This window comes from Anabaena sp. UHCC 0451 (assembly GCF_034931405.1).
Classification (GTDB): domain Bacteria; phylum Cyanobacteriota; class Cyanobacteriia; order Cyanobacteriales; family Nostocaceae; genus RDYJ01.
On record NZ_JAYGHA010000001.1, the window covers coordinates 34,317 to 81,080 of the forward strand.

Annotated in this window: 35 protein-coding genes; 25 read left to right on the forward strand and 10 right to left on the reverse strand. The window is 37.5% G+C overall.

The genetic code is table 11. From position 1 onward, the window contains the following. The first annotated feature begins 111 nt into the window (after positions 1-111). The 8 genes from VB694_RS00175 to VB694_RS00210 all read left to right on the forward strand — a co-directional run bounded on the left by VB694_RS00175 (position 112) and on the right by VB694_RS00210 (position 10,379). Positions 112-1,599, forward strand: a complete 1,488-nt coding sequence (locus tag VB694_RS00175) for an ABC transporter ATP-binding protein (RefSeq protein WP_323358294.1) — start codon at positions 112-114, stop codon at positions 1,597-1,599. Between the two features lie 121 nt (positions 1,600-1,720). After that, the gene (locus VB694_RS00180) at positions 1,721-2,764 is read left to right on the forward strand and encodes an ABC transporter permease (protein WP_323358529.1); all 1,044 of its coding nucleotides are present in this window, start codon (positions 1,721-1,723) and stop codon (positions 2,762-2,764) included. A gap of 79 nt (positions 2,765-2,843) precedes the next feature. After that, positions 2,844-4,337 carry an acyl--CoA ligase gene (locus VB694_RS00185; RefSeq protein ID WP_323358295.1) on the forward strand — a complete coding sequence of 498 codons (1,494 nt, stop codon included), beginning with the start codon at positions 2,844-2,846 and terminating at the stop codon, positions 4,335-4,337. 63 nt (positions 4,338-4,400) lie between these two features. Next, on the forward strand, positions 4,401-5,372 hold the full coding sequence (locus tag VB694_RS00190) for a 2-dehydropantoate 2-reductase (protein ID WP_323358296.1): 972 nt from the start codon (positions 4,401-4,403) through the stop codon (positions 5,370-5,372). A gap of 80 nt (positions 5,373-5,452) precedes the next feature. Beyond that, positions 5,453-6,676 (forward strand): bifunctional sterol desaturase/short chain dehydrogenase, encoded by a 1,224-nt coding sequence (locus VB694_RS00195; RefSeq protein ID WP_323358530.1) that lies wholly within the window; start codon positions 5,453-5,455, stop codon positions 6,674-6,676. 123 nt (positions 6,677-6,799) lie between these two features. Continuing rightward, positions 6,800-7,615, forward strand: coding sequence for a radical SAM protein (locus VB694_RS00200; RefSeq protein WP_323358297.1), 816 nt, complete (start codon positions 6,800-6,802; stop codon positions 7,613-7,615). A gap of 254 nt (positions 7,616-7,869) precedes the next feature. After that, entirely contained in the window at positions 7,870-8,493 is a 624-nt protein-coding gene (locus VB694_RS00205) for a 4Fe-4S single cluster domain-containing protein (protein WP_323358298.1), read from the forward strand. Between the two features lie 215 nt (positions 8,494-8,708). Further along, positions 8,709-10,379 carry a DNA methyltransferase gene (locus VB694_RS00210; protein ID WP_323358299.1) on the forward strand — a complete coding sequence of 557 codons (1,671 nt, stop codon included), beginning with the start codon at positions 8,709-8,711 and terminating at the stop codon, positions 10,377-10,379. A gap of 91 nt (positions 10,380-10,470) precedes the next feature. Here VB694_RS00210 and VB694_RS00215 read toward each other — a convergent pair whose 3' ends face one another. Together VB694_RS00215 and VB694_RS00220 are read right to left on the reverse strand one after the other, a co-directional pair. After that, positions 10,471-11,739: a dihydroorotase gene (locus tag VB694_RS00215; RefSeq protein WP_323358300.1), complete on the reverse strand. Its 1,269-nt coding sequence runs from the start codon at positions 11,737-11,739 to the stop codon at positions 10,471-10,473. A 125-nt stretch (positions 11,740-11,864) separates the two neighbouring features. Next, positions 11,865-13,208, reverse strand: coding sequence for a histidine phosphatase family protein (locus VB694_RS00220; RefSeq protein ID WP_323358301.1), 1,344 nt, complete (start codon positions 13,206-13,208; stop codon positions 11,865-11,867). 407 nt (positions 13,209-13,615) lie between these two features. Here VB694_RS00220 and VB694_RS00225 point away from each other — a divergent pair, with 407 nt between their 5' ends. The 5 genes from VB694_RS00225 (at position 13,616) to VB694_RS00245 (ending at position 19,830) form a co-directional block, all read left to right on the forward strand. Next, positions 13,616-14,488, forward strand: coding sequence for a polyphosphate kinase 2 family protein (locus VB694_RS00225; protein WP_323358302.1), 873 nt, complete (start codon positions 13,616-13,618; stop codon positions 14,486-14,488). A gap of 130 nt (positions 14,489-14,618) precedes the next feature. Then, the gene (locus VB694_RS00230; protein ID WP_323358303.1) at positions 14,619-16,514 is read left to right on the forward strand and encodes a CheR family methyltransferase; all 1,896 of its coding nucleotides are present in this window, start codon (positions 14,619-14,621) and stop codon (positions 16,512-16,514) included. A 167-nt stretch (positions 16,515-16,681) separates the two neighbouring features. Continuing rightward, positions 16,682-16,903, forward strand: a complete 222-nt coding sequence (locus tag VB694_RS00235) for a DUF4327 family protein (protein WP_323358304.1) — start codon at positions 16,682-16,684, stop codon at positions 16,901-16,903. 96 nt (positions 16,904-16,999) lie between these two features. After that, positions 17,000-18,286 carry an FAD-binding oxidoreductase gene (locus tag VB694_RS00240; RefSeq protein ID WP_323358305.1) on the forward strand — a complete coding sequence of 429 codons (1,287 nt, stop codon included), beginning with the start codon at positions 17,000-17,002 and terminating at the stop codon, positions 18,284-18,286. A gap of 194 nt (positions 18,287-18,480) precedes the next feature. Continuing rightward, positions 18,481-19,830 carry a (Fe-S)-binding protein gene (locus VB694_RS00245; RefSeq protein WP_323358306.1) on the forward strand — a complete coding sequence of 450 codons (1,350 nt, stop codon included), beginning with the start codon at positions 18,481-18,483 and terminating at the stop codon, positions 19,828-19,830. 250 nt (positions 19,831-20,080) lie between these two features. Here VB694_RS00245 and VB694_RS00250 read toward each other — a convergent pair whose 3' ends face one another. Both VB694_RS00250 and sipA read right to left on the reverse strand, forming a co-directional pair. Beyond that, a complete protein-coding gene (locus VB694_RS00250; protein ID WP_323358307.1) occupies positions 20,081-20,638 on the reverse strand; it encodes a peroxiredoxin in 558 nt (185 codons plus the stop codon). Positions 20,639-20,688: 50 nt separating this feature from the next. Beyond that, complete coding sequence (gene sipA / locus VB694_RS00255; RefSeq protein ID WP_323358308.1) at positions 20,689-20,937, reverse strand: regulatory protein SipA; 249 nt, start codon at positions 20,935-20,937, stop codon at positions 20,689-20,691. A 120-nt stretch (positions 20,938-21,057) separates the two neighbouring features. Between sipA and gntT the strand changes: the two genes are divergently transcribed. Further along, complete coding sequence (gntT, locus tag VB694_RS00260; RefSeq protein ID WP_323358309.1) at positions 21,058-22,416, forward strand: guanitoxin biosynthesis MATE family efflux transporter GntT; 1,359 nt, start codon at positions 21,058-21,060, stop codon at positions 22,414-22,416. Between the two features lie 54 nt (positions 22,417-22,470). On the opposite strand, the gene VB694_RS00265 is transcribed toward gntT, so the two are convergent. Then, a complete protein-coding gene (locus VB694_RS00265) occupies positions 22,471-22,983 on the reverse strand; it encodes a Coq4 family protein (RefSeq protein ID WP_323358310.1) in 513 nt (170 codons plus the stop codon). A gap of 116 nt (positions 22,984-23,099) precedes the next feature. After that, entirely contained in the window at positions 23,100-23,591 is a 492-nt protein-coding gene (locus VB694_RS00270; protein ID WP_323358311.1) for a P pilus assembly/Cpx signaling pathway, periplasmic inhibitor/zinc-resistance associated protein, read from the reverse strand. Between the two features lie 623 nt (positions 23,592-24,214). On the opposite strand from VB694_RS00270, the gene VB694_RS00275 reads away from it, so the two are divergent. The 7 genes from VB694_RS00275 (at position 24,215) to VB694_RS00305 (ending at position 29,963) form a co-directional block, all read left to right on the forward strand. Then, positions 24,215-25,423 (forward strand): sensor histidine kinase, encoded by a 1,209-nt coding sequence (locus VB694_RS00275; protein ID WP_323358312.1) that lies wholly within the window; start codon positions 24,215-24,217, stop codon positions 25,421-25,423. Then, positions 25,420-26,061: a response regulator transcription factor gene (locus VB694_RS00280; protein ID WP_323358313.1), complete on the forward strand. Its 642-nt coding sequence runs from the start codon at positions 25,420-25,422 to the stop codon at positions 26,059-26,061. Before VB694_RS00275 ends, VB694_RS00280 begins: the two co-directional genes overlap by 4 nt. Positions 26,062-26,533: 472 nt before the next feature. Continuing rightward, positions 26,534-27,004 (forward strand): hydrocarbon-binding protein, encoded by a 471-nt coding sequence (locus VB694_RS00285; RefSeq protein WP_323358314.1) that lies wholly within the window; start codon positions 26,534-26,536, stop codon positions 27,002-27,004. Between the two features lie 99 nt (positions 27,005-27,103). Then, the gene (locus tag VB694_RS00290) at positions 27,104-27,475 is read left to right on the forward strand and encodes a roadblock/LC7 domain-containing protein (protein WP_323358315.1); all 372 of its coding nucleotides are present in this window, start codon (positions 27,104-27,106) and stop codon (positions 27,473-27,475) included. Between the two features lie 167 nt (positions 27,476-27,642). After that, on the forward strand, positions 27,643-28,182 hold the full coding sequence (locus tag VB694_RS00295) for a GTP-binding protein (RefSeq protein ID WP_323358316.1): 540 nt from the start codon (positions 27,643-27,645) through the stop codon (positions 28,180-28,182). A gap of 90 nt (positions 28,183-28,272) precedes the next feature. Beyond that, complete coding sequence (locus VB694_RS00300) at positions 28,273-29,190, forward strand: DUF4388 domain-containing protein (RefSeq protein ID WP_323358317.1); 918 nt, start codon at positions 28,273-28,275, stop codon at positions 29,188-29,190. Positions 29,191-29,408: 218 nt separating this feature from the next. Then, positions 29,409-29,963: a protoglobin domain-containing protein gene (locus VB694_RS00305; protein ID WP_323358531.1), complete on the forward strand. Its 555-nt coding sequence runs from the start codon at positions 29,409-29,411 to the stop codon at positions 29,961-29,963. A gap of 133 nt (positions 29,964-30,096) precedes the next feature. On the opposite strand, the gene VB694_RS00310 is transcribed toward VB694_RS00305, so the two are convergent. Continuing rightward, positions 30,097-30,522 carry a nucleoside deaminase gene (locus VB694_RS00310; RefSeq protein ID WP_323358318.1) on the reverse strand — a complete coding sequence of 142 codons (426 nt, stop codon included), beginning with the start codon at positions 30,520-30,522 and terminating at the stop codon, positions 30,097-30,099. A gap of 220 nt (positions 30,523-30,742) precedes the next feature. Here VB694_RS00310 and VB694_RS00315 point away from each other — a divergent pair, with 220 nt between their 5' ends. The 4 genes from VB694_RS00315 (at position 30,743) to VB694_RS00330 (ending at position 40,862) form a co-directional block, all read left to right on the forward strand. Further along, a complete protein-coding gene (locus tag VB694_RS00315) occupies positions 30,743-31,534 on the forward strand; it encodes an ion transporter (RefSeq protein WP_323358532.1) in 792 nt (263 codons plus the stop codon). Positions 31,535-31,667: 133 nt separating this feature from the next. Then, positions 31,668-33,266: a DUF1565 domain-containing protein gene (locus tag VB694_RS00320; RefSeq protein WP_323358319.1), complete on the forward strand. Its 1,599-nt coding sequence runs from the start codon at positions 31,668-31,670 to the stop codon at positions 33,264-33,266. Between the two features lie 289 nt (positions 33,267-33,555). Then, positions 33,556-39,531, forward strand: coding sequence for a PAS domain S-box protein (locus tag VB694_RS00325; protein WP_323358320.1), 5,976 nt, complete (start codon positions 33,556-33,558; stop codon positions 39,529-39,531). Positions 39,532-39,791: 260 nt separating this feature from the next. Beyond that, positions 39,792-40,862 (forward strand): response regulator, encoded by a 1,071-nt coding sequence (locus tag VB694_RS00330; protein WP_323358321.1) that lies wholly within the window; start codon positions 39,792-39,794, stop codon positions 40,860-40,862. A gap of 6 nt (positions 40,863-40,868) precedes the next feature. Here the strand turns inward: VB694_RS00330 and VB694_RS00335 are convergent, their stop codons facing one another. The 3 genes from VB694_RS00335 to tatC all read right to left on the reverse strand — a co-directional run bounded on the left by VB694_RS00335 (position 40,869) and on the right by tatC (position 46,442). Then, the gene (locus VB694_RS00335) at positions 40,869-41,252 is read right to left on the reverse strand and encodes an Hpt domain-containing protein (protein ID WP_323358322.1); all 384 of its coding nucleotides are present in this window, start codon (positions 41,250-41,252) and stop codon (positions 40,869-40,871) included. 3 nt (positions 41,253-41,255) lie between these two features. Then, positions 41,256-45,536, reverse strand: coding sequence for a PAS domain-containing protein (locus tag VB694_RS00340; RefSeq protein WP_323358323.1), 4,281 nt, complete (start codon positions 45,534-45,536; stop codon positions 41,256-41,258). Positions 45,537-45,665: 129 nt separating this feature from the next. Further along, complete coding sequence (gene tatC, locus VB694_RS00345) at positions 45,666-46,442, reverse strand: twin-arginine translocase subunit TatC (RefSeq protein WP_323358324.1); 777 nt, start codon at positions 46,440-46,442, stop codon at positions 45,666-45,668. Positions 46,443-46,764 lie beyond the last annotated feature (322 nt).

The window sequence follows — 46,764 nt, forward strand, 5'->3', positions numbered from 1 at the left end:
TTGGTTATATCTGACGCACCCTACAAATACTGAGATTTTTAATCGTTCATACCCAGATCCCCGACTTCTAAAATAACTAAAATAAATAATCAGATCGCTATCAGACAAAAAATGATATATCTCCAATTAGAAAATATCACTAAATCCTTTGGTTCATTTGTTGCTAACGACAATATTAATTTAACTATTGAAGCTGGGAAGATTCATGGAATTTTAGGAGAAAATGGCGCAGGAAAAACAACGTTAATGAATATTATTAGCGGTGTTTATCAACCAGATTCTGGGCAAATATATTTAGAAGAAAAACCTGTAAATATCACCTCTCCTAAAATAGCTATTAAACTAGGTATTGGCATGATTTATCAACATTTTATGCTTGTACCCAGTTTAACAGTTACAGAAAATATTATTTTAGGAACTGAAAAAACCTGGCGTTTAAATTTACGTCACAAACATCAAGAAATAGCTGCTTTATCTCAACAATATCAATTAGAAATTAACCCAAGTTCTAAAATTCAAGATTTACCAGTAGGAATACAACAACGGGTAGAAATTCTCAAGGTTCTCTATCGTCAAGCTAAGTTATTAATTCTGGATGAACCTACCGCAGTGCTTACACCCCAGGAAGTAACATCTTTAATTACTATTTTACTTCAACTGGCTAATAATGGAAATACGATTGTTTTTATTAGTCACAAATTATCAGAAATCATGAGTTTCTGTGATGATATAACTGTATTGCGTCGGGGTAAAGTTGTCAAAACAGTTAATACTAAAAATACCACAAATCAAGAATTAGCAGAATTAATGGTAGGACGAGAAGTGGTTTTAAATTTACAAAAATCTTCTGTATCTTTGGGTAAAAGATTATTATCCGTAGAGAATTTACAAGTTGTAGATGAGCGGGGTATAAATGCTGTTAACAATATTTCTTTTGAATTACGGGAAGGGGAAATTTTAGGGGTTGCTGGTGTAGATGGAAATGGACAACGAGAATTAGCTGATACTATTGCAGGGTTGCGAAATATTAAACATGGGAAAGTTGAATATAATTTTGAAAATAATCAAACTTTTAAAGTTGGTTATATTCCCGAAGACAGACAAAAAATGGGATTGGTTTTACAATTCGATATCGGAGAAAATTTAATTTTAAAAGTTTTTAAGAACCTGCCATTTGTGAGAAATTTTTTATTACAAAAACAAGTAATTAAAGATCATGCTAAGTCAGCAATATTAGCTTTTGATGTCAGAACCAAGAGTGAAAATATTAAAGTCAGTAATTTATCAGGAGGAAATCAACAAAAGGTAGTTTTAGCGAGAGAATTAGCAGGTGAACCAAGTTTAATTATAGCAATGCAACCTACCAGGGGTTTAGATGTGGGAGCGACGGAAGTAGTACATAAAAAGTTGTTAAGAGAAAGGGAAAGAGGGGTGGCTATTTTGTATATTTCCACTGAGTTAGAAGAAATAATGGCCATGAGCGATCGCATTGCGGTAATATATCAAGGTGAGTTTTTAGATATTTTAGATGCACAAACGGTAACTATTGAAGAGATTGGTTTATTAATGGCAGGTAGTAAGAGAAGAGATATTAAATGATAAGATCCCAAGGCGATAAGATCCCCGACTTCTTTTATTTATTGTGTTCATAAATGATAAATTGATCTCAGAAGTCGGGTATCTGGGAGGATTAGCAAAATCTTGGTTAATAACTGCTATGATGACTACTTGTAATCGTCTGCAAAATCTATTACCAATTCTATCATCACTAATTGCGATCACATTAGCTTTATTAGTTGGTGCTGGTTTAATATTGTTAGCGGGTGCTAATCCTATTATTGCATATACAGCTTTATTTCAAGAATCCCTGACTACCTATTTTGGGTTTGGTAATACCCTTACAAAAATGACACCTTTACTATTTACCAGTTTAGGCGTTTTAGTAGCTTTAAAAGGTGGACAATTTAATATTGGTGGAGAAGGACAAATTTATTTAGGTGCTTTAGGAAGTAGTTTAATTGGGTTATATATTCAAGGAATACCCGCATTTATTCATATACCTTTGGCGCTATTTGCAGGGTTTATTTTTGGTGCAGTTTGGGGTTGGTTTCCCGGTTATCTCAAAGCTATCAAAGGAATTAATGAAGTAATTACAACCTTACTTTTAAATTACATTGCTATCAATTTAATTAGTTATTTAGTTCAAAATCCTTTAAAAGCGGCAAATGCACCTAGTCCTTATACAGAATTAATTGCTAAAACTGCCCAATTACCAATTATTTTACCTCAAAGTCTCGCCCATGCCGGAATTTTATTGGCATTAATTACAGCAGTGATTTTATGGATTTTATTAGTGAAAACGCCTTTAGGATACCAAATTAACACCGTTGGTTTTAACCCTATCGCCGCCCGTTATGCGAAAATTTCTGTAGAACGCACTATTATGTTAGTCATGAGTTTAGCCGGAGGTTTAGCAGGGTTAGCAGGTGCTTGTGAAGTCATGGGTTTAAAATATCGCTTATTTGCACAAGTTTCTCCGGGTTATGGATTTGATGCGATTGCGATCGCCTTTTTAAGTCGTGGTAATATTTGGGGTGTAGTCTTAACTTCCCTATTTTTCGCCTCCCTTCGCAGTGGTGCAAACATTATGCAACGTAGCGCCGGAGTACCAATCACAGTAGTTTCTGCTATTCAAGGTTTCACTATTTTATTTATGGCGATCGCTTTAGCTTTAGAATATCGAGGAAAGGTGACTGGGGACTAGGGACAGGGGAGAAAATTCTTTCCCAATGACTAATAACTAATAACTAATGACTAATGACTAATGACTAATGACTAATAAAATGAACATATTTACATTATTTAGCCAAGAAAACAACTATTCAGCTTTGATCACTCCTGATGGTGCTATCATTACCTATCAGCAATTACGTGAAAATATAACTAAATTAGTATCTCAACTCCACAGCTTTGGGTTAAAAAAAGGAGACAGAATAGCCATAGCCATGAATAATGGTACACCAATGGCGATCACATTTTTAGCATCTGCTTTATGTGGAACTGCTGCACCTTTAAATCCTAAATATAAACAAGAAGAATTTAGTTTTTATTACCAAGATACCCAAGCAAAAGCATTAATTACATTACCGGGTACACAAGAAGCAGCAATAGCAGCAGCAACACCCGATATGATGTTAATTAATGCCCAAGTTAATAATGACGGAACTTTAAACTTTAAATTAGTAAAACAAACATCAGCAAAAACTATCAATACAGAACCACCCGAAGCTGATGATATCGCCATGATTTTACATACCAGTGGTACTACCAGCCGTCCGAAACGTGTACCTATTCGTCATCGTAATTTAATCGCTTCAGCTAACAATATCATCAGTGCTTATTCCCTCACATCTGCTGATATTACACTTTGTTTAATGCCACTTTTCCACATTCATGGATTGGTAGGATGTTTATTAGCAACCCTAGCATCAGGAGGAACTTTAATTTGTCCCAATGGTTTTAATGCTTTGGAATTTTGGAAACTGGTAGAAACCTATAAACCTACTTGGTATTCCGCCGCGCCTACCATGCACCAAACAATATTAGCACGGGCAATTCGTAATCAGGAAATTGTTAAAAATAACCCCTTCCGTTTCATTCGTTCTAGTAGTGCATCTTTAGCACCAGTTATTATTGAACAAATAGAAAATACTTTAAATTCTCCCGTTTTAGAATCTTACAGTATGACGGAAGCAGCACACTTAATGTCAACAAATCCCTTACCACCAAAAATCCGTAAACCGGGAACTGTGGGTTATGGTTTTAATGTCGATGTGGGAATTATGGATGATGAAGGTAATTTGTTATCTCAAGGTAGTTTGGGGGAAGTAGTTGTTAAAGGTGCAAATGTCATTGATGGTTATGAAAATAATCCCGATGCTAACGCGACTGCTTTTGTTAATGGTTGGTTTCGTACAGGTGATCAGGGAAAAATTGATGAAGATGGATATTTGCGTTTAACTGGGAGAATTAAGGAATTAATTAACCGGGGTGGGGAAAAAATTTCACCTTTAGAAATTGATGATGTTTTATTACGTCATCCTGCGGTTTCTGAAGCTTTAGCTTTTGCTGTACCTCACAAAAGTTTAGGTGAAGAAATTCATGCTGCTGTGGTGCTGAAATTAGAAGTTAGTGAAAAGGAACTTCAGCAACATTGTTTAAAGATGTTAGCTGATTTTAAAGTACCTAAACAAATTCACATTTTAGAATCTTTACCCCGTGGTGCGACGGGTAAATTACAACGTTTAGCAATGGCTAAGTTATTGAATATTAGGTAGGTTTCAGATCCCCGACTTCTTGGAGAAGTCGGGGATCTATGTGTAAATAACAAATTACGAATTATGAAAATCTGTATTGTTGGTGCTGGTGCTATTGGTGGTTTGCTCGGTGCTAAGTTAAGTTTAGCAGGTGAAGAAGTAACTTTAATTGCTCGTGGTTTGCATTTACAAGCTATTCAAAAAAATGGACTCAGGTTAATTTCTAATGATGGTTCTGAATTGGTTGCTACCCCAGCCTTAGCTACCAGTGATATTACAGAAGTTTCTCCCCAAGATGTTGTAATTTTAGCAGTAAAAACTAATAGTGTAGAAGCGATCGCTCCCCTGCTTCCCCATCTCTATCATAATCAAACAATAGTAGTAACGGCTCAAAATGGTGTTCCCTGGTGGTATTTCCGCAAACATGGGGGGGAATATGAAGGGACAAACATCAAATCAGTTGATGCAGATGGTATAATTGAAAACTCTATTAATATTGATCGGGTAATAGGTTGTGTGGTTTATCCCGCTGCGGAAATAGTCGAACCTGGAGTAATTAAGCACATAGAAGGTGAAAGATTTACGTTGGGTGAAATCGACGGTTCTAAATCTGAACGTATCCAATTATTATCCCAAACGTTGAAAAAAGCCGGATTTAAAGCCCCAGTACGCAATCAAATTAGAACAGAAATCTGGGTGAAATTATGGGGAAATATTGCTTTTAATCCCATTAGTGCTTTGACTGGTGCAACGCTGGAAAGTATTGCTAAATATCCCCTTACCCGTGAACTAGCTAAAAATATGATGTTAGAAGCTCAAGCGATCGCTGAAAAGCTAGGTATCAATTTTGGCATTAGTTTAGAACAAAGAATTAATGGTGCAGAAAAAGTAGGCGCTCATAAAACCTCAATGTTACAAGATATCGAAGCAGGACGACCAACGGAAATAGAAGCAATTGTTGGTGCAGTTATAGAATTAAGTAAACTCACGCAAACACCCACGCCTTATATTGATGCACTTTATGCCAGTGTGAAATTATTGGAAGCTACTCATTAAAACTAACATTTTCATAAATTTGGGTCATCATTATCTATTATTAAGAATAATTAAGGAAAAATGGTGTTACCAAAAAGATGATGATTTTGGCTCAAAGTTTAACAATTGATTGGGTTGTAGTAAACAACTGCTTACAGTTCACTACCTGGGGCTTTTCTTCCCTGTTGCTTGCGGAGATATTAAGAGACATTTACCATGCTTTGTGTCATCAAGTCAATTGGCTGGCAAAATGGCATAATAAGCATCATGCAGCTTACCGTCGGGATTTAACTTTAGTTTCCCAAAAAGCTTACACAGATTCACAATTGTATCACGACATAGTTGAGTCAATTATACTGGTAGTCCTATTAACCATCGTCGCTTTAGTTGTTCAGCAATGGGGTGTATGGTTAGGAGTCGCTTATGCTGGAACTTTTTTATATGCTGCATCTTTGCGTTATTTCCAAGGCACAATAGATACAGATTACAATCATTTACCTGGACCTTTAGAAGCAATTCCTTCTGTTTGGTTGGTGAATAGAACATATCATTGGCGACATCATTTTGATGATGTGAATGCTTATTATAGTGGTGTATTTCCTCTTGTGGATAAAATACTCGGCACAGGACTTTCTTTAAAAGGTAAAACTATTGCTTTAACTGGTGCTTCAGGTGCTTTAGGACAAGCCTTAACTACAGAATTAATTAAGCATAATGCCAAGGTGATTGCTTTAACAACTAACCCAGATAAGATAGCATCACAAACTGGTTTAAAGGTGCTTTTTTGGGAATTAGGAAATGAAGCAGAACTAAAAACCAACTTGCAAAAAGTTGATATTTTAATAATCAATCATGGGGTGAATGTTTATGGCGATCGCACATCAACAGCTATTCAAAATTCCTACGAAGTCAACACTTTTTCTGCTTTGCGGTTGATAGATATATTTTCTGCAACTGTCACCGGACCAGAAGCAAAAGCAACTAAGGAAATTTGGGTGAATACATCAGAAGCGGAAGTTTCTCCGGCTTTAAGTCCACTTTATGAACTTAGTAAAAGGGCGTTAGGTGATATTATTACTCTCAAACGTTTAGACGGAGTTTGTGTAATTAGAAAATTAATTCTAGGACCTTTTAAAAGTCAACTTAATCCCTATGGTGTGATGTCAGCAACGCAAGTTGCACGGGGAATTTTGTTTTTAGCCAAGCGGGATATCAGAAATATTATTGTCACTGTCAACCCGCTAACTTATTTACTATTTCCCATCAAGGAACTTATGACATGGTTTTACTGTCGCCTATTTAGTAAAGCCGTGAAGGGTAGTTAGCATTCCCTCGCATTTTTACAATTACCTCACAAGTTCCTCACAAACTAGCTCTAAATTATAAAGAATCAAGTGTTTTGTGTGATGTCAACAGATATCAAATTAGGGCTAAATTGTGAGGTAATTATGAGCGCATTGCCATCCAACCAAAAACCGCGCTGTGCCTCAATTTATGGACCAGTAAAATCTTGGCGATTTGGACGATCTCTGGGTATAGACCCTGTTGGTATAGTATCTACCTGTTCTTTTAACTGCGTCTATTGTCAGTTAGGTAATATTCAGCAACAAACAACTCAACGGCAAATTTTCGTCCCCACTAGCCAAATTATTTCTGAACTGCAAGTAATCACCCAGAGGGAAATACCCTTAGATGTAGTAACTATTAGTGGTAGTGGTGAACCTACTCTAGCACTAAATTTAGGGGAAATTCTCGCAGCTACACAGGAAATCTTCAAACAACCAAAAGTAGTATTAACTAACAGCACTTTATTAGGTGATCAATTAGTCCGTAAGGCTTTATCACTAGCGGATATTGTCGCCGTCAAACTGGATGCGGTTTCGTCAAATCAACTACGGCAAATTAATCGACCTGTAGAGACAATTGATTTATCAGATATTATTCAAGGAATTACACAATTTAGACAAGAATATCAGGGAAAGATGACAATCCAGACCATGGTTCTATCGGCTTGGACAACAGAAACCCAAGCTAAGTATATCCATTTACTTAAACTTTTCCAACCTGATGAAATTCAACTTAATATTCCTTCTCGTAACCGGACTGTAGTGAGACAGCTAGAATCTAGAGGTAATGATATTCAGGAAATTCGCGCCTATACTTGTGAGAATTTTCAATTGATCACGCATGAAGAAATCAATGCTATGGCTGCAACAATTCACAATGCTACCAAAATTCCTGTGCGTTACCCGACACAGAATTAGATCAAGTCAACAGATTTTAGATTGGCGTTAGCGCAGCGTACGCAGCGCAGCGAGTATTTTGGATTAATTCCGCCCTGAAGGGGCAGGGCTTGTACCGAAAATTCTAGGGTCCAAAATCTAAAATCCAAAATCTAAAATTTTTCGGTCAGATTAATTACAATTACCATTGTAATTACCAATGATTAGCCTTAAAAGATATGATAAGTTTTTAAACGGACATGATATTATAATTTTCAATTAAGGAGTTAATAGAGATGGAAACAACGTCAACCGAAACATTGTTAGCACTCACAGAAATTCCCGCTGGCTATCTCAATATTATGGGTTATGTTGATAAGTCAGAAGTTAATGGTCCTGGTTGTCGCGCTGTGGTGTGGGTGCAAGGCTGTCCTCGTGAGTGCGCTGGTTGCTTTAATCCCGACTCTTGGACTTTTGAAATTAACAAGCTAGTTTCTATTGATAGTCTAGCCACAGATATTCTCAAAAATCCTCATAATACAGGTGTAACTTTCTCCGGTGGTGAGCCATTTTTGCAAGCATCTGCACTGGCGAGTTTAGCACGTAAAGTTAAAGACGCTGGCTTAAATGTGATGGCTTTTACTGGTTTTACACTCAAGCAATTACAAGCTGAATCAGCACCGGACGGTTCTCAAGAATTATTAGCACAATTAGATATTTTAGTTGACGGTCCTTTTATCGAATCTCAAGCAATTCATTCTCCTTTATCTCCTGTTTCTTCTAAAAATCAACAGGTTCATGTGTTTAACCCTGATTTTAAAGATCAAATTAGTTGGGCTAGTGATCAAATAGAAGTTCACGTTCTCAAAGATGGCGATCGCATTGTCACTGGTTATCAAGGTTGGTTAGAATTAACCTAAATCAGTAATACCCAGATCCCCGACTTCACCAGATCAATTTATCATTTATGGACACAATAAACCAAAGAAGTCGGGGATCTTATCGCCTTATTTATCACCTTTAGTAGTGGGAGCATTTTGCTCCCCTTTATTTATTTATTTAATCTATCAATTAATGATATAATTTTCACAACTTCATTTATAAACCATCAATTATTACAGATATTATAGCATCTATGAAACGTCTTTACTACGGTGATAATTTACAAGTTCTCAGAGATAACATTGCCAATGAATCTATAGATTTAATTTATCTTGATCCGCCTTTTAATTCCAAAGCTAATTATAATATTATCTTTAAAAATGCCACTGGTGAAAAATCAGATGCTCAAATTACAGCTTTTGAAGATACATGGACATGGGGAATTGAATCAGAAAGATTTTTAGATGAAATTAAAGATAAAAAAGGTGAATTATATCAATTATTAGATTTATTAGTGAGGACATTAGGCAAAAATTCATTATCAGCTTATTTGGTAATGATGGCAATTAGATTAATAGAATTACATCGAGTTATCAAATCTACAGGTAGTTTGTATTTACATTGTGATTCTACCGCAAGTCATTATTTAAAAATGATTTTAGATTTGATTTTTGATGTGAGAAATTATCGTAATCAAATTACTTGGAAACGCACTAGCAGTCATAGTGATGCTAAAAAGTACGCGAGAGTTACAGATATCATTTTCTACTATGTAAAATCTAATCAATTTACATGGAATCCTCTGAAATTGCCTTATGCAGATGAATATATCAATCAATATTATTGTAATATTGATGGTGACGGTAGAAGATTTCAATTTGGTGATTTATCAAATACCAAAACTAGCAAAGGTTATTTTTATAAACTCTTAGATTGTGATCCTCCTGAAAATGGTTGGAGAATGCCAGAATCTCGCGCTCAAGAGTGGCTAAGTCAAGGTAAAATAGCCATACCACCAACAGGAAAAACACCACGTTATAAACGTTATTTAGATGAAGTTGAAGGTAAGGTAATTCCTGATATTTGGGATGATATACCACCTGTAAATTCCCAAGCAAAAGAAGCTTTAGGATATCCTACACAAAAACCACAATCATTGCTTGAACGTATTATTAAAATTAGTAGTAATGAAGGTGATATTATACTTGATCCATTTTGTGGATGTGGAACAGCAATACACGCAGCCGAAAATTTAGGGAGAAATTGGATCGGAATTGATATTACTCATTTAGCTATTGCATTAATAGAAAAAAGATTAAGAGATGCTTTCCCTAACAAATTTATTGAAGATGAAAATAAAAATCAAAAATTAGTACCAGGTATTGAATTTGAAGTAGAAGGTACACCCAAAGATTTAGCCGCAGCATTAGATTTATTTAATAGAGATGCTTATCAATTTCAATGGTGGGCTTGTTCTTTGGTAAATGCACAACCATATAAAGATAAAAAGAAAGGTGCAGATGGGGGAATAGATGGTTTAATATTTTTTGAAGATGTGATAGATATCAAAAAATCAAATAAAACCGCAGTAAAAAAAATCATTGTTAGCGTTAAAGGTGGGAAGAATATTAACGCAGCTATGATTAGAGATTTGCGGGGTACAATGGAAACCAATAAAGCAGAAATTGGATTATTTGTAACTCTGACACCTCCCACGCAACCAATGATTAAAGAAGCAGCATCTTCCGGTTTTTATAAAGCAGGAAATGGCAGAAATTATGCAAAGATGCAAATTTTAACGATTGAAGAATTATTAACAGCAGAAAAACGACCTGAATTTTTTGATATGAAACAAGGAGAGTTGACATTTAAAAAAGCACAACGGGAAAATCAGGATATAGGAGAACAGGGTGAGTTGTTTTAGAATTATGTGCTTATGTGCTGTTGTTGGGTTACACTAAATCAGTAATACCCAGATCCCCGACTTCTTTAAAGAAGTCGGGGATCTATCTTTTTTAACACCAAGTTTGTAAAACTCGACCTTTTATTTGTTGTCCAAACCAAGGTGTATTATGAGAAAGTGTATGAAGATTTTCTCGATTAACTGTCCAGATTTGTTCAGGATCAAATAATGTTAATTCGGCTTTTTCACCAACTTTGATAGGTTTAATTTCTTGTTGTACACACGCTGCTGGTTGATTACTCAAAACTCGCCATAATTCTAAAGCTGTAAATTCCCCAGTTGCTACCAGGTTTTGCCACAATAAAGGTAATGCTAATTCTAAACCAATAGCCCCTGGTGGTGATTCTGCAAAAGCCTGAACTTTCTCCTCATAGGTGTAAGCTGCATGATCAATAGCGATCGCATCTATCACACCTCCACGCACACCTGCACGCAAAGCCGCCACATCACTGGCATTACCTAAAGGTGGGTCTAAATGCAAGCTAGTGTGATAACTCTTAACATCTGCTGTATTTAGTAATAGGTGCATCCAAGTGGTGCTGGCTGTTACTGGTAAACTTTGTAATTTGGCAGTAGCAATTAATTCTACACTCCGCGCCGTAGAAACCCGCATAATATGTACAGGCGTTCTCATATTGGCGACTAACTCCAACAAAGCAGCGATCGCACCAGTTTCTGCACTAGCTGGAATTGGGGGTAAACCGATCCGCAAAGCTTCCCCACCTTCTCGCATCACCCCATTTAATGATAAATGGCGATCGCATGGAGAAAACGCCACAACTTTTCCAAAAGGTTGCAGATATTCTAAAACCCGTCTGACTATACCCAAATTTTCCCAAGGTTTACTATCCGTAAAACCCACAACCCCAGCAGTAGCTAAATCAGCAAATTCCGTTAACTGCTTACCTGCTAAATCGAGGGTAATCGCACCCCAAATTTGAAGATGGGGAGAAGAATGTAAACTTTCCTCTAACTTAATCTGCTTCTGTAACTGGGCAACGAGAGCCGGGTTATCAATAACCGGAAATGTATCAGGCAATACTGTTACCCTAGTAAAACCACCAGCAGAGGCAGCTTGCAAAAAAGAAGTCAACGTTTCTCTTTCTTCAAAACCTGGTTCACCGGAATGACTATATAAATCAACTAAACCATTACCGAGAACTAAACCCCGACAATCTTGAATAGAAATATCAGCACTAATATCAGCAATTTGTGGTGCGATCGCTTGGATATAACCATCAACAATTAACACATCAGATATTTGGTCAGTTTCCGAAACCGGATCGATTACCCTTACTTGTTGTAAAAATTCAGTTATCATACGCTCTTAAAGATTAAGTATAATTTTTCTCACTGCTTGTCTATTTTATTGTTATGTGTAAATTTTAGATTTTGGATTGATAGAAAAAGCTCAAATCTAAAATCTAAAATTCCGTCACTAATATCCTACAATGCCCCTGCTGCTGTTTGATCTAATACACCCCCACTCAAATGACCAGTAATATTCATCGCTTGCAATACGGGTAAACCACTAGCACCGTTAGGGTAGTCAATCACACTCACCGCACCATTACCTTGACGGAAATTCCAGAAATTTTCTAGTGATAAACCCAAGATATGACAAAGCAAAGTTTTATTAGTCGCATCATGAGCCACTACTAAACCAATTTGTAGTTGATTTTCTTCAGCAGTTTGTAATATTGATTGCCAAGCCGCTACACTGCGTTCATGTACTTGTTGTAAATTTTCACCTTCTGGCATTTGCACTTCGGCAGGTACATTGCGCCAGCGTTCCAACTCTCCGGGAAAACCCTGTTCTATTTCTAATTCAAATTTACCTTCCCAAGTTCCGTGACTAATTTCCCTCAAACCATCTAATAGCTGTAACTTAATATCAGAGTGCTGTTTAAGAATAATTTCTGCTGTTTCTTTAGGACGCGCCATAGTGCTACTAAAAGCAAAATCAAATGCCACATCTTGAAGAAACTCCCCAGCTTTTGCAGCTTGGTCTCTACCATTATCATTCAGAGGAACGTCAATTTGTCCTTGAAACTTACCTTGACGATTCCATTCGGTTTCACCGTGACGCACTAATAACAACCTAAATCCTTTGTGATTTGGTCGCAAGGTGGGTAAAGTATCTCCCAAATGTTGCGTTTGATTCATTGATTCTAACTGCACTGGTTGACCCAAACCGCCGGCAAAATTCAAAACGCTAATTGCACAATTAGACTGTTGGAGTCCGTGATAACCACTAGGAGGAATACCTAAAGCTGTACTAATTAGAGCGCGGTTAATACCATTATGCCCAACTATGAGAATAGTTTCCCCTTGATGACGGGATAAAATTTCTTCCCAAAACTGCTGTGCTTGTTCATATAAAGCCAGAACCGGAAAATGTTCCCGTGTCCCATCTGCGTCATTTATAGTCATTCGCAATTCATGGGGGCGTTTTTTCCAAACACTATACTCATCAGGGAACTTCTCTTTGACATCAGCAGATAACATTCCTGCCCATAAAGGTAAGTCAACTTCTATGAGTTGATCAAAAACCTGAATCATCGCCGACTGTTCCACTAACTGACTACGAATAATTTCTGCTGTCGTTTTTGCGCGGTTAAGGGGACTGCTGTATATTGCCTTAAATGCAATCTTACTCAGTGCTTGTCCCGTTTTACTAGCATCACTCTGACCTTTATCCGTTAATCTTGACGCATCAGTACGTCCTTGGATACGTCTTTCAATGTTATATGTACTTTGCCCATGACGCACAATGATAACACGAGTCATTAAAAAACCTCTTCTCTCTAAAGGACTAATTTTACTGTAAAACGTTGGCACAATTATCTTTTAGATTGGTTGAGCGTTGATCTCAAAAGTTATCTTTGATTTTTCAGGATGTCTAATAAAAATCCATCGCCTATAGCAGTGCATTCCGCGCCATCGCTCTTTTCCTCCTCCTTATTTATTAAGGGTTTTACGTTAAGTTGACACCAATGAGCAGTGCTAAACCCTGACTGTCAGTTGTCGGTGACATACTCCACACACTCCCTTTCAGGTGAGTGTGGGCTTCTCGGCGACTCTTTTATGAAGACATTAACCGAGCTTTAAGTTTATAATTGCTAGGGAAGTAATGCGTTCTCACCATCAAGGTTAGACAAAATTTCTGAATCAGTTCTACTAAGGTGCTATTACAAATGAATCACAAGCCTTTTATTGTTTCTCCAGGGGCTAATATTTCTTTAAAAGATGATTATGACCCAAGTTATAAAGCTGAATTTCATGAAAAAGCTGATGCCAAAAGAAAATTAAAAGCAGGTATTAAACAACTAGCTAATTATCAAAATATTCTCTATGCTCAAAATACTTGTGCTTTGCTGATTATTTTTCAAGCAATGGATGCTGCTGGTAAAGATAGCACTATTAAACACGTGATGTCTGGGATTAATCCTCAAGGATGTCAGGTTTTTAGTTTCAAAGCTCCCAGTGATGAAGAATTAGATCATGATTATCTATGGCGAACGATGAAGGCTTTACCAGAGCGGGGTAGAATTGGTATATTCAACCGTTCCTATTATGAAGAATTACTGGTGGTACGGGTACATCCAGAAATACTAAAACAACAACAACTCCAATATATTCCTGATGGTAATCAAATCTGGCAGCAGCGGTTTGAAGAAATTAATAATTTTGAAAAATATCTAGTCAATAATGGAATTATTGTACTTAAGTTTTTTCTCAATGTCTCAAAAAAAGAACAGAAAACCCGCTTTTTAGACCGTATTGAATCCCCAGAAAAACATTGGAAGTTTTCAGCTAATGACGTGAGAGAGCGAGGTTTTTGGGATGATTATATGATGGCTTATGAGGATGTTTTTAACCACACTAGCACTAAGTATGCACCTTGGCATATTATTCCGGCTGATCGCAAGTGGTTTACACGTTTGGTTGTCTCAGAAATTATCTGCGCTAAATTAAGAGAATTGAATTTACAATATCCTAGTGTTAGTGAAGAGCATAAGCAGAAACTTTTACACGCTAAAAAAATGTTGGAAAATGAAAATGAATAAATATCTGGTGAACAAGAATGTAAAGATGTTTCAGCATAATTATCAGTTGCATGAATTCTGCTGTAATTACTCGTCATTGACGTTTTGTTTAACAAAGCATAAGATATTAAAGCATTTTTATTAGTGATTTATGACTGCCTCAGAAAAACCTCCCAATTTTGAAAATCTACTCATTTATATCAGAGAACATCGGGGTTTTGATTTCACTGGTTATAAGCGTTCAACTTTGATTCGTAGAGTAACTAAACGAATACAATCTTTGAATATAGATAACTTTGGTGATTATATCGACTATCTAGAAGTTTATCCAGAAGAATTTCATTATTTGTTTAATACTATTTTGATTAATGTCACTGACTTTTTTCGGGATACTGCTGCTTGGGAATATCTAGGAAAAAAAGTCATACCTAATCTTATTAAAGGCAAAAAAACTGGTGAGCAAATTCGCATTTGGTCTGCTGGTTGTGCCTCTGGAGAAGAAGCTTATACTCTAGCTATATTGGTGGCTGAAGCATTGGGAGCAGAAGATTTTCGTCAGCGAGTTAAAATCTACGCTACAGATGTTGATGAAGAAGCTCTCAATCAATCACGTCAAGCTATATATTCAGCTAAAGAAGTCGATGCTGTACCGACAGAACTAAGGGATAAATATTTTGAGTTAGTAGGGAATAATTATATATTTCGTCAAGACTTGCGTCGGTGTGTGATTTTTGGCTGTCATGATTTACTTCAGGATGCGCCAATTTCTCGGTTAGATTTATTAGTGTGTCGGAATACATTGATGTATTTCAATTCTGAAGTTCAGGGACGAATTATGACTCGGTTTCATTTTGCCCTGAATGATACTGGCTATCTGTTTTTAGGTAAAGCAGAAATGCTCCTGATGTATTCCAATTTATTTACGCCTATAGACTTAAAAAACCGCATCTTTAGTAAAGTTTCATCAAAAAATGTGCGAGAACGCCTCTTGGTGATGACAAATACAGGAGAAGATGAATCTAGCCAATATTTATCTAAATATTCTAAACTGCGAGAGTTAGCTTTTGATGCAGTCCCAGTGGCAAGCATAGTTATTGATACTAATGGTTTATTGGTGATCATGAGTGAGCAAGCTCGGACTTTATTTGGTTTATCCATACGGGATTTAAATCGTCCTTTTCATGAGTTGGAACTTTCCTATCGACCACTAGAATTAAGATCGCTGATTGACAGCGTGTCTAAAGAACGTCGTCCTATCATCCTGACAAATGTAGAAAGGTATTTATCTAACGCAGAAAAGCAATATTTAGATGTGCGAATTACACCTCTACAAGATGATGATTTCACCTTGTTAGGTGTGAGCATCTCTTTTAATGATGTTAGTCGTTATATTCAACTTCAAGAAGCACTGCAACGTTCTCGACAAAATTTAGAAACCACTAATGAAGAACTCCAATCTACTAATGAAGAGTTAGAAACTACTAATGAAGAACTTCAATCTACTAATGAAGAATTAGAAACTACAAACGAAGAACTCCAATCTACTAATCAAGAACTGGAGACAATGAATGAAGAAATGCAATCTGCCAATGAAGAATTACAGACAATTAATTATGAGTTAAGCGATCGCACATTAGAACTTAATCATAAAAATGTTTTTATTATTTCTATTCTCAAAAGTCTGCAAATAGGCATGGCTGTAATTGACAAAAACTTTAACATTTTAATTTGGAATCATATAGTAGAAGATTTATGGGGACTGCGTGCTGATGAAGTGATCAAGACATCACTGTTTATCTTAGATATTGGCTTACCTGTGGAGCAATTGCGATCGCCGATCCGTGATGCCTTATCTGGTAAAAGTGATTTGCAAGAAATGATCCTAGAAACTACAAATCGCCGAGGTAAGCCAATTAAATGTTATATTGCTCTCACTCCCGTAATTGATCAAGAAATAGAAGGAGTAGTTTTAATTATGGCAGATATAGACAAAATTAAAAGTATGATTTCCGTCAAAGAACTGGAAGAAAGACGACAACAACAGTAAAATATCAAGCTTATCAGAATACAATTTAATTTTTCATAGCCTCGTGTTCGCGGTAGCTTGCCGGAGTCATCAGCTATAATTAGTTGTATATTTAAAGTACATACATTACAGGCAAAAAATTATAGTTTTGTCTGTTAATTCCTTGATAGTTAATGAGAGAATGCGCTATGGATACTGCTATTAAATATGACATTGAAGTCATCAAAGATGAAGCAATTATACTTGTAAAAAAAGGACTTGTGAGCCGTCAACAGCCGATTTATGCAATGTGTAAATATATTCCTGAGCGTGAATGGCCTTATTTTGAGAATGAACTGGAAAAACATGAATATTTGCTCAGAGATAGAATTATTGACCTGATTGGTTGTGAAACATGGGAAGAAGATTGAAAAGTAACATCAATTTTTGGTAAATAAAAACTGTTCGTGTGTATTTTTTTGTCAAATTAACTAGTACATTAGTAAAGAGGATATGAAAATACACTAATGAATGCGATCACCTCTTCTCTTGCATCTATTATTAACATAGAAAATGCTGTCTTACCTTGGGAAAATCTCGAACCCAGTCAGCAACAACGCCTTCAACTAGCGATGGACTCCAACAGCCATCCCAGTTGTATTGTTTATCCCCACACTCAGGAACAGCTGGCCGCAGTCATGGCCACTGCTAACCGCAATCAATGGCGTGTTCTCCCCTGTGGTAGTGCGAGTAAAATTAACTGGGGTGGTTTGGGTAAAAATATTGATATTGTTGTTAGTACAGAACGTATCAACCAACTCATAGAACACGCAGTAGGTGATTTAACTGTGACTGTGGAAGCAGGAATGAAATTTGGCGAACTTCAGAAAATTTTAGCCAAATCTCGGCAAACCTTAGCTTTAGATCCCAGTTTTCCCAATTCTGCTACTATTGGCGGTATTGTAGCTACTGCTGATACAGGTTCTCTGCGTCAACGTTATGGTAGTGTGCGTGACCAACTTTTAGGTATAACTTTTATCCGTGCTGATGGAAAAATAGCTAAAGCTGGAGGAAGGGTAGTAAAAAATGTTGCTGGTTACGACTTAATGAAATTGTTCACCGGTGCTTACGGTACATTAGGAATTATCAGCCAAATCACTTTTCGAGTGTATCCTTTACCTGAAACATCGGCAACAGTTATTTTAACTGGTAAAGCTGAAGCAATCTCCCAAGCTGCTACCATTCTTCAAAGTTCTGAATTAACACCAACTCAAGCAGACATAATATCAAATCAATTAGTTTCTGATTTAAGTTTAGGTAACGGAATTGGCTTAATTGTCCAGTTTAAAAGTATTACTGAAAGTGTGAAGGAACAGTCAAACCGACTTTTGGCAGTTGGGCAACAGTTGGGTTTAAATGGGGCAATTTATTCAGCAGAAAATGAGTTTAATCTATGGCAACGATTAACAGAAATAATACATCCTGCTGTTAATAATGCTGAAATAAGTTGCAAAATAGGAGTATTACCAACTACTGCGGTAGAGGTGATTAATCAAATAAATATCGGTTTGATTCATCTCAGTAGCGGTTTGGGTTTGGTGCGGTTGGAAAATAAAATTCAAGTTTTGGCGTTGCGTAAGTTATGTGAAACTAATTCGGGGTTTTTAAGTGTTTTATCTGCACCTGTGGAGATAAAAGAAAAGTTGGATGTTTGGGGTTATGATGGTAATGCTTTGCAGATTATGCGGGGGATTAAGGAACAGTTTGATGGTAATTATATTTTAAGTCCTGGTCGGTTTGTTGGTGGGATTTAAGGTTTAAGAAAACGAACCGCAGAGGCGCAGAGAACACAGAGGTTAAGAGGGGAAAGATAAATGCAAGTTTCACAGGGAACAGTTTGATGGTAATTATATTTTAAGTCCTGGTCGGTTTGTGGCTGGGATTTAGGATTTAAGAAAACGAACCGCAGAGGCGCAGAGAACGCAGAGGTTAAGAGGGGAATAAAATAATGCAAGTTTCAGATGGTGCTGTTAATAATACTGCTAGTATTAAGGATTTAAAGGGGTTTGATGTTAATCATCCTCCTGATCCTAAGTTGATTGATAGTTGTGTTCATTGTGGTTTTTGTCTTTCTACTTGTCCGAGTTATCGGGTGTTAGGTAAGGAGATGGATTCACCCAGGGGTCGTATCTATTTAATGGATGCTATTAATGAAGGTGAAATTGCTTTAAATACTGCTACTGTTGAACATTTTGATTCTTGTCTGGGTTGTCTTGCTTGTGTGTCAACTTGTCCTTCTGGTGTGCAGTATGATAAGTTGATTTCGGCAACTCGTCATCAGGTGGAGAGAAATTATAATCGCAGTTTTTCTGATAAGTTAATCAGACAATTGATTTTTTCTCTGTTTCCTAATCCTGATGTTTTAAGAATTTTACTTTTGCCTTTATTCGTTTATCAGAAGTTGGGTGTTTCTAAGTTATTACGCGCTACTGGGTTAATCAAGGCTATATCTCCCAGATTAGCAGCTATGGAATCTATTCTTCCTGAAATTACTGTTAAAACTTTTCAAGATAATTTACCAGATATCATCCCTGCAAAGGGTGAAAAAAGATATCGTGTGGGGATGATTTTAGGATGTGTTCAACGTCTATTTTTCTCTCCTGTTAATGAAGCGACAGTGCGGGTTTTAACTGCTAATGGTTGTGAAGTGGTAATTCCTAAATCTCAAGGTTGTTGTGCTGCACTTCCTGAACACCAAGGACAAACGGAACAAGCGAAAGCTTTAGCAAGACAAATGATTGATAGTTTTGCTGATACAAATGTCGATTTTGTGATTATCAATGCTGCTGGTTGTGGTCATACTTTAAAAGAATATGGTCACATTTTAGCTGATGACCCAGAATATGCAGAGAAAGCTAAAAACTTTGTCACAAAGGTGAAAGATGCACAGGAATTTTTAGCTAATGTGGGTTTAACTGCTACACTTTCACCATTAACTGATAAAAATCTCACTTTAGTTTATCAAGATGCTTGTCATTTATTGCATGGTCAAAAAATCAGTGTTCAACCCCGTCAGTTATTAAGAAAAATTCCTAGAGTGACGTTAAGAGAACCAATAGATGCGGCTTTGTGTTGTGGTAGTGCAGGTGTTTATAATCTGCTACAACCAGAAATTGCTGAGGAATTAGGTAAACAAAAAGCGCAGAATTTAATTAATACTGGTGCTGAGTTAATTGCTTCTCCTAACCCTGGTTGTAGTTTGCAAATTAGTAAATATTTGCCAGATAAAAGTATTTCTGTTATGCACCCAATGGAGTTGTTAGATTATTCTATTCGGGGAGAAAAATTGAAGATGTAATATCATTTTTCTGGGGAAAAACTCTGGCCTTTTGAGAGTAATTGATAAGTGGAACAGGCGGTTAGAAACCGCGTCTATACTGGGAAAACCCACCTGCGTGGGTTTCAAATCCTTAATTTTTCGTTAGTCCGCGCAGGCGGACTTTGTTTGTATAGCAGTGTTCGCCCTTGGCGTGGCGAAGCCATATTTCATTCGCCAAGCCTTAAGTTGACACCATTAAGCACTGCTAAACCCTGACAATGGACAAATGTTATAAATCTGCTGATTGTAGTTTTTCTAGTCGAGCGAAAACTTCTGCACTGTGAATACTGGGATTAACTTTAACAAAAGTATCTCTAAGAATACCCTGGGGATCAATGATAAAACTATGACGCATAGATACATAGCCAATCCAAGAACCATAGGCTTTACTAACTGCACCATTAGTATCTGCCAACAGGGGAAATTTTAAGCCTTCAGAATCGCAAAATTCGGCGTGGGAATCAATATCATCCGCACTCACACCAATAATCTGGGTATTTTTTTCTAGATATTTGGGTAAGTCTTGTTGAAAACGCCGCGCTTCAATAGTACAACCAGAAGTGAAATCTTGGGGATAAAAATATAAAACCACCCACTGACCACGCAAATCAGCAAGGGAAATTTTGCCATCTCCTGTATTGGTGGGTAAAGTGAAATCAGGGGCTGGTTGATTGATGGCTGGTAGTTTACCACCCATAGCATGAGCAGTGGGGGTAAAGTTAAACCAACTAATCAAGGAGAAACAGGTGGTAAATAAAACGGTAATAAAAGTGCGACGAGAAATCATTTTGCAAACCAGAATTATAACTTAATACAAGTTTACATTCTGGCTGCTTGCTATTCTGACACTGGTTTAGATACAGGCGGATTTTCTGCACTTTCAATATATTGGCTATCAATGAGGAAAGTACCTCTAGAAAAGCGCACACCCCAATATCCGCCAGGACGACGGTCAATGACTATACCTTCTTCACCAATGCTAATGACATCAGGAGGACGTAGCATGGGCATGGGGTCAGCAGTTTTGACGTAAGGTGGTAGGGTAACAACACGAACTTTACTATTAACAGGGAATTCTGGAGACATTTTAAAATTTTGGGAAAGTGTAATAATTTCTCACTTTTAACAGGAATTTGCTGCATTTTCCACATCTATTGTTTAATGAGTCAATAAACTTTATTAGTATCAACTTCAATTCAAAATGCCATGCCTGATGTAGTTGCAAACAAATATGATTTTTTACCCCGATTTTATCGGTTGGCCAGTGTCAGCGTGTTGTCTAATTTGATGGTTCCCTTAGCTGGGTTGGTGGATATTGCTTTTTTGGGACATTTGGCAGATATCCGTCACTTGGCTGGGGTAATTTTAGCAACTATTCTTTTTGACTACCTTTATCGGGTCTTAAAATTTATGAGATCAAGTACCAATGCCTTGACAGCCCAAGCTGTGGGACAGGATGAACCTCAAGCTGTGATCTTGGCGGGATTACGCAGTGGTTTAATTGCTTGCATAGTTGCTGTAGTAATTCTACTATTGCAATATCCTATCCAGAAGTTTGGTTTTTTGCTGTTGAGTGGTTCTCCAGAAATTGAAGCTTCTGGGGTGGATTATTTCTATGGACGAATTTGGGGCGCACCTGCTGTTTTGCTCAATTTTGTCCTCTTTGGTTGGTTTTTAGGGCGAGAAATGAATGGTGTAGTGCTGCTGATGTCCTTGGTTGGTAATGGTTCTAATGTGTTGCTTGATTATTTGATGATTGTGAAGTGGGGTTGGGAAAGTACGGGTGCGGGTGTTGCTACAGCTATCAGTCAGTATTTGGCGCTGGGAGTTGGTTTGGTTGGGGTTGGTTTAAGTATTGAGTGGCAAGTTTTAACAGCAGCACTATCACAAATGTTTGATTGGGTAGCAATTAAAGATGCTTTTGTTCTCAAGATTAATATTCTAATTCGATTTCTAGCTCTGATTTCTGCTTATTCTATATTTACTAATCTTAGTGCAATACAAGGAACGGAAACTCTAGCGGAAAATGGTCTGCTGTTGCAAATTGCTTTGTTGAGTCAGTTTACGGTTCAAGGTGTGGGGGTGACAACGCAAACTTTGACTGGCAATTTTAAAAGTAAGGGAAATACAGCACAGATGATTCCATTATTAACTGTCTCTATGATTGCAGGTTTAGCGATCGCATTACCATTTGCTGTTGTATCTATAATTTTTCCAGACCAAGTTTTTGGTCTGTTGACTAATCACCCAGAGGTAAACACTAATATTACTAAATATACAATCTGGTTGTTACCTGTTTTAGTAATTACAGCGATCGCTTTTATTCTCGAAGGTTATTTTATCGGTTTAAAAGCCGGTGCGAGTCTACGTAATGCTGTATTATTAGCTTTTTTTGTGGGTTTTTCACCTCTAGCGATCGCCGCTTGGTATTTCCACAATAACCATTTATTATGGTCAACTATAGTTTCTTACATGACAACTATTATGATAGCATTGGCAGTACAAGTACCCCAAACTTTGAATACCCAAGACTTAGAAAATCACAAACCTCTAGCTAATTCTTAACTACAATTTCCTGATTTTTTCCCCTTCTTTATTCTTTCTAAATAATGTTACCTCTTAAATTACACCAAACATTTTCTGCACATCAGTTAATGGTAAATGCCAAAGTAGTTCAGGTTGCCAAATATCTGGATCGAAGTTAGAATCACAACCACGTTGATAGGCTTTTTGTAATCTTTCCCAAGCAAACTGTTGTTGATAATTGAGATTTTTGTAAATCATTCGCAACAATCCTAAGCCTAACATTAAGTTAGTAATTGTGAATTTTGCTCCTAGTAAAAATGCTTGTAATTCTGCTTCACCAATGGGATCTGTAGCGTAACCTGCCAGAACATGAACACCGTCATGTAGTTGTTTGCGGCGAGTTCCAGTGATGAATGGTTGTAAGTTGTTTTGATTGAGAAAATCAGCCCAAGTTCTGCCAAATGTGCCTTGAGGAAGGGATTTTAATTTATCAATCTCTACAATTTGCGGAACATTTAATCCCTTAGCTTCAGTAAAATGATCTAATAAATCTAAAAATTTTTCAACTCGATGAGCAGACTTGGAATAAGTGGTAAAGTATTGCATAAATTTATAAATGAGATTTTTTCTGATCAAACTACACCGGATTTTTAGATGTAGAGACATTATCAATAACATCTCTACAGAATTTATTTGATCTAACTTGTAAAAACTTTATTTGACTATTGAGGGTTACTTTGTTGACGACGTGAAGCCTTATTTTCCCACATTTTCTTAAGTTGTTCCCGTTGTGCTGGAGTCAGAACAGCTTCCATTTGTTGTTTTGATGACTTTCTAATTTCTTGTATTCTGGTTTTTTGAGCTTCAGTTAAATTCAAGGAAGCGAAAGGTTCTCTCTTACCTCTACCTTTACCTTCGCTTCTACCTTCACCTTGTGAACGCTGATTTCGACGTTCTTGCATTTGTGCTTTTAACTGTTCTTTTTGTGCTGGTGTCAGAACCTTATCCATTTCTGCACGGGTATTGCGGCCAATTTCTTGCATTTTGGCTTTTTGTTCATCTGTCAGTCCCAATTTTTTCCAAGGACCTTTTTGGGTAAATTCTTTACCTGCTTGAGGAGAAGGGGCTGTTTGTTGTGCTTGTGCTACAAAGGGGGTTGCAGTTAAAGTCAGAGCAAAAGCAGCAGCGATAAATGATAATGTCTTGCGTTTCATAAGACCTCGCGGTAAGTGGGAAACTCAGTGTCTTCAGACCTGAGAGGGAAACTACTCGAGCGGTTTTAACCGCTTTAAATATTTTTTCATTACCGCCTTGGAGTTAGGAAATTCGGGGTACTTTTGTGATGTACTTTCAACGGGACAATTACCGATTCAAATTTTCTAACTCTGTACGCATAATGTGTTGCACGCGATGTGCCTCCCTTTCGGGGTAATGTTAGCTTCGACCTGTTATAAGAGCTTTTTAGACTTGCAACACTGTTTCAGTGACCTTAAAACTGTTTAATTGCAAATGACAGAGCGGGGAACTAGCTACGCATTCCGAGGTGTCGTGACTCAAATAACGGCTACCCTTCGACTTACGCTCAGGGTGGTCTGGTCAGTACGGCTTGCTTGATTACTCTTGCAAGCCCAGTCCCTTTAGGGCTGGGTTACTGACAAAATCCCTTGTGTTTTTCCTGGTTGGATGTCACCATAATATGAACTTATCCCCAATTATCACATGAGTCAAAAGTCACGTCTATAGCCATGACTTTAGTCATGCTCCAAATCTGGTCAATATGTAGCACAATAAAGTATTCAGATTTCAGGCACTTTTGAATTTTGAATTTTGAATTTTTATGTCTCGTCCTATTCAATTTAATAATCATCCCTTTCGGTTTCTGCTTTATTTAGAATGGGTATTACTGGGGCTTTCTGTGTTAATGGTAGTTACTCCCTCCCCATCACCAAAATTTGCCACCCGGTTTCCAGAGTTAACTATCTGTAGTTTAGCTTTTTTTGGTTTGATGGGGTTACGATTACCTACTAGTAATAAATTTTGGAAAATTATATATACAGCTACTGAAGTATTTTTAATTTTAACTACTGGCTTTTTCGGTGGAAGAACGGCTAGACTTTTTCCTTTTCTTTATTTAATTTTAGTAACTCGTAGCTGTTTGATTTTTCAATTACCAGGACGGTTAGCGGTTACTTTTTTATCATTTATATTTTTTCTACTCACACTAAAAACTCGATTTCCAGATAACAGATTAACACCAGTATTACATGATCGTTTTAGGTTTTTTAGTTTTAGTTTGGCAGTTTTATTTGGCTTGAGTTTAATATTTGTTCTCCTATTAATGAATGCTGTTTTATCAGAGCGCGAAAGCAAAAATAAATTAGCTCATGCTAACGCAAAACTCCGTCAATATACTCTGCAAATTGAAAATCAAGCTACCTTAGAAGAGCGAAACCGTATTGCTAGAGAAATTCATGATTCTCTCGGACATTCTCTGACGGCTTTAAATCTTCAATTAGAAACAGCTTTAAAACTTTCTAAGTCTGATATGCCTAGAGCTATGACATTTTTAGCAACAGCTAAGGAACTAGGAACAAAAGCTTTACAGGATGTACGTCAATCAGTTTCTACTATCAGATCCCACCCCTTAGAATCACAATCTTTAGAACAGGAAATTGCTATATTAATCAAAGATTTTCAACTGGCAAATGGGATTTTGCCAACTTGTATTATTTCCTTAAAATATTCTCTATCCAGAGAAATGAGTATACCCATTTACCGCATTATTCAAGAGTCATTTACAAATATTTCTAAATATGCCAAAGCTTCATCTGTACAACTGGAATTAATGACAACGGAAAAAGCTATAAAATTAATAGTTCAAGATAATGGTCAAGGTTTTGATATTAGCCAGAATACAACTGGTTTTGGTTTGCAAAGTATGCGCGATCGCACTTTGGCATTAGGAGGAGAATTAACAATTAACTCTGCTCCTGGTGCTGGTTGTGAGATTATAGTTGATATTCCTTTAAATAACTGGAAATCATGATTAAAGTTTTACTTGTAGATGATCAAGGTTTAATCCGTCAAGGTTTAAGAGCATTATTAGAATTAGAAACCGATTTAGAAATAGTTGGGGAAGCAGAAAACGGTGAAATTGCTATTAGTTTAGTGGAAAAATTACAGCCAGATGTAGTTTTAATGGATATCAGAATGCCTATTATGGATGGAGTTGCAGCAACAAGAGAAATTCAAAAACGCTTTACCACTACAAAAATTTTAGTATTGACAACATTTGATGATGATGAATATGTCAAAGCTGCATTACAAAATGGTGCAATGGGTTATTTACTTAAAGATACACCCTCAGAAGAATTAGCTGTTGCTATTCGTGCTGTTGATAAAGGCTATTCTCAACTAGGTCCGGGAATAGTCAAAAAACTGCTGACTCAGTTTCCCTCCCCAGCACCAACCTTACCACCGAGTTTAGCTGAATTAACACCTAGAGAGAAAGAGGTTTTACGATTAATTGCTACAGGTGCTAGTAACCGAGAAATTGCCCAAGAACTCTACATTTCTGAGGGAACAGTTAAAAATCATGTTACTAACATTTTAAGTAGACTTGATTTGCGCGATCGCACTCAAGCTGCTATCCTTGCTAATACTTATTTTTCCTCTTTGTACTAAAAATGCTCTAATCTATTTTGTGACTGAATGATGGAGTTTCCTAAGAATTATTGCTGATAATTATTTTTTTGTTAAAATTATGCTTAGGTATTTTTTTGATGAGTTTAAAAAAAATCATACCAACTTCACACTAACTTCATACAGATAAATTTGCATCTTCTCGGAACACAATGACAGCTATATATACTTTTCTAACCACTAACCCATAAATGAGCATGGACTCACATAAACTTAATTTATGTTAACGATAAAGAAACCTAATTTCAGTAGTATTACGGTGTGATATTAGTTTTGAATCCCAGATAATGAACTGAACTCAAGAGGAAATAAGGATAGCTCGACAAACAAAGCATAAATTTACACAGTGAAGTAATGAAAAATATCTACATTGGAAAAATAAAAAAAGCCAAAATAGATTTTCATAATTCTACGTAAAAATACGGCTTACTTGCATTAAACAGAGGTAAATAATATGCCAGAATTACTAAGACCAACACTAGGAGATTTCAACAGCATAGTATGTTTCAAAGCAGTAATTATCGGCATGGAAGAAGCTTTAGGAGAAAAAGCCACAGCCATTGCCCTAACGACAGCTGGACGCGCACGGGGCAAACAAATAGCTGCAAGTTTGGGTTTATCAGGATCTGTAGACTCCTTGGATGTAGCACAAGCAAAATTAGCCCTAGCCGTAGGTAAAGACGGAACCAGACTTTGCATAATTGATAAAATTGTTAGAGATGGTGATACCATTAAAGTATACATATCTGAAACAGTTTGTTCAGCAGGTGAACTACAGGGTTCAGAACGCAAGTGTACCTTTACATTGGGCGCTGTTTGGGGAGCATTAGAAGAAATACTTAACAAACGTTTACGGGGAGTGCATACTGAATCAGTCCTCAAAAGCGGTACTCACGACGTATTTGAATTTACAAACCGCGACTAAAAAATCTGTAATTTTAAATCACAGATCAAGACTTTATTTAATCAGGAATAAATTTCCTACTCACGACCAAATTTGAAGCAACCTGGAGAATAAATTATTATGGCAATTAACACAGAAAAATTGGGTCTGATTTTGCAAAACTTTGTAGCTGCTACAACAGATGTTCAAGGAGCAGCACTTGTTACCCCAGATGGTTTACCTTTAGCCACAAGTTTACCCGGTGCAATGGACGAAGAACGGGTATCAGCAATGTCAGCATCTATGCTGTCTTTAGGTGAAAGAATAGGTATTGAGTTAGCTAGAGGTACAGTTGATCGGATCTTTGTAGAAGGAAAGAAAGGCTTTGGTATCTTAACAGGTTGTGGTGAAGATGCAGTCTTCCTAGTTTTAGCTAGTGAAACAGCTAAACAGGGGGTATTAATGCTAGAAATTAAACGTGTTCTTGCAGAACTCAAGCTAGTTTTGGTCTAGATGATCTATATCAAAAGTCACTCAATTCTAAGTTCCCTCCTAAATAAATATCAAATTAAGTGAGGGAACTTTTTATCTAATACCAAAAAGCTGTAAATAACATTTAGGAGCTTAGTCAAACTAGTGAATAATGAATTATTAATTGTTTATTTATGGAGTAAATAAACATGGAGATTATGCGCTTGATGGTGACGGGATCTGTAGGCGCGGGAAAGTCCACCTTTATCCGCTCCGTCAGTGAAATTGAAGTTGTAGATACAGATACCCGTGCCACAGATGAAACAGCATTACTGAAACAAAGAACCACAGTCGCCTTTGACTTTGGTCGGCTGCAATTTGGACCCGACATGGCTTTACACCTTTATGGTACACCTGGTCAGTCTCGTTTTGATTTCATGTGGGATATTTTAATTCGCAAAGCTCATGCTTATATCGTACTGATAGCAGCACATCGAGCTAGAGAATTTCGTTATGTACGTAAAATTCTCAACTTTATGCAAGAACGCGCTGACATTCCCATGATTCTTGGTCTCACACATACAGATTGTACTGGAGCTTGGTCTGAAGAAGATGTATATCTTGCTCTGGGATATGTTGATGAAGCCCAACGACCTCCTATGGTTAGAGTCAACCCTAATCAAGGAGATTCTGTAGCTGAAGCAGTAATTGTTCTAGTGCAGCATTTAATGGAAAGTTGTGCAGTTTAATTTACCGCAGCAGTCAGCAGTCAAATCATTTTTGTAGAAAATTATTCTGATTAGTTAACTATTTTTATTCCCCCTGGGGGGAGGTGGATTATGACTATTACTGGTAACTTTGCAGATTTTTCCTTACCCGAACTCCTTCAGTTTTTAGATCAAGGAAAAAAAACCGGAATACTTTACATTGAGTTTTTAGCTGAGGACAATGATAAAAAGAAAAAGCAAGTCTATTATATCTGGTTACACCAAGGCCGTGTAGTTGCTGCTGCTGATCGTTTAGATCAACAAGCTTTAACATTAATGATTGCTCAAAGGGGATGGATAAGCGAGCGAGTAATTTCTAGAGTAACTCAAATTTCCGCTTGTTTTGTCAACTCGCCACTAGGGTTGTGTCTAAAATCTCAAGGACTACTACAACCAGAACAACTAAAACTACTATTTAATAGCCAAGTTTTACGTCCAGTATGTGGCTTATTCCAAGTCAAAGATGCTCTATTTAGATTTGAGCCAACACCAACATTACCTTTAGGGGAAATGACTGGCTTGAGTATGTCTGCAACTGAGGTCATATTAATTGGACTGCGTGCGTTACGAGATTGGAGAGCTTTAGAAGAAAAACTCCCAGACCCTACTTCTGGTTTATCCGGTTTGATGGTCAAACAGCCCAAACTACAGCTAAATGCTCAAGAATGGCAAGTGTGGGAATTTGTAAATGGACAGGTTTCTTTACAGTATATTGCTAATCAACTCAATCTACCGATAGTAAATGTACAACAAATTGCTTTCCGACTCATCGTAGTTGGTTTAGCAGAAGAGTATTTCATGGTTGCGGCTACACCTACCTTAACTCTGGATGAATCTTTTTCTACTCCTACTCCCACAATCACTTTTCCAGAACCAGTACCGGAAACTGTACCTGCAAGTAGACTCATAGAAAAGTCTCCAGAAAAGCCCGCTGTTAGTCAATCATTCCTCAAAAATTTAGTTGGTTTTCTTCGTAGTAAAACCTCATAATTAAAAAGGCAATTTTGGTGTAACATTTAGGCAAAAATGAATAAGACAAGGTGCATAATTTTCTAACTCTGGTAAAAGATAAAAAACAGTCATATAATCTTTTACAGAGTATACAAAGAAATTAGTTCAACCAACAGGTTAAGAGAATAACCACTGACAACTGATAGCTGATAACAATTAACTAATTTACTCACATCTATTTTTTTTAAGGATTAATGATGACTATCGAACCTACCGCTTTCATGACCAAGATGGAAACCAGAATTGGATTTACTGCTGAAGATAAATCTATTCTTAAATCCAACGCCGACTGGGGTAAAGACAATGCTGCAAAAATGGCTGATCATTTCTATGCTTATTTAGGACGTGATGAAGAAATGAATGCCATTTTAAATGCACAAGAGGGACGAATGCACCGCCTCCATGAAACATTTATTGAATGGTTTCACCAAATGTTTACAGGAGTGGATGATTGGAGCGAAAAATATGCTAAAATACGTTGGCATATTGGACTTGTCCATGTCAAAATTGGAATTGCCCCTCAGCACGTAGTTCCAGCTATGGCAGTAGTCGTTCATGAAGTTGGTAAACAATTAAGAGTTGATGCCAAATCAGAAGAATTAAAAGAAGCATTGGGTCGAATTTGCATGATTGATTTAGCTTTTATTGAGCAAGCTTATGTAGAAGTTTCCTCAACTGCGGTACTTAGAGAAACTGGTTGGTCAGAAGCCTTATTCAAACGACTTATTGCCACTGGTGCATCCTCTATGTAAGCGCAAGTTTGGAAAGTTAATCAGATTAATTTAATAAAATTTCTGGTGCTTATTTTTCTATAACTTTTTGCCTCCATAAATTCAAAAAATTCAACCGCCCTGGGATATTACCGGGGCTTTTTTTATGTAAAATTTATGCGAATAAATCTAGACATTCTTTGCTTAAAATTCCTTTAGTTATTTTGATTTTTCTAAATGATTTACTGACTACTTCTTCACAAGATATATTAATTTGTGCCTGATTAATCGAAATTAAATCTGCAATTGAAGCGCCATAGATGATTTCTGATATTCCTGTCCATACACAAGCAGTAGCGCACATCGGACAGGGTTCACCTGTGGTATATATACAATAGCCTTCTAAAGTAGGATTTTTGAGTTTAGCGGTAAAATTGCGTATGACATTAATTTCTGCATGGGCTGATGGGTCACTGTTTAGTCTCACAGTATTATAAGCGGCTGCAACTACTTGATTATCTTTAACTATCACAGCACCATAGGGTGTATCTCCTTTTTTTGCTTCTTCTATGGCTAGACGCATAAAATATTCTTGGTTCATTTTCACAGGATATTTAAATAGGATAAGTAGGTAGGCGTTGAAATTTATCGTTGAGGCAAGGCAAGAGGCAAGAGGCAAAAGGCAAGAGGGAAGAGACTTTGAGGGATTTTACATTTTGTAACATACCTCGTTTTTTTCAAGCCGACTTACTTAATTTCTTTCTCATAATAGGGCATTTTTACTGTCATTGTTGTGAATTTGTGAATTTTTTTGGGATATGATATTACTAAACCGAGCAAAAATAGAATTTTACTTAACAGACTTAGAAACGCCAATTGGTAAAGCAATTAATTTAACAATTGCCTCGCTAGTTTTATTATCATCAGGAATTTTTGTGGCGGAAACTTATAATATTTCTAATGATGCTCGTTTAGAAATAAGGGCATTAGATACTTGCATATTAATAGTTTTTGCTATCGAATATTTACTGCGCTTATGGAGTGCAGAAAATAAACTTAAATATATTTTTAGTTTTTATTCAATTATTGATTTAATGGCTATATTACCATCTTTAATTGGTTTTGTAGATATTAGATTTATCCGTTTGTTGCGATGGTTTAGAATTTTGCGATTAATCAGATTTATAGATAGTAGATTTTTATTTAAGAGTATCAGCAGTGAAGATAGCGTAATTTTTACACGAATATTATTTACATTATTTGCTATTATTTTTGTTTATTCTGGCTTAATTTATCAAGTTGAGCATCCAGTTAATCCACAAAACTTTGGCACTTTTTTAGATGCCTTTTATTTTTCAGTTGTGACAATGACGACTGTAGGATTTGGTGATTTAACTCCCATTTCTGAACTAGGGCGGTTACTAACCGTATTGATGATTTTAACAGGGATAGCCTTGATTCCTTGGCAAGTAGGAGATTTAATTAAACGATTAGTCAAAACAGCTAATCAAGTAGAAAATGTTTGTTCAAATTGTGGTCTAAGTTTTCATGATACAGATGCTGAGTTTTGTAAAATATGCGGTACTAAGTTGCCTGTAAGAAACGTAAATTAAGGAGGAAAATATTGATTTACAAGGATGATGACTTAAAATCTCCTTTGCAACATTTTGTTATGGGTTTACCACCCCTCACATCAAAACTCAATCATTAGGTTACTATGTCTATGTCTTGTTTAAGAGTATAATTATGACCCAAACATTTTATGTAAATCCTGTTACGGGTGCTGATACTAATCCTGGTAGTCAACAAGCACCATTCAAAAGCATTTCTAAAGCTTTACAACAAGCCACAATCACCAATAAAATTCAACTTGCAGATGGTAATTACAATGCAGGTAGTGGTGAAATTTTTCCTCTTACTGTACCCGTTGGCGTAATATTAGTAGGTAATGAAGCTAACAAAGGTAACGGCGTTTTCATTGAAGGTAGTGGTAACTATCTGAGTCGTACTTTTGCTGGTCAAAATGTCACCTTTGTGTTATTGAACAATGCAGAACTCCGAGGAGTGACTGTAACTAATTCTGCTAGTCGTGGTACTGCTGTCTGGATTGAATCAAGTACGCCTACGGTTGCTAATAGCACCTTCACCAAATGCAAGCGTGAAGGAGTTTTTGCCACAGGTGATGCTAACCCTGTAATTCAAAATAATATTTTCAGTGAAAATGCGGCTAATGGTATTTCCATTGCCAAAAATTCTCAAGGTCAATTTCAGGGTAATATCTGTGTTAACACTGGTTTTGGTTTTGCTATCAGTGATACTACATCACCCACGCTTACAGATAATAAGATTTATGAAAACCGTTCTGGGATAGTAGTTTCTGGTAGTTCACGTCCTATATTACGGAATAATCTCAGTGAGAAAAACACTGATGATGGTTTAACAATAATTTCTAATGCCTTACCTGATATCGGCAGTACCAATAATCCTGGTGGTAATATTTTCCGTAATAACGGTAAATTCGATGTCCAAAATGCCAGTACCAACACTCTGGTTTCTTTGGGAAATCAAATAGATGCGGCTAAAGTTAAGGGAAATATTCAGTTTGTTGGGAGTGCAACTCCAACTCCAACTCCAACACCTGCACCAACTCCAACTCCAACTCCAACACCTGCACCAACTCCAACTCCAATTCCAACTCCAACACCTGTACAGATACCGATACCGATACCTGTACCAACTCCAACACCTGCACCAACTCCAACTCCAACCAATACATTAACTGATATTGGTAATCATTGGGCATCTGCGTTTATTCAGGAACTAGTCAGACTCGATATTATCAAAGGTTATCCAGACCGCACATTTAAACCTAATGCAACCATGACAAGAGCGCAATATGCTGCATTACTGGTAAAAGCTTTCAATCCACCCAATAAACGTGCTGCTATTAACTTCAAGGATGTGTCAGCGAGTTTTTGGGCATTCCAAGTTATTCAGCAAGCATATCAAGGGCAATTTTTGTCTGGTTATCCTAATAATACCTTTGCTCCTAATCAAAATATCCAACGAGTACAAGTGATTGTTTCTTTGGTAAATGGACTGGGGTTATCTGCAAGTTCCACAGCCAGCAATGTATCTTTTGATGACCAAGCAAAAATCCCTAGCTATGGTAAGGATGAAGTGATAATTGCCACACAAAAGCGAATGATTGTTAATTATCCCACAGCGAAATTACTCAACCCTACCCGTGATGCAACAAGGGCTGAGGTGGCTGTGATGGTGTATCAAGCTTTACTTGATGCTGGTCGTGTAGCAGCGCTTAATTCACCTTATATTGTTGTTTAATTGATAACAATTAGGACTAAAGCTGCGTGTCACACCAAAAATCTGTTGTAGGGTGCGTCAGATATCAACAATCTGTTTATTTACAGGATTTATGCAGTCTGACGCACCCTACCAATGTTCCAGTTGCGTAAGTCCTGACAATTTTAAATGAACAATTTAGATCCCCGATTTCTTCAGAAAGTTGGGGATTTATTATATATTTCATGTTTATGGGATTCTGTGTGATTGATTAGTTATAATTGAGTATTGCTCTACACCCCACATCTACGTAAAGGCTTGTTAGATAACAATGTTATTCTCTTCCTTGATAGAAGTCAATAATCTAGAACAGGCAGTGGCTGATACTCCATTAGTTGTGACAGCTGATACACTAGCAACTGATGCGATCGCCCTCATGAGTAACGCTAGGGGAAGTTGTACATTACCGGAAGAGGATACCAGTTACCTATTGAGTGATTGCCGTGCCAGTTGTGTATTGGTAATGGATAGAACTGAGTTACTAGGAATTTTCACAGAGCGAGATGTGGTGAGATTGAGTGCGGAGGGGCGAAAAATTGCCGGAGTGGCGATCGCTGATGTGATGACTCGCTGTGTGATCACTATGCAACTCTCGGAATTTACGGATATTTTTGTGGCTCTCAATCTCTTTCAACGCCACCGGATTCGTCATCTACCGATTCTTGATGATCATGGACAAATAGCGGGACTGCTTACCCACGAAAGCTTACGGCAACTGTTGCGTCCTGTGGATTTGTTGCGCTTACGTCTAGTATCGGAAGTTATGAGCAGTCGTATTGTTAAAGCTGCGCCACAAACTTCGGTGTTAGATATCACCAAATTAATGGCACGGGATAATGTCAGTTCGGTGATCATTGTTGAAGAGCAAAGTTCTCTTCTGATACCAGTAGGGATTATGACTGAACGTGATATTGTGCAGTTTCAGGCTTTAGGGCTGGATTTGCAGAGCATTCAGGCGCAAACAGTTATGAGTAGTCCGGTTTTTTCTTTGTCACCAAAAGAAACACTATGGACAGTATTAATGCTGATGCAATCCAGGCGCATCAATCGGGTAGTAATTACAGGGGAACAAGGAGAATTACTAGGTATTGTCACCCAAACTACCTTGCTACAAGCCTTGAATCCTCTGGATATTTATAGTTTGGTAGATAATCTCAAGCAGAAGGTATCACAGTTAGAAGTAGAAAAATTGGAGTTATTACAAATTAGAAATGCACAACTAGAGCAAGAAGTAAAAAAACGCACCGCAGAGTTGCAAGCGCAAGCGGAACGGGAAAGGCTGTTGAGTGGAATTACTAGCCGCATCAGGATATCATTGGACTTGCAGGCAACCTTAAATGCGATCGCAATTGAAGTGCGACAATTTTTGAATTGCGATCGCGTGATTGTCTATAAATGTCATGAAAATGGCAATGGTATAATTATTGCTGAAGACGTGAAACCAGGATGGTTATCTTTACTGGGGCAATCAGTCAGTGACCCTTGTTATATACCCGATTGGATAGAACAGTATATTAATGGCAGGATACAAGTTGTTGATGATATTACTACAGATGATATAAGTCTCTGTAATCGGCAACTATTAGACAGTCTGCAAATCAGAGCTAAAATTTTAGTTCCTATTGCTGTTGGTGATCAACTCTGGGGATTAATGTTAGCTTGTCAAAACGATACTTCCCGAATTTGGCAACCAGAAGAAACTGAATTACTGCAACAGTTGTCTGTTCATGTAGCCATTGCCATCCAGCAAGCAGATTTGTATCATCGCGTACAGCTAGAACTTCAAGAAAGACAACGTGCCGAAGCTGCTTTAGCCGCATCTGAAAAACTTTACCGCACCACCTTGAGCAAGATTTCTGATGCTGTATTTGTTACCGATAACCAGGGTAAATTTACTTTTGTCTGTCCTAACATAGATATTCTCTTTGGCTATTCAGTAGAAGATATTGCGGAGATGGGCAACATTCAAGTTCTACTGGGTGAAGATTTATTTGATTCACAGGAGTTGGTATTATGTGGTGAAATTGCCAACATCGAACGCGATATTATTGATCAACAAGGTAGGACACATACAGTCCTAGTGAATGTTAAGCAAGTAACAATTGGTGAAGGTACTCATCTGTATTCCTGTCGCAACATCACTGAACGCAAACAAGTAGAAAAAGCATTACAAGATAGTGAAAAACGTTTGCGAACCATAGTCGAAACCAGTGCTAGTGGTCTTGTTACCGTGGATCGTCAAGGTAGCATAGTATTCGTCAACCCTGCTGCTGCGAGGATGTTTGGTAGAGAGATGGAAATTCTCTGCGGCTGGCCCTTTGCCCTTCCTTATGATTATGATAGTCATCGGGTAGAAGAAATTGAAGTATTGCAAGCATCTGGTCAGCGACGCACTGTAAATATGCAAGCTGCGTCCATTGATTGGGAAGGACAAAATGCTTTTTTGATGTCACTTTCGGACATCACCGAATTAAAACAAACAGAAGAATTATTGCGTCAAAGTGAAGCTAAATATCGGCTGTTGGTGGAAAATCTACCTGTGGGTTTGGTTGTTCACGCCGTTGATACTACTATTATCACTTGTAATGCTAAAGCCTGTGAACTTTTAGAACTTAATATCTCTCAAATGCAGGGAAAAACTTCCCTAGATCCAGATTGGCATTTTTTGAGGGAAGATGAAACAGTGATGCCACATTCAGAATATCCCATCAATCAGGTGATTTGTACACTGCAACCTCTGACAAACTATGTAGCTGGGGTGCATAGACCCGAAAGTAAAACCCAAATTTGGTTATTGGTAAATGCTTTTCCTGAATTTAATAACGATGGAATTTTAAAACAAGTAGTAGTCACATTTGTTGATATTAGTGAACGACAAGCCGCATTAAAAGAACTTAAACAGGCGGAAATTGCCCTGAGAAACAGTGAAGAACGGTTTCGACAAATTGCAGAGAATTTGCCGGAAGTAATTTGGATGACCAATATAGAAAAGTCAGAAATAATTTTTGTCAGTCGCCAATATGAAAAAATTTGGGGTCGGACGCTGGAAAATCTTTGCCAGCAACCGATAACCTGGGTTACTGCTATTCATGAAGATGATCGAGAACGGGTTATAAAAGCAATACCAAATCAAATTACACCCGGTGAATATGATGAAGAGTATAGGGTTATTCAACCTGATGGTACAGTGCGCTGGATTCGCGATCGCGCTTTTCCCATCGCCAATGATCAGGGTCTAGTTTACCGTATAGCTGGTTTTGCTGAAGATGTTACCGAACGCAAGGAAGCAGAAGCAGAATTACAGCAACTTAATGAGGAACTAGAAGCTAGAGTTGAGCAACGGACTACTGCTTTACAAGAATCACAGGCTATGCTGCAATTGGTACTAGATACTATTCCGCAGCGTGTATTCTGGAAAGATGATCAATCAGTGATTAGAGGTTGTAACCGCATTTTTGCAGAAGATGTGGGTCAAACCCCAGAAAAAATTATTGGCTCTGATCCTTATGATATATCTGCAACTTGTGAAGAAGTTGATTTTTATTTAGAATGCGATCGCCATATCATGACTACTGGTGAATCACAAATGCACATTAAAGAAACTATGCATAAACCTGATGGTTCTTTAATGTGGATAGAAACTAACAAAGTACCATTGCGAGATGTTGACGGTCATATTATTGGCGTTCTGGTAACTTATGAAGATATTACCAGCCGACGTAGTGCGGAAGAAGCCTTGCGCTACAGTGAAGAAAGATTCCGCATTGCTTTAAATAATTCGCCTATTGTCGTATTTAACCAAGACCTTGATCTGCGCTATACATGGATTTATAACCCTGCTATGGGCTATAAAGTTGAAGAAGTGGTTGGTCGGTTTGATACTGATATCTTCCTAGCCAAAGATGCTGAAAAATTAGAAACTTGGAAACGTCAGGTGATAAAAACAGGTCAAGGAATGAGAGAGGAAATTGTCATTGGTACAGAAGATAATTTTATTTGTTATGTGTTAACAATAGATCCTCTGCGCGATCGCAATGGTGAAATAGAAGGTGTAACTTGTGCAGCTCTAGATATCACTGACCGCAAAAAAGCAGAAATGGCTTTAAAAGAAAGTCAGTATTTAATTCAACGGATCACCGAAGCCAGTCCAGATATTCTTTATATTTACGATTTGCAAGAAAAATGCAACGTTTACACTAACCGAGAAATTGCCAGATTGCTAGACTATTCTCCCGCACAAATACAAAGTATGGGAGCAGAATTTCTGCCGCAAATCGCCCATCCTGATGATCTGCCCAAAATGTCTGATTATCTTGCTCGGTTTGCTACAGCTAATGATGAAGATATCAGAGAAATTGAATATCGGATGCGCGATCGCCAAGGCAACTGGCACTGGTTTATTAGTCATGATACTGTATTTAGTCGTGATGTTGAAAATCAACCTAAACAAATTATTGGTGCAGCTTTAGAAATGACAGAACGTAAACAAATGGAGGCAGAATTACGTCAAACTAATGCCGAACTTGCCCGTGCAACTCGCCTCAAAGATGAATTTCTAGCGAATATGAGTCACGAATTACGGACCCCTTTGAATGCGATTTTGGGAATGTCAGAAGGATTACTAGAAGAAGTATTTGGGGAAACTAGCGATCGCCAAAAACAAGCCATCAAAACTATCGAACGCAGTGGTAAACACTTACTAGAATTAATTAATGATATTCTTGATCTCTCCAAAGTTGAAGCCGGTAAACTAGAACTGCAACTTGCTCCTGTTACTTGTAGCTATCTTTGTGATTCTAGTTTGACATTTGTTAAACAACAGGCATTGAAAAAAAATATTCAGCTATCTATAGAAATTCCCCCCCATCTACCAGATTTAATTGTTGATGAGCGTCGGATGCGTCAAATGCTCATTAATTTGCTCAACAATGCCGTTAAATTCACTCCCAACGGTGGCAGCGTTAAGTTAGTTGTACACCAGGAGATAGGGTGCAGGGGAGCAGGGGAGAATAACTTTTTTCTATTCCCAGTCCCCAATCCCCAATCCCCAATCCCCAGTCCCCAGTCCCCAGTCCCCAATCCCCAATCCCCAATCCCCAGTCCCCAGTCCCCAATCCCCAATCCCCAATCCCCAAATCAATGGATTTGTTTTTCAGTAATTGATACCGGAATTGGTATTGCTAAAGAGGAATTAGATAAACTATTTCAACCTTTTGTGCAGATTGACAGCAGTCTAAATCGTCAACATAATGGTACAGGATTAGGTTTAGCTTTGGTACAGCGACTGGTAGACCTACATGGTGGTCAAATAACAGTAACTAGTCAAATAAATCAGGGTAGCTGTTTTACAGTTCGCATACCCTGTATAGAGAAATCAGCAGATGAGAAAAAAACTCTATTACCAGCCACTTATCAACTATTACCGCATCATCAATCCCCAACTTCTCAAGTGCTGATTATCGAAGATTCGATGGTTGCAGCCGAACAGATAGCCAGATATTTGCATGAACTAAATCTGCAAACTACCATCTATACCAGAGGTGACGGAGCTATTAATGAAGCCATCCGTATTAGTCCGATGCTAATATTTTTGGATATTCAATTACCCAACTTGTCTGGATGGGAAGTTCTCAAACAACTCAAAGCACATTCAGACACTCAAAGTATTCCTGTAATTGTGATTTCGGTAGTTGATGAGCGATCGCAAGCATTATCTTTAGGTGCAACTGATTACTTAGTTAAACCTATTAGTCGCGAACAAATGTCTCAAGCAATAAATAAACTCCAAGCACCAAATAATTCCCCAACAAATGAACTGATTATTCCCACAACTACCCCAGTTGCAGCATCAATTGAACCAATATCCCCAGCTTTAATCCTACTTGCAGAAGACAACGAAGCCAATATTGCCACCATCTCCAACTATCTGGGTGCTAGGGGATATAGTTTAATTATGGCAAAAAATGGTCAAGAAGCTGTTACTCTCACTAAAGAACAACATCCTAATTTGATTCTTATGGATATCCAAATGCCCGGTATGGATGGATTAGAAGCCATGCGTCTCATTCGTGCCGATCACCAGTTCACACATACACCAATTATCGCCTTGACAGCATTAGCCATGCCAGGGGATAAAGAAAAGTGTATTGCATCTGGAGCTAATGATTATTTAACTAAACCAGTCAAGTTGAAATTTCTAGTTGAGAAAATTCAACAACTATTAAATCAGGTGACAGGTGACAGGTGACAGGTGACAGTTTGAAAAGTTTGAAAAGTTTGAAAAGCGACTAGAAGTCGCGGCTACACAGACAAAACCCACCTCCGTGGGTTTCAAACCCTTGATTTTTCATTAGTCCACGTATCCCTTACGGGACCGTAGGAATAGGTGGACTTCGCTTGTGTAGTAGCGTATCCCTAACGGGAGCCGGAGGCATCTTTATATTCGCCCAAAACTTTTCAAACATCCTCTAAGAGGGAATAGGGAAAACCGATAACTGATAACTGATAATGGAAACACCAGCAAAAATTTTAATTATTGATGATGAACCTGATAACTTTGATGTTATTGATGCACTATTAGATAGTGAAGGTTATGACTTAAGTTATGTAGCGAATGGACTGCAAGCCTTGGATCTTCTGGCTGCTTTTCAACCCGATGTAATTTTGCTAGATGTGATGATGCCGCAAATGAATGGCATTCAATTCTGTGAAAAATTTAAATCAAATATGCAATGGAAACATATTCCAGTAATTATGGTAACAGCTTTGAATTCCAACGAAGATTTAACCAAATGTATAGCTATAGGGGCTGATGATTTTATCAGTAAACCCGTCAATGGCATGGAATTGAGGGCGCGAGTGAGATCCATGTTACGCATTAAGCAACAATATGATTCTTTGCAAGAAATTCTCCACTTGAGGGAAGACCTTTCTAATATGATTGTTCATGATTTGCGAAATCCTTTAACTTCAATTATTTTAGCCGCAGAAATGTTAAAAGTTGGTAATTTATCAACTGAACGTCAGTTTCAAAAAAGTAATCAGATCATTGCATCTGGACAACAATTGCAAGCCATGATTGATAGTTTGTTATTAATGGCTAAATTAGAATCTGGCAAGCTGATTATTCAACTCACGGATGTTGATATCTATGAACTTTGTTCCTTAGCAATATCAGATATTCAGCCAGCCATAATGCATAAAAATATAGAAATAATTAGTGATTTACCTAAACCCGGTAATAGTATTAAGCTGGATCTAAGTTTGTTCCGTCGAGTGATTGATAATCTGCTTTCTAATGCGATTAAATTTACTGAGCCAAATAGTCAAATTATTTTACACGCTGATTATCTAGCACCAGGAAAAGTTAAAATTCAGGTAGTTGATTCAGGTCCAGGAGTCAGGGAAGAATTACGTCAAGTCATTTTTGAGAAATACGAAATTGGAACTATCAACAAAGCCACATCTCAGATTGGTTTAGGTCTAGCTTTCTGCAAAATGACGGTAGAAGCACATGGTGGAAAAATTAAAGTAGAAAGCAATCAACCACAAGGGGCAATTTTTACAATTGAGATTTGACATTTATCAATTGTTACTGATTGTTTTTTGCAAAGTCATTTCTACTTTTTGATACTCTTGTTCAAGTTGAGAAAATACATCTATACTGCTTGCTAAATTGCCACTTTGTCCCATAATTTCCATCTGTAAGCAAAGCTGAGAGAGAGTAACCGCTCCCATAGAAGCACTACTAGATTTGAGCTTGTGGGCTGTTTGCTCAATCATTTGAGCATTTTGATTTTTCAGAAATGCGTTAATGTCTTGAAGCAGCTGAGAAGATTCTGATAAATAACATTTAACTACTTGGGTAAATACTATTTCATCATTTCCCAACATAATTCGTAAAGAGTCAAGAATTTGGGGATTGATGGCAAATGAAGCCTCAAAAATGTCAGATTTTTTCTCATTCATGCCTTAAATTCTCCTAACTTTGTGCTTGTCACCATATCGACTGAGGGCTTGAAATAAATCTAAACTCTGAACAGGTTTACTAATATAGTCATCCATGCCAGCAGCCAGACAAATTTCGCGATCGCCTCGCATAGCATTAGCCGTCATCGCAATAATATAAGGACGTTGATGAGATTCCCATTGTTGACAGATTCTTTGAGTTGTTTCCAGTCCATCCATTTCTGGCATTTGTACATCCATAAAAACAATATCATAAGACTGACGATGCAAAGCTGCGAGAACTTCCAGTCCATTAGCTGCGACATCTGCCCGATAACCAATTTTTTTCAACATTAATAAAGCAACTTTCTGATTAACGACCGTATCCTCTGCCAACAGAATCCGCAACGGTAATTTTTCTGCTAAATGAAAATCAATTTCTGCTACTTTTGGTTGGGAAATATAAGCTTTAATTGGCTGATTCATCAAAATCTCACACAAGGTCTCATAAAGTTGAGATTGTTTCACAGGTTTAGTTAAATAAGCAGCAATTTGGAGATCAGCACATTCTTTGCTGGTTTCTGCTTGAGCTAAAGAAGTGAGAATTACCAGAGGGATGTTTTGACAGTTTGATTGTTTGCGAATTTCATGGGCTAAGGTGATTCCATCCATTTCTGGCATCCGAATATCTAAAATGGCGAGATCAAATTTCATACCCAGACGGATTTGTTCTAAAGCCTCCTGTGCTGAAGCAGCGGTATAAGTTTGCATATTCCAAGACTCGGCCGTGAGCTTGAGAATTTTGCGGTAAGCAAGATTGTCATCTACGATTAACAAGTTTTTTCCCGCCAACTGCACCGCATCAAGTGATAATTTCTCCAAGGGAAAATCAGTATCTACTGGTACAGTCACAGTAAAATAAAATGTTGCCCCTTGTACAGACTGCAAAGATGCAATGAGCGATTCATTTTGCCATTGGGGATGAGGACTACCACCTACAAACCCCCGACTTTCCACCCAAAGAGTACCGCCCATCATTTCACTTAATCGCTTGCTAATTACCAAGCCTAATCCTGTACCACCATATTGTCGAGTAGTGGAAGTATCAGCTTGGGAGAAAGGTTGAAATAATCGCTCCATTTTATCTGCGGGAATGCCAATACCTGTGTCTTTAATTGCAAATAAAATTTCGTAAGCTGTCTCTGAAATTAGCTTGGCGTTGACAGAAAGTATCACTTCTCCTATTTTGGTAAATTTAATGGCATTACCTAAAATGTTCATCAGTATCTGACGCACACGAGTTACATCACCAATGATGCGGGCTGGAACTTGAGGATGAATCAGATAAGCTAGTTCAATATCTTTTTCCTCGGCTTTTGGGGCTAAGATATCCAGCACTCGCTCCAGACAATTTCTCAAATCAAAAGATTGTTCTTCTAGTTCTAACTTACCGGATTCGATTTTAGAGAAATCCAGAATATCGTTGATGATGGTAAGTAAGGCTTCTCCACTGGAGCGAATTGTTTCTACAAAGTCCTGCTGTTGGGGCGTGAGCTTAGTATCTAACAGCACTCCCGTCATACCAATCACAGCATTCATGGGAGTACGAATTTCGTGACTCATCATCGCTAAAAATTCGCTTTTTGCGCGATTGGCGGCTTCGGCTGAGTGCTTGGCCTGCTCTAGAGCCAAGTTTTTGATAGTTAGTTCGGCTCGTTGATGAGTTTCTTGTTCTAATAGTTGAGCTTGGGCTAAAGCAATACCCAATTGAGTCGCAACTACTTCTATTAATTCAATTTCTTCCGTAGTCCACTGACGAAAATAACTGCACTGATGTAAACAAATTACTCCATTGGGTTGCCCTTGAAAGGAGGTGCGAATTGTTAAAATAGACTTGAGTCCAATTTCTCGGCAGAAGGGTTGCATTGCCTCAAGTAAGGGATCAATGTACACGTCTGAGGAGGCGATCGCTTGATCCTGTGCAATCATGGTTGCAGCGTGGGGATTTCCCACAATAGGAATTTCCAGATGTAGCATAGAGGAGTAACCGGAGATTACATATTCTGCTACTAAGGGAATGCGGGGTATAGGTTCACCAATATAAGAATGAATTAGACAGCGATCTACTTTTAAGGCTTGCCCAATTTCATTGGCTGATGTTTGAAATATTTCTTGAATATTGAGAGTTTGCCGGATTTCTCCAATAATTTTTTTGAGAATTAAGGTTCGTTGTAATTGTTGTTGCAGTGCTTCTTGTACTTTTACTCGTTCAGTAATGTCTGTGTGTGATCCCACCATCCGCACAGGATTTCCTTGTTCATCCCAAAGTGCTTGTCCCCGATCTAATATCCATTTATAACTACCGTCTTTACACAAAACTCGATGCTCACTGCTGTAAAAAGAGGTTTTCTTCGCCAAGTGATTTTGAACCACCTGTATAACTGAATCTATTTCATCAGGGTGAACTCGCTTAGACCATTCATCAATATTATTACTAATCTCATGATCTTCATAGCCTAACATTTCTTTCCAGTGAGCAGAAAAGAAAACTTCGTTAGTTTTTAAGTTCCAATCCCAAATGCCATCATTATTTCCTTGTAGTGCTAGTTGCCAACGTTCTTCTTTTTCTTTGAGTTCTGCTTCTGCTTCTTGCCGTTCGGTAATATCATTTTGAATGCCAATAAAATGTTTTAACTGTCCGTTGTCATCATAAATGGGCGAAATACTTAATTCATTCCAAAATAATGTCCCATCTTTGCGATAGTTACGCAGGATTATAGTGCAACTTGTGCCAGTTTTAATTGCTGTTCTTAGCTCATCTAACCCTGGTTGATTAACTTCTTTATTTTGCAAAAATCGACAATTTTCTCCTATAATTTCACTAGAGGTATAGCCTGTTATTTTCTCAAAAGCTGGGTTAACATAAATAACTGGATGATGAGGGTGTTTAGCGTCAGTAATGACAATTCCATTGTTGGTACTAGCAACAGCCCTTTCCATTAATTTTAAGGTTTCTTCAAATAGCTTGAGATCAGTAATATCAAACATAAAACCCCGCAGCATTACTGGAGTCTCATCTGCTAGAACTACATTCACTATATCTCGCAACCAAATAATGCTTCCGTCTGCGGCAAATATTCTATATTCCAATTGATGATTTTCGCTTTTTCTGGTTGCTTTTTGGCAAAGATTAAGAGTCTTTTCTCGATCATCTGGATGCAGATGATTTACCCAAAAGTTTTCTTCATACCATTCTTCAATTGGATAACCTAACAAGGCTTCTGCTTGAGATCCAACATAAGTAAATCGCCAGGTTTTTATATCCAGTTCCCAAGGAATAACTCTAGCTGTTTCTAATAATTGCCGCAAACGATTTTCACTATTGCGGAGATCGAGTTCTGTTTGTCTATGTTGAGATATTTTTTGAGTTAGTTCTTGGTTAATTTCTGCTATGTGCTGTTGATTTAACAGAATGGCTTGAGCAAAATAGGTTAATAATGTTATTGTTCCTCCCAGGAGAATACCAACAATTAATACTAATGTGGGTGTGCGTAATTCTGTTAATAGTGCTGAGGTAGGAGAAACGATAATTTGCCAGTTCAGGTTATAAGAGTTAATGTTGATGTTTTGCTGCCAAGGGGATTTTGTCATTTCTCCACCATGACTATAAATTAATTCTTGCTCGTCAAAAATCTGGATTTGATAACCATTCGGTATCTTTAAAATAGCATCTAAAAGTTGTTTATTTTGCCAAACTCCTAAGATGAATCCATCAAATTTATTTTCTTGTAGAAATAGAGGTATGTAAGCTAAGAATTCTCTATCACCTTGAACAAGATTAACTGAATGTGTAAATGTAATTTTATCCAATTTACGTGCAGTTTCTAATATCTGTCTTTGTTTAGTTTCTGGGCTAAAATCAATATTTTGTGCCGCTTTATTTCCCGACTTTGGTACAATCCAGCGCATTTGATATGATGAATCTACCCATCCAATAGCTTGATAACCGTGAAAATCTTGGATGTAGTTTTTCGCATCTGCTTCCCATTGCTGTTTGGGAGTACCACCGCTATTTTCCCAGCGTTGCCCCATGCGCTCTAGTGCTACAATTCTACTATTCAGTTCGTTAGTTAATTCAGTTTTGATGGCGATCGCTTGCTGTTGAATTAGCTGTTGAATATGGTTTTCCTCTTCTTGTAAAAGTTGTTGCCAGAGGATGGTAAATATTATTAAAAATAAAACTCCCACCAATAGGGGCAGGAATTTCATTATTTTTAGCCAATCATTTCTATGATTAATACTCATATTCAGTTATTAGTCATCATTCCTGATAAATTTAAATCTTCTTTAGTCGCAATCTGTGGTAAGTAGTCGGGCAAAATAAATTGTACATTTAGGAGAGGGAACAGGGAACTCTTAACAGATAAATTGCTATTACTTCCCTGTGAGTTTCACTAAACCAACACCACCAAAATAAAGACCTAAAACTGCTCCTGCTAAAAGACTTTGAGTTAAAGGATCAGTAGAAGGTGTAAGAATAGCTCCCAAAACCACTGCAAACATAATTACAAACCGCCAACCAGCTAACATTTGCACTGAAGAAACAATACCTAAATTACTTAGCAATAATTGAATAATCGGAATTTGAAATGCTAAACCCGTGCTAAATAAAAGCAACAAGACAAACTCAAAATACTTTTCAATTGACCACAGTTGTTCTACCACATCTGCACCATAGTTGATGAAGAATTGCAAAGCTGCGGGAATCAGCAGCAAATAAGCAAATACTAACCCCCCCACAAAAAGTACACTCGATCCCAAAACCACAGGACCTAACAAACGACGCTCACGACGAGTCAAACCGGGAAGTACAAACTGGATAATTTGGTAGAGAATAAAAGGACTAGCAAGCACCAAACCGCTGTAACCAGCAACTTTGATGGAGACAAAGAAATATTCTCCCGGTGCTAGTTGCAGAAATTTTATCCCCCGCGCTGGGATTTCCAATAACTGCACTAAGGGTTTAACGACGATAAAACAGCCAATTATACCCACTACTACAGCGATTAAAGCGTAAAAAATTCGCCACCGCAATTCTTCCAAATGGTCAGAAAAAGACATTTCTAGCTCATCTGGTAAGTCATCTAGGGAATTAACTGCATCGGGAGAATTAGGAGAATTAATAGTATCTACTTCTGGTAAAGGTGTCATGAGTTAATTTATCAGCAACATTCCTTAACTATTTTATCTGCCTGAGCGACTAGCAATGGAGGTTTTTCAAGTTTTGAAAAAATTTTCCGGTTGTATGATGTTGCGTCTGCATAAGTGAGTTATAAGACATCTTTCAAGGAATAACTACGCAAACTAAGTATGAAACCGTTAATTTATTTATCACGTCTTGGGTAGCTAATACTGCTATGCGGATGTCAAAACTCAAAACTTAAAAAGTGCATAATCTCAAACCTGTGGTTGATTTATCATGATAGCTACTGAGGATTGTTTGCGTTCAGGTATACGTAACTCCTATAGGGAT

Excerpts from the sequence above, each read along its gene's own strand:
- VB694_RS00265 (WP_323358310.1), bottom strand. The coding sequence starts at position 22,983 with ATGCAATACTTTACCACTTATTCCAAGTCTGCTCATCGAGTTGAAAAA.
- VB694_RS00310 (WP_323358318.1), bottom strand. The coding sequence starts at position 30,522 with ATGAACCAAGAATATTTTATGCGTCTAGCCATAGAAGAAGCAAAAAAA.
- VB694_RS00230 (WP_323358303.1), top strand. The coding sequence starts at position 14,619 with ATGACTGCCTCAGAAAAACCTCCCAATTTTGAAAATCTACTCATTTAT.
- VB694_RS00210 (WP_323358299.1), top strand. The coding sequence starts at position 8,709 with ATGAAACGTCTTTACTACGGTGATAATTTACAAGTTCTCAGAGATAAC.
- VB694_RS00300 (WP_323358317.1), top strand. The coding sequence starts at position 28,273 with ATGACTATTACTGGTAACTTTGCAGATTTTTCCTTACCCGAACTCCTT.
- VB694_RS00295 (WP_323358316.1), top strand. The coding sequence starts at position 27,643 with ATGGAGATTATGCGCTTGATGGTGACGGGATCTGTAGGCGCGGGAAAG.
- VB694_RS00250 (WP_323358307.1), bottom strand. The coding sequence starts at position 20,638 with ATGATTTCTCGTCGCACTTTTATTACCGTTTTATTTACCACCTGTTTC.
- VB694_RS00185 (WP_323358295.1), top strand. The coding sequence starts at position 2,844 with ATGAACATATTTACATTATTTAGCCAAGAAAACAACTATTCAGCTTTG.
- VB694_RS00305 (WP_323358531.1), top strand. The coding sequence starts at position 29,409 with ATGACTATCGAACCTACCGCTTTCATGACCAAGATGGAAACCAGAATT.
- VB694_RS00205 (WP_323358298.1), top strand. The coding sequence starts at position 7,870 with ATGGAAACAACGTCAACCGAAACATTGTTAGCACTCACAGAAATTCCC.
- VB694_RS00240 (WP_323358305.1), top strand. The coding sequence starts at position 17,000 with ATGAATGCGATCACCTCTTCTCTTGCATCTATTATTAACATAGAAAAT.
- VB694_RS00175 (WP_323358294.1), top strand. The coding sequence starts at position 112 with ATGATATATCTCCAATTAGAAAATATCACTAAATCCTTTGGTTCATTT.
- VB694_RS00275 (WP_323358312.1), top strand. The coding sequence starts at position 24,215 with ATGTCTCGTCCTATTCAATTTAATAATCATCCCTTTCGGTTTCTGCTT.
- VB694_RS00195 (WP_323358530.1), top strand. The coding sequence starts at position 5,453 with ATGATTTTGGCTCAAAGTTTAACAATTGATTGGGTTGTAGTAAACAAC.
- VB694_RS00180 (WP_323358529.1), top strand. The coding sequence starts at position 1,721 with ATGACTACTTGTAATCGTCTGCAAAATCTATTACCAATTCTATCATCA.
- VB694_RS00330 (WP_323358321.1), top strand. The coding sequence starts at position 39,792 with ATGGAAACACCAGCAAAAATTTTAATTATTGATGATGAACCTGATAAC.
- VB694_RS00280 (WP_323358313.1), top strand. The coding sequence starts at position 25,420 with ATGATTAAAGTTTTACTTGTAGATGATCAAGGTTTAATCCGTCAAGGT.
- VB694_RS00245 (WP_323358306.1), top strand. The coding sequence starts at position 18,481 with ATGCAAGTTTCAGATGGTGCTGTTAATAATACTGCTAGTATTAAGGAT.
- gntT (WP_323358309.1), top strand. The coding sequence starts at position 21,058 with ATGCCTGATGTAGTTGCAAACAAATATGATTTTTTACCCCGATTTTAT.
- VB694_RS00335 (WP_323358322.1), bottom strand. The coding sequence starts at position 41,252 with ATGAATGAGAAAAAATCTGACATTTTTGAGGCTTCATTTGCCATCAAT.
- VB694_RS00190 (WP_323358296.1), top strand. The coding sequence starts at position 4,401 with ATGAAAATCTGTATTGTTGGTGCTGGTGCTATTGGTGGTTTGCTCGGT.
- VB694_RS00215 (WP_323358300.1), bottom strand. The coding sequence starts at position 11,739 with ATGATAACTGAATTTTTACAACAAGTAAGGGTAATCGATCCGGTTTCG.
- VB694_RS00270 (WP_323358311.1), bottom strand. The coding sequence starts at position 23,591 with ATGAAACGCAAGACATTATCATTTATCGCTGCTGCTTTTGCTCTGACT.
- VB694_RS00340 (WP_323358323.1), bottom strand. The coding sequence starts at position 45,536 with ATGAGTATTAATCATAGAAATGATTGGCTAAAAATAATGAAATTCCTG.
- VB694_RS00200 (WP_323358297.1), top strand. The coding sequence starts at position 6,800 with ATGAGCGCATTGCCATCCAACCAAAAACCGCGCTGTGCCTCAATTTAT.
- VB694_RS00320 (WP_323358319.1), top strand. The coding sequence starts at position 31,668 with ATGACCCAAACATTTTATGTAAATCCTGTTACGGGTGCTGATACTAAT.
- sipA (WP_323358308.1), bottom strand. The coding sequence starts at position 20,937 with ATGTCTCCAGAATTCCCTGTTAATAGTAAAGTTCGTGTTGTTACCCTA.
- VB694_RS00325 (WP_323358320.1), top strand. The coding sequence starts at position 33,556 with ATGTTATTCTCTTCCTTGATAGAAGTCAATAATCTAGAACAGGCAGTG.
- VB694_RS00285 (WP_323358314.1), top strand. The coding sequence starts at position 26,534 with ATGCCAGAATTACTAAGACCAACACTAGGAGATTTCAACAGCATAGTA.
- VB694_RS00290 (WP_323358315.1), top strand. The coding sequence starts at position 27,104 with ATGGCAATTAACACAGAAAAATTGGGTCTGATTTTGCAAAACTTTGTA.
- VB694_RS00235 (WP_323358304.1), top strand. The coding sequence starts at position 16,682 with ATGGATACTGCTATTAAATATGACATTGAAGTCATCAAAGATGAAGCA.
- VB694_RS00225 (WP_323358302.1), top strand. The coding sequence starts at position 13,616 with ATGAATCACAAGCCTTTTATTGTTTCTCCAGGGGCTAATATTTCTTTA.
- VB694_RS00220 (WP_323358301.1), bottom strand. The coding sequence starts at position 13,208 with ATGACTCGTGTTATCATTGTGCGTCATGGGCAAAGTACATATAACATT.
- tatC (WP_323358324.1), bottom strand. The coding sequence starts at position 46,442 with ATGACACCTTTACCAGAAGTAGATACTATTAATTCTCCTAATTCTCCC.